Here is a 54,618-nt window from a genome sequence, read left to right as displayed (position 1 = left end):
CGAAGCGCAACTAACTTTCTCGCAGCCGTCTGCATCGCGGCGACAATCAGCTATTGGTTATGAGTCTGGACCCTAGATTTGGGCATTATACACATTCTCCGTCGGACCACCGCGCCAGCAAGGGGGCTTGATCTGAACGGCGCAGATGCGCCGACACGACTTTCAGCTGTTCAGATCAGCGGGAAGAATGTGGAAATGAACATCATGGATGAAATGCGTGCTTCGTAAGGGATAAGTTCAAGGATACATGACGAAGCACATCTGAACAATGGCTGCATCATAGGATGTGACGTTGGTCCTCGTCATGGAAAACAGATGGCTGCCTAGAATCATTTCGATCTTCCGGTCGACATGCGGCCAGTTCAAGCTGTAGCCTTCAAAGTTTGTCCCTTCCCGCCGAGCCTTCGCAAGCCGCCATCCTTGCTAGGCATTCCACTCGACGTGACCGAGATCGCCACACTTCAAAACACGTTCAACCGAACGGCTGCGGTCCTGGCGTGGCAGCGCCGCGCGAGGGACACGACGCCCACTATCTCCGAATACGCGGCCCGCAGGCGGCAGAAAAGGCGGCTCAGCGCCTTGGGCTACTTGAATTCAATCAACACGCCGTCTGCCCCCAGCGCAGTCTGTAATCCTTGGCGTGTTGCGCTCAATTTCATGGTGACGCCATTCCCATTCGTTAGCCACATCGTCCCTTGCCCGCGCTCAGCAATAGCCCAACCTCGTCGCACCTGAACGTAAGCCCCAGGGAAATCCGAAAGCCTCGTAAGGCCATAAACGGCGCCAGAGGCCGTCAATTTGGAAGCTCCTATACCGCCAATTCCCAATCCCCCAACAGTGATGGGATAGGATTTTCCAGCGTATTCTAGTGTCCCACCGCCAAGCGAGCCGGAGCCAATGAACGCGACCTGGATTTGCTCGATCGTCACTGTGGCGGACGGCTTTCCAGCGGGAGCATCTTGGGCAGACGCAGGGGCGCCAAATGGCGCGAAGGCCGAGGCGAACATTAGAAAGAAGCGGACAGCGCCGGAAGGCAGTGCACAACTATTGAACATTAATTTTCCTCTCTCGAAACACGATGCGCCAGCATCCGCCGACTGGACACGTCGATTGTCGCCGCCAGATACACGAAGCCGCGCCGCATGGGAATGTCGCTGATGTCCATCGTCCGCATGCTTGGCGCAATCTAGCTGGAAGCCAGATACGGCGGCCAGTCCGGCATGACCTGCACCTCACGGGCGCCGCATTCGTTTTTTCGTTTGCGAGGGATGGAGTGGTTTGCGGACACCGTGCGGACACAAGAGAAGAGCCTCGTGTCCGCCGCCTCCGTCATTTTCATAAATAGCTGTATTAATGTCGATTTCTGGTGCCGGTTGCAGGATTCGAACCCGCGACCTACTGATTACAAATCAGTTGCTCTACCAGCTGAGCTAAACCGGCCCGTGGCGTCATCGAGGCGCATCGCGCGACTTCTCTATGCGTCCAAGCCGGCGGAGAGGTCAATCCCACGCAGGGCGCTCACCCGAGCCGAGTCGTCACCACGCTCAACGCCGCAGCGCAGGCGTTCGACACATTGAGGCTCTTGATCGGCCCGGGAAGATCGAGCCGCGCGACGGCGTCGCAGCGTTCGCGCGTGAGGCGCCGCAATCCCTTGTCCTCGGCGCCGAGCGCGAGCACCAGCGGCTTGGACAGCGTAATGGTCGAGAGCGATTCGGCGCCGTCCGAATCCAGTCCGACGCGCGCATAGCCGCGCGCGGCGAGGTCGTCGAGCGCGCGCGCGAGATTGACGACGGAGACGATCGTCACGAACTCCAGCGCGCCCGAGGCCGCTTTGGCGAGGACGCCGGAAAACTCCGGACTATGCCGTTCCGTGACAATCACCGCGTCGACGTTAAAGGCGCAGGCCGTGCGCAGGATCGCGCCGACATTATGCGGATCGGTGATCTGGTCGAGCGCGAGGACGACGCCGCTGACGCTGACGATGTCGGAAATGTCCGCTTCCTGCAGCGGACGCGCTTCGAGCAGCAACCCCTGATGCACGGCCTCTGGACCGAGCCGCCGTTCGAGATCGCGCGAGTCGACGAGGCGTGGCTCGAGTCCCGCCGCCTGCGCAAGCTCGTTGATGCGCGGGAGCGCGGTTTCGGTCGCGTAAAGCGTCAGCAGCTTGCGCTTGCGCGCGATCAGCGCGGCGCGCACCGGATGCGCGCCATAAAGCGTGACGAGGTCGTGTGAGGCGGAGCGGAACGGGCTGCGCGTCTCGGACTGAGCGACCGTCGCGCGGCGGCCCCTCTCATGCGCGCTGCGGTCCTTGGGCGGCGGCCGGCGGGTCATCTCAGCACGGCCGTCTTGACCCACCATCCCGGGTGCTGGGCGCGAATGACGCTGGCGGCGCGCACCGCCTCGCGCCGCGTCGAAAACAGCGCGAAGCATGTCGCGCCCGAGCCGGACATCCGCGCAAGCCTGCAGCCGCGGGCGCCGCGTAACATGGCGAGCGCGTCGACGATCACGGGCGCCTGCAGACAGGCGGCGTCTTCGAGGTCGTTGCGCCCCCTCGCCAACGCCGCAAGGAGTTCGTCCGCGCTTGGCCGGGCGGCGATGTCGGAATGCGCGGCGCCTTCGCGCATCGCGCCCGGTCGCAGTCCGAGCGCGGCGAAGACGGGTCCCGTTGCGACCGGCGCCCCGGGGTTGAGCAGCACGGCCGGCAGGAGCGGAAGGCGAATCGGTTCGCCAAGAGTCTCTCCGGCGCCGCGCATCATGCGCGCGCGCGGGTCGAGGCAGACCGGCACGTCCGAGCCAACGGCGCGCGAGACCTCGATGATCCGCGGGTCGTCCGGCGCGAGATGATTCGCCTTGGCCAAAAGGCGCAGCGCCGCAGCAGCGTCCGACGAGCCGCCGCCAATGCCAGCCGCGACAGGCAGGCGCTTCTCGAGTCGAAACCGGCCGAGCCGCAGGCCCCTTATCTCTTCGGCGAGCCGTCGTGCGGCGCGCAGCACGAGATTGTCGTCGCCGGCGCCTGCGGCAGAGGAGGTGGGGCCCGAAATATCGAGCGACAGCGCGTCGCCCGGCGTGAAGGACAATGTGTCTCCCGCGCCGGAAAAGACCACGAGGCTTTCGAGCGCGTGGTAGCCGTCTTCCCGACGGCCGAGCACGTGAAGCGTAAGATTGATTTTCGCGGGGGCGCGCGTCGTCAGCATCTGACCCCGGTCTCCGCAAGTGGGGGCGAATTCGCGGAGCGCGTTGAATTGGAGCGGGCGAAGGGATTCGAACCCTCGACCCCAACCTTGGCAAGGTTGTGCTCTACCCCTGAGCTACACCCGCATCCGTCGCGCCGGTCATGCGTAACGCCGAACCGTCGCGGCGTCGTTATGCCGGAAACGAATTTGCTTTGCAACTGGCGCGACGCGCCTGCGTCGACGCTCCGGAAGGGACGGCTCCCGGAGCGTCGCGACGTCACTCGATCATGCGCGCCGTGTTGCCGGTGTTTCCGGTGATGTTCGCGCTGTCAGGCGAGATCCAATGCGGAACCCAGGTAAGAGCGACGATGACGAAAGCGGTGAAGCCGATCAGATACACGAGGATCTTGCCGACTTCGCCGTCGTGAACATTAACGGCCATTTGCCTCTCCCATTTGTGTTGTTCGGCTTTTGCCGGAAGGACAGGGACGGCGACGGATGATGCAGCGATGAAAACCGCCGCCGTCCACCAGGACAGCTACAGGGGGACTGCCATGGCTGGGCGTAGTCTGCGGAAACGGTCCATAGAAACAAGGACCACAGACAGTATTTCTGTTGGTCAAATACTTGGTATCATGAGATTTATACTTGGTGGACCCAGGCGTCGCCCGATGGGTCGGAAGGCCTGCCGTTCAGCTTGCCCACGTGTTATCGAATGATCCGCCATCGCCATTCGTCCAAACGGTAGGGTCGGCCATGTCCGAAGCTCTGAGCTATGAAGAGATCGTCGATCTGCTCGCGCTCGAGCCCAACGCGACATGCGGCTTCGTCCGCATCACCTATACGAGCAAGCTGTCCTTCGGCGCGGACGCTTTGCCGCCGCCCTTCGCGCGCAGCGGGCCGGCGGGTTCAGCGCTCTACTTTCTGGTGACGCCGCACGCGCCGGTTCGGCTGCACCGAATCCGCAACGATCAGCTCTATCACTATTATCTGGGCGATCCGCTGGAGCTGTTCATGCTGCATGGCGACGGCTCGACCGAGCGCGTGGTGGTTGGACCGGATCTGCGCGCCGGCCAGAGCGTTCAGCTGCTGATTCCCGGCGACACTTTTCACACGGCGCGGCTTTTGGGCGGCGGACGCTGGTTTTTCGGCGCCAGCACCGAATGGCCGGGCGTCACGCCGCAGGACGTCGAAATCGGCGATCTCGATCAACTGGCGTCGAAATATCCTGGCGTGGCGACGGAGATCCGCTCAATCGCGGCGTCGGTCAACAACGGTCCGATAACGGCCGTCCGGCCGCGGTAGGATCTACTTGCACTCCTGCACGGCGCGGGCCAGCGCGTCCGACAATCCCTTGAGCGAATAGCTGTCGGTGGTGCTTGTCCCTTTCGACGAAGCGGCCTTGACGATGAGCTTGGCGCCGCCGCGCATCGCGCCGACGAATTCGCGCTCCCGCGACTGATCCTTCACCCAGGCGTTCGTTCCCTTGGTGATCAGTTCGTAACTGTCGCCGTCGATGTCGGCGATCGCGGCGGAGCCGTCCTTGGTCGGATAGCCCAGATTGATCGCGACCTCGTTGTGGATATTTTCCGCCGGCCGTGTCGAGATAAAAATGTAGGCGGAGGCGTCCTTGAGCTTCGCTTTTGGCGTCCGCTCCTTGGGCTGTCCGAGCGCATAGCAGGTCCTGCTGCGCCCGTTCTGGGCGGCGTAGGCGCCCCATTCCCCATAGCTGCCGAGCTGCTCGGGCTTGTCCGAGCCTTTGTCGGCCGGCTTCTCGGCTTTTTCGTTTTTGGCCGGCTTCCGCTTTTTGGCGTTTGCATCCTCGGCCGGGGCGTCTTCGGCGCCCGGCTTGGGCTTCGCTTCGGCAGCGTTAAAAGCGAAGGCGATCGCCAATCCGATGGCGGCGACAGCGACGAGAAGACGGGAGCATGTGCGACACTTCCTAAGCATAGGCGCGGATTCTAACGATGGTGGGGGGCGTGAACAAGAGCCTAAAGCAAAGCTCGAAGGCGTTGGGCTCCGGCCCTGTTGAGCTTGAACTCTGCTATTGACAAGCGCGTACGCCACTGCTTTTTCATAGCCGAGCTATGGGGACGTCTGTGATCGTAGCGGAGTTTGCCGTTGGTTGGCGTGCGCCTCGCGCCATATTCCGGCGTCTGCGCCGGGCTGGCGCGCGGCTCACAGCCGTCGCCTTCGCGCAGCTCTTTCTTGTTGCCGGCCTTACGCCGATTTCAGCTCAGGAGAATTGCGCGCAGCTCTCCAACCCGGAGGAGCGTTATTACTGCGAGCGCCTGACGAGCGATCAATCCGCGCTGCTTCAGATTTTCGCCGGATATCCTAACTCGCCCGCGGGAAAAGACCTGCTCGACCGAAATCTCGCGGCCATTAACGCCATCTATGCCGGCGCAACGCAAAACCAGCGCGATCAGGCGAAGCTCAATCAAATTACGGGCCCCTTCATAACGGTGCAAGCCAATCTCTGGGGCATGATTTCGACGTCGAGCGCCTATCCGCTCAACGCATCCTCATTCACCAAATTTCCGAGCGTAGCGATCAACGCTCCTTTGGCGACGACGATCGCCAGCGAATTGACCGATGCTTCCCCGGCTCCGGTCTACACACAGATCGAGGGCGTGCTGGCTAAGCTGAGAGACCACATCGAACAAATCGGCACGCTCAAGGACAATTTCCACTCTTACAACGACTATTACGTACAGCAGCGCGATCTCGTCACGAACTGGGGCGGCTCGGTCTCCAATCCGTTCACCAACGACCTGCGCCCCTATCAGGTGTCGAGCGCCATCGCCGACAATCCGTTCACGAATCCGAACTGCGCGACCGCATCGCCGGACACGAACTGCTTGGGATGGGACATTAACCAAACCGTGCCGTCGTTCCCCAGCGGCCATTCGATCATGGGCAACACTTCGGCCCTTTACTACGCCATGCTGGCGCCTCAGGCGTATCAGAGCATGATGGTGTCAGCCCAGCAGTTCGGCCTCAGTCGGAACATTCTGGGCGTGCACTATCCGCTCGACATCATCGGCGGGCGGGTTCTCTCCTATTACGTCATAACGCAGCTCATGGCCGGCGAGCCGCTCTACGCCGACGCCTACAAATATTATACAGACGGCGGCGATTTCGCCGCGCAGTTCAAGGAACTTTATACGGACCTGCAAGAACACCTCCGCGACGCGGCGGGCGAATCCGCCATTGCCGTGCCCTATGCCGACTGTGCCGGCGCGGCCGTGGCGAATTGCATCGCCAATGGCGTTTTCCCGACCGCCAGCGCTCTCACTGCCGCCAATCAGGCCTATGCGTTGCAGTCGACTTATGGTCTGCCGTCGATCTTGCCGGCGACCAGCACGAATGTTGCGCCTGCGAATTCCAATCTCTTGATCGCTTCGCGCTTTCCCTATCTCAGCGCCTCTCAGCAGCTTGATATTCTGACGTCGACCCTGCTGCCGGCGGGCGTGCCGCTCGATGACGGCAGCGGCTGGGCGCGGCTGAATCTTTATGCGGCTGCGGGCGGCTATGGCGCCTTTAATTCTGGGACGGTGTCGGTGATCATGGACGCCTCGAAGCAGGGGTTCCACGCCTTCGATTTCTGGAGCAACAATATTAGCGGCAGCGGCGGGCTGGCGCTTTCCGGTTCCGGCACGCTGGTGCTCGGCGGCGATAACACTTACACCGGCGGCACCACGGTCGGTTGCGCTCCCGGCATTGGCTGCGCGACGCTGGGGTTGAGCGGAACGATGGTCGGCGATCTCACGACCATGCCGGGCGCGAGTTTCATCACCGGCGGCGGCTATCGGGTGGCCCATGGTTCGACGCTCGTCAACGGCGGCGTCTTTCAGTCGGTCAACGCTTCGCTCGTAAATCTGGGAACGCTCTCGAACACAGGCGACATGCTGAGCGACCTCGTCAATGGCGGCGCCGCGACCAACACTGGCGTGATCGCCGGCAATGTTTCTAATTTCGGGCTTTTCACCAATAACAATCAGGTGAATGGAGACTTCGTCAACGCGGGCGTGCTGGCGGGCGGCGGCGAGATAAACGGCGACGTCCTCAACGGCGGCGTGATCGCGCCAGGCAACTCAATCGGCACGCTTATAATCGCCGGCGATTACACGCAACAGGCGGGCAGCTCGTACCTGGTCGAGGTCCAAGGCGACGGAAGCGATCTCATCAATGTCGGCGGCGCGGCTACGATCCAGGGCGGCGCGGTCAATGTCTATGCCATGCCGGGCTCTATTCTCGGCATGCGTACGACGTACCGCATCCTGAACGCCGCCGGCGGCCTCACCGGGGCCTATGCCTCGGTCAACGAGAACTATCCCTTTCTGCAATCGAGCCTGAGCTATGATTCCAACAGCGTCTATCTGAACACGCAGGTTGGTGGGTTTGCAGCGGCGGCCCGCACGCAGACGCAGTTAGCCGTCGGCGCGGCGCTAGACGCCGGCGTCAACATGGCCATCGGCGATTTCGCCGCGGTGCTCGGCGCTCTGGCCGTCAACACCACTTCCAGCGCCCAGGGCCAAGCGGCGCTGAACGCGATGAGCGGCAATGAATACGCCGCATTTTCGAGCGCCATGGTGCAGGGCGCGCAGCTCTTTATGAATAATTTTGCGAACATGAATAATTTTGCCGATCAGGCCAGCCGCAGCTCGACGAACGGCGCCTGGTATGCGCTGGCCGAACCGTGCAAATATGCTTGCGATGCGACGTCCCGTCCCGTTTGGAGCGTTTGGGGCGGTCCTCTGGGAGGACTGGGCGCCGTCGGCGCAGCCGGAAGCACGGGCAGAGTCACATATAATTTTGGCGGCGTTGCCGTTGGGGTCGACCGGACGATCACGCCCAATGTGCGGGTCGGCGTCACAGCGGGTTATCTCGCGGGCAGTCAATGGATCGGCGGCTTCAACGCCAAGGGCGGATCAGACACTGTTCTGACGGGCCTCTATGGGGGTTACGCCGAAGGGCCGATCTACGCCGACGCGCTCGCCGGCTACGCCTACAGCGCCAACAAAATGTGGCGCAGCATCTTCCTTCCCGGACTGCCTCAGCGCGTCGCGAACGGCGTCGCCGGCGCCAATCAGTTTTACGGCCAGGCCGAGACGGGCTATCGGATCGACTTGGGCACGGCGGCGAACGCCTATGTGACGCCGTTCGCCCGCCTCCAGGCCTATACAGGCGTTCAGAACGCCTTCAGCGAGACGGGCGCGCAATCGATCAACCTCAGCGTGGCGCGGCAGACGACCAGCTCGGCGCGCTCGGTGATCGGCGCTCAGATCGGCGGTTTCATCGATCTCGGTTGGCGCGAGAAGCTCGCCTTGCAGTTCAGGCTGAACTGGAGCCACGAATATGCCGACGCAGCCCGTCCGGTAAGCGCATCATTCGTCGGCGCGCCGCCGATTTCGTTTACGACTTATGGCATTGCGCCGAGGCGCGACGGCGCGGTGGTCGGTTTTTCGGCGAACACTGCGGTCGCTGCCGCGACCTCCCTCTATTTCCGCTATGAAGGCAATTTCACCGACCGCGACAACGCGCACGCATTTACCGGCGGCGTACGAATGGCCTGGTGAGGAATTCGTCCCTCCGTTTTCGTTCTGGACGAAAGGGCCTTGTCCGCAAGCGGACAGTTCAGCCGCGGCGCGAGCGTTCCTCTTTTTTGGCGGCCATCAGATAATTAACGTCCGTATCGTGGCTTTTTCGCCAGCTTCTGGTCAGCGGCTGGAAGCTCATCCCGACACGATCGATTTCCCGCATGCCGCCGTGACGCACCCATGACGAGAGTTCGTCCGGGCGGATGAATTTGTCATGGTTATGGGTGCCTTTCGGCACCCAGCCGAGCACATATTCGGCGGCGACGATGGCCAGCAGATAGCTTTTCGTCGTCCGGTCGATCGTCGCCAGAAAGAGCAGCCCGCCGGGCTTCAGCAGCCGCCCCAGCATGGCGACGAACTCGCGGGGCCCTTCCACATGCTCGATGACTTCGAGCGCCGCCACCGCGTCGAACTGCTCGCCGGCCGCGGCGAGGTCTTCGGCGGTGATATTGCGATAATCGATGTCCAGCCCGGACGTTTCGGCATGTCGTTGCGCGATGGCGATGTTGTTGGGCGCGGGATCGACCCCGGTCACATGAGCGCCGAGCTGAGCCAGCGACTCGCTCAATATGCCGCCGCCGCAGCCGATATCGGCGATGCGTACGCCCTCCAGCGGTCGATCTCCCGGCGCGTTCAGCGCGCTGGCGTCATGTCGGATGAACCGGCGCACGTGATCGCGGATATAGGCGACCCGAATGGGATTGATCTCGTGGAGAATGCCCATTTTGCCATTCTTGTCCCACCAGAGCTCGGCCAGGCGGTTGAAACGCGCGACGTCTTCGGGGTCGACGCTGGCGGAATGGGGAGCGGACTGGTGGGGCAAGAGGAACCTCGCGAAGATGCGGAGAATCATGCGCAAGCTCCTCATCCTGAGGGGCGCGCAAAGCGCGCGCCTCGAAGGACAAGGAACTTGCGCATGAACCCTTGGCGGAGCGCTGCCGTTGACAGGTCCGCCGACGCGGACACATATAGCGCCGCTTCCTGCGGGACGCGAGCGCCTCGCCCATTTTCGGTCTTCATGTCACGCCTGGTTATGAAATTCGGCGGCACCTCGGTCGCCACCGTCGAACGCATCCACAATGTCGCGCGCCATGTGAAGCGCGAGGTGGATGCTGGGCGTGAGGTCGCTGTGGTGGTCTCGGCGATGGCCGGCAAGACCAATGAGCTTGTCGCCTGGTGCAAGGAGGCGGCGCCGCTTTGTGACCAGCGCGAATATGACGCGGTCGTCGCCTCGGGAGAACAGGTGACGGCCGGGCTTCTCGCCATGGCGTTGCAGAAGGCAGGGATGCCCGCGCGCTCCTGGCTCGGCTGGCAGGCGCCGATCTACACCAACTCCACGCATGGCGCGGCGCGGATCGAATCGATCGACGGCTCTGGCATCATTGAAGGCTTCAGCCGCGGTGAAGTCGCCGTCGTCGCCGGCTTTCAGGGCGTGCACCGTGAAACCGGGAGGATCACAACCCTCGGACGTGGCGGGTCGGACACGAGCGCCGTCGCCATCGCGGCGGCGATCAAGGCCAAGCGCTGCGATATCTATACGGACGTTGATGGCGTTTACACCACCGATCCGCGCGTCGTGCCGAAGGCGCGGCGCATGGACAAGATCGCTTTTGAAGAGATGCTGGAAATGGCGTCGCTTGGCGCGAAGGTCCTGCAGGTGCGCTCGGTCGAGGTCGCGATGGTGCATGGCGTGCAGACCTATGTGCGCTCGTCCTTCGACGACCCGGAAAACCCGGGGCAGGGGACGCTGATCTGCAACGAGGAGGACATTGTGGAAGCCCAGGTCGTCACAGGCATCGCCTTCTCGCGCGACGAAGCGCAGATCACGCTTCGGGGGGTCGCCGACAAGCCGGGCGTCGCGGCGGCGGTGTTCATGCCCTTGGCCGAGGCGGGAATAAACGTCGACATGATTGTGCAGGTCGTCTCCGAGGAGGGCATGACCGACATGACCTTCACCGTAGGAACCGCTGATTACGAGCGCGCCTTTGCAATCATCGAAAAGGTCAAGGACGCGATCGGCTTCGCGAGCATAACTGGCGAAAAGGACGTCGCCAAGATTTCCGCGATCGGAATCGGCATGCGCAGCCACGCCGGCGTGGCCGCACAGGCGTTTCGCGCTCTGTCACAGAAGGGCGTCAATATCCGCGCCATCACCACGTCGGAGATCAAATTTTCCGTGTTGATCGACGAGGCGTATACCGAACTCGCAGTTCGCACGCTGCACTCGCTCTACGGCCTCGACGCCGCTTAGTCGGCTGTATAGCGACGCTTGAAGGCCAGCGTCGCCGCGACATCTACAGCAACCACAATGGTTCGCGTGGAGGATGTCCAATGGAAGAGCTTACCAGTAGCGTCGTCTCCGAGACGAAACTCGATCCGACGGTCGCCAAAGCGGCCCTCGGCCTTGTACTCGGTTTCCTTCGCGACAAGGACACGACCGGCAATATGCAGGTCATGATCGCCAAGATGCCGCGCGCGCAGCAAGACATCGAGGCGGCGCAGTCGGTTCGCGACGGCGGCGTCACACAAGTCATCGAAGGCATGACGAGCTTTATCGGGCACGGCCGCGCCGATGTGAACATTCTTGCCGGACAGCTCGAAAAGCTCGGAATCAGCGAAGCTCAGACCGATGCTTTGGTGCGCGAAGTCGTGAAGCGCGCCGAAAATATCCTTGGCGCCGATGGCGCCGAGAAAATCAGGAACATTCTGCCCGCCCTGCGTGAGCGTACCGACTCGCCGACGGATCTGCGCAAACGGGCGTAACGGTCGGGCTGACGCGCGTCGCGCGCGTCAGCCATCCGGCGGGCGCATAAGCGTAATCGGAACGCTTGATTTTCCTTCCAGTCGCGGCGACAGTCCGGCGTCTTTCGGTTTGCGAAGGGGAGGCCTGCAATGGATGAACTGGTGGCGCGCGTCTCGGCGGCTCTTGGCGTTGACGCAGAGGTCGCCAGGACGGCGGTGGGTCTTGTTTTGGGATTTCTTCAAAAGGAATCGCGTGACGGCACCGTATCGGAGTTACTCGCTCAGCTTCCCGGCGCCCCTGAGGCGATCCAGTCCGCCGAATCCGCGGGCGGCGGCGGCGGGCTTGGGGGCTTGATGGGGGGCATGGGCGGGCTGATGGGCCTTGCCGCCAAGCTGAACGGCGCTGGCATCGATATGGGCCAGATTCCTACACTGGGTCATGAGATTTTCGGCTATGCCGAAGAGAAAGTCGGGCCGGAAAAGTTGCGGGAGATCGTCGATTCGATCCCAGGCATAGCGCAGTTCGTTTGATCCCTATCGTCTGAGGCTTGCGATCGTCACGCCGCTCGCGCGCAGCGCCCCGAGAAGGACGCCCGCGTATACGAGCGTGCCGACGACGGCGAGCGCGGTGAGCGCGACGAGATTGGCGAGAGCGCCGAAATGCGCGCCAAGAGCCAAGGCGGATGAACGCCCGAAAATGGCGATAGCGGCGAGAAAGGCGCAGGCGACAAACGTCGCGCCGAGCGTCTTCACGAAAATGGCGTCGAATCGCATTCCTTCCTGAGCGAGCGCGAGTCCGACGAGCGCGGCGAGGTTGATCCACAATCCGACGGACGTCGCCGTCGCAAGCCCGACCGCGCCGAGCGGTCCAAACAGCACGATCTTCAACGCGACATTCGCGGCGAGCGCCGCCAGCGCGATGAGCATCGGCGTTCTTGTGTCGCCGCGCGCCTGAAAACTCGCGCGCGCCGAGGCGATCAGCACGAGCGCCATCAGACCGGCGCCATAGGCGGCGAGCACGTCCCCGGCGGCGTAGGCGTCGGCCGCCGAGAATTTGCCGCGCTGGAAGAGCCCCGCGACGATCAACTCGGGGATCGTGTCGAAGGCGATAAAGAACGGCGCCGCCAGCGCGACGGTGAGCGCCATGGTTCGGCTCTGCGCGTGAAGCGCGCCCGCCTCATCGCCCGCCGCGAGCCGGCGGCTCATCTCCGGCAGCAGCACAGTGCCGGCGGCAATGCCGATCACGCCGACGGGAAGCTGGTACAACCGCTCCGCGTAAGAAATCGACGACACGCCGCCGTCGGGAAGCATTGATGAAAGAATTGTGTCGGCGAGCACGGCGATCTGCGGACTGGCCGCCCCGATGATCGCAGGCCCCAGGCGAATGAAGAAATCGCGCACGCGCGCCCAATGCGGCTTGCGCAAGCGTTGCAGGACGCCAATGCGCCGCGCCTGCCACATCAATAATCCGAGCTCCAGAACGCCCGAAACTGTGACGCCCCAACTCGCCGCATAGCCGGCGTTTGGAAAAAGGAAGGCGACGGCAAGCGCCGCCATCACGGAAAGATTCATCAGAACGGGGGCGAAGGCTGGAAGCGCGAAGCGGCCGCGCGCGTTCAGGACGCCCATGTGCAAGACGAAGAGCGTGATGAAAAGCAGATAGGGAAAGGTGATGCGCGTCAGATTGACGGCCAGCGCGAATTTTTCCGGCCGGTCGTCGAGGCCAGGCGCGATCAGAGAGACAAATTGGGGGGTCAACGCCCATACGATCGCGAGCAAGATGATCTGCGAGGCGAGGAGCAGGGTGTAGACTTCGCCGGCGAATTCCTCGGCCGCCGCGTCGCCCTTCTGCTCAATCGCCATGGAGTAAGATGGAACGAAAGCCGCATTGAACGCGCCTTCGCCGAAGATCGCGCGAAAGCTGTTGGGCAGGCGCTGGGCGATGAAGAAGGCGTCCGAGACGGCGCCCGCGCCCATGATCGCCGACTGCATGGCGAGCGACAGAAATCCCGTCACGCGCGAGAGCAGGGTGAAGCCGCCGACCGAGAGCAGATTGCGAATCATCGCAGTCGTCCTAGCAGGATTCCGTCAAGCCTGCGCTCGTTCAGTGCGGGCAGTGCAGGGAGTATCCGCCAGTGATCGTGGCAAGCTCGTCGCCTTCGCCCCGAGACCAGTGGATGTTGGCGCTGCGTCGGCATTTGTCGGAAATGTCGGCTCGGCGTTCGTATGTGGCGACGTCATTGTCGGCGTCGACCGTGAATCCGTCGTCGCGCAGTTCGACGATGAGATCTTCGACTTCCGTCGAACCCAGGTGAAAGCGTTTGGCGAGCCGCGCCTGGAAGAGCCGCTGGTCGGCCTCGGTTTTCGATTCGGGCAGGCCCTCGAGCAGGGTCGGCAGCGCGGGGGGCGCCACGAAGCGCCACATGCGGACGCCGAATGCGCCGAATAGCGCAATCAAGGCCGCGGCGATGATGATGTTCCTGCCGCGCAGTAGCGAACGGCCCGCATCGGTGCTCATGGATTAACGCCTCGTCCCCTGTGTGCAGTTGCAGCGCGTGACGCATCTGCGAAAGCCCGCCCGCTTTCAGTTTGTCGACGCCCTAGTCGCCCGCTTTGCCGTTGGTTGCTTCGTTCTCGCCCAGCCTCTCGGCGACGAGATAGAGCGGCCTTCCCTTTACCTCATTGAAGATGCGCGCGACATATTCGCCGAGCACGCCGAGCGAAATCAGCTGAACGCCGGAGAAGAAGGCGATCGAGACCACGAGAGTGGGAAAGCCCGGCGCATCCACGCCAAAAACCATGGTGCGGGCCCAGTAGTAGCCGGCCATGGCGATCGCGAAGGCGGAGATCGCTAAACCGACATAGGTCCACACCTTGAGCGGAATCGACGAGAACGACATCAGCCCGTCGAGCGCAAATCGCGCAAGCTGAACGAAATTGAATTTTGACGTTCCGCCGGTGCGGCCTTCCACGTCGAAGGGCACGCCGATCGATTTGAAGCCGATCCAGGCGAAGAGGCCCTTATTGAAGCGCGCGCGCTCGCGCATCGTCAGCAGCGCGTCGACCGCCTGCCGGTCGAGAAGGCGGAAGTCGCCGGCGCCCGGCGGCAGGCGCACGTCGCCAAAATTCTCCAGCAAACGGTAAAAAACATGCGTCAACGCCGCGCGCAGCTTGGGATCAGTCGCTCGGTCGATGCGCTCGCCGTAGACGTTCTTGTAGCCTTCTCGCCACTTCTCGATGAATTGCGGGATGACCTCCGGCGGGTGCTGGAGGTCGGCGTCCATGATGACGACCGCGCGGCCGAGCGTGTCGTCGAGCCCGGCGACGATCGCCACCTCCTTGCCGAAGTTGCGGGAAAGCGACAGGGCGCGAAAGCGTGGCTCCTCGGCGCAGAGGTCGCGTAATATCTCCAGACTCTCGTCGCTGGAGCCGTCGTCGACGAAGATCGCTTCATAGGAGACGTCGCATGCGTCAATGGCCGAGGCGAGTCTGGACGCTAGAGAGCGAAGATTTTGCGCTTCGTTGAAGACGGGGATCACGAACGATAGATCGGGCCTGTTCATGGCGGCGTTTAAACCAATATTTATAGGCGGAGCATAGGATTAACAGGCGCAGCATAGGCGAAGTCGCCTGGGCGGCGCAGAGGAGCGGGCGATGGTTGATAACCAGATTGTTGCGGTATGCGCGGACGATTACAGCCTGTCTTATGGGGTTAGCGCCGGCATTTTGGAAGCGCTCGACGCGGGGAGGCTCACTGCGGTTTCGGCTTTGGTGAATGGTCCCCGCTGGCCCGCCATGGGGCTAGAGCTGTCTCGCCGCGCGCAAAACGCGGACGTCGGCCTGCATTTCAATCTCACCCTGGGCCGGCCTCTCACGCCGATGCCAAAGTTCGCGCCCAATGGAGAGTTCCCCCCGCTTGCCAAAGTTGTCCAGATGGCTTTCGGCCGGCGGTTGCCAATGGACGAGATCCGCGCCGAGATCGATCGGCAGTTCGACCGGTTCGAAGCGGTGATGGACCGTCCGCCGGACCATGTCGATGGCCACCAGCATATTCACGTCCTTCCTGGGATCAGGACGGCGCTGCTTGACGCGATGGAGGCGCGAAAGCTCGGCGGCCGGACCTGGGTTCGCGACGCCGGGGATGGCTTACATCGCATTCTTGCGCGCGGCGCCAACGCCCGCAAGGCGCTCTCGGCGCTCTCGCTTGCCAGCGGCTTTCGCCAGGAGGTGCGCCAGCGCGGCTTCGGCGTCAACGACGGCTTCGCCGGATTCTCGGATTTTCACCCGAGCTTTGACTATGCGAGAATCTTTCAAAGCTATCTTCGAGCGCCAGGCCGAAGACATCTCATCATGTGCCATCCAGGCCATGTCGACGAAGAGCTGTGCAAGCTCGATCCGGTGACGATCACGCGTGAGCAGGAACTCGCTTTCCTGCTGTCGACGCGACTGCCGGAGATGCTGGAGAAGCGCGGCCTGCGTTTGGGTCGTCTGTCGCAGGCGGACCGGAACCTAAGCGCCGAAGCGGCGCCTCAGTAGATCCCTTCGAAGGAGATCGGCGCCCGTTTCTTGCCGTCCTCCAAATAGATGTCTTTCAAAAACGACGCGCGTCGGCGGTTGAAGGCCTGCAGCCACCAGCCGTCGCCCAGCGGATCGAAGACCGGAGCGTCGGTTCGGCGGAAGATCGCGGTCGAGCCGATAAACTCCAACTTTTCGAACATGTGATCTTCGCTCAGGAAGTCCGCGAGCCGGCTGATGGTGGGAATATGAATGTCGTCGATGACGAGCAGCCCGTCCGTCTTCAGGTGCGGATAGAAGTAATAATATTCGAGCTCGGGGAACGGAAAGCCGTGCGGACCGTCGATCAGGACGAGGTCGTAGCGATAATGGTCTTCGTGTCGCGGCAGCGTGAGCTGAGTTGGCCCAAAGACAAGGTCGAGGCGGTCCGGACGCGTCGCGGGACAGTTCAAGAAATAGTCGACGCTGGACGCTTTCTGCCCGCGATCGTCAAAGCAGAAAACCTTGTGCCGTTCGGCGATGCGCGAAAGAAAGATCGTGGATTTTCCGCAGCCCGTTTCGGCCGAAAAGATCTCGGATCCGGTCAGCAACCGCTCGATGCGCAGTAAGGTGCGCAGGGGCATCGAGCCCGCGCTGTGGGCGAAGCCGAAGGCGCGCTCATAGTCGCCGATTTCGGCGGCAATATTTTTGTCGCGCGTCGCCTGGGCCCGCAGGGGCGACGGCATGGACGAGAGCGGAGAGCTCCAAAGCCTTCGCCGCACTCGATTGATCAGCTTGCGGGCGAAGAATGAGGGCATGGCTCAGGAAGTTTCTCGAGAGTCCGCGGAACGGTTGACGGCTTATAGCAGCGCGCGCCTCGACAAGGAAGCGGTCGGCCGCAGCCAGGTGCTTTAGTCCCGGCGCCGAATACTTCAAACGAATTCAATATCTAAGCCGAAATCGAAGACCGGCGCGGAGTGCGTCAGCGCGCCAACTGAAATAAAGTCGACGCCGGTTTTCGCGATTTCCGTCACGCTGGCGAGCGTGACGCCGCCCGAGGCTTCACAGATCATCCGGCCGCCGACGAGCGCCACGGCGCTGCGCAGATCGTCGAGCGTCATATTGTCGAGCAGCACGGCGTCCGCCCCCTCGTCGAGGACCTCGCGCAGCTGGTCGAGCGTATCGACTTCGACCTCGATTTTGACGAGATGGCCAATATTCCGCTTGGCGGCTCTGAGCGCCGGGACGACGCCGCCCGCGACGGCGACGTGGTTATCCTTGATGAGCACGGCGTCGTCGAGGCCGAAGCGGTGATTGACGCCGCCGCCGCATCGCACGGCGTATTTCTCCAAGGCGCGCAACAAGGGCGTCGTTTTGCGCGTGTCGCAGATTCGCGCGGATGTGCCGGCGACGGCGCTGACGTAGCGCGCCGTGAGCGTGGCGACGCCGGACAGCCGGCCAAGAAAATTGAGCGCAACCCGCTCGGCGGAGAGAATGGGCCGGGCCGCGCCGGAAATGATAGCTGCGAGCGTTCCGGGCTCGATGCGGGCGCCATCGGCCGCCTGCGCTTCGAAGATGATCTCTCGGTCCATCAGCGCGAAGGCGGCGCGCGCCGCCTGAAGTCCTGCGACCACCCCCGAATCGCGCGCGACAATCCCCGCCCGGGCCTGCGCGCGCCGGGGGATGGTCGCCTGCGTCGTGACGTCGCCGGCGCGGCCCAAATCTTCGGCGAGCGCGGCGCGAACCGACTCCTCGATCAGCATCGGGGGCAAATCGGGGATCATGACTCAGCCTCGTCGGCGATGCGCAGGACGGCGTCGAGCGTCGTGAGCGAGCGGCGCGCGAGCGCGGGGTCCGGCAGCGGAAAGTCGGAGCGGAAATGCGCGCCGCGGCTCTCGCGTCGTTGGAGCGCGGCCGCCGCGATGAACAGACCCGTCGTCAACATATTGCGCGCCTCAATGTCGCTCGTTCGCGAGATCATGCGCCGGATCGACCTTACCGCGACCGCGAGCCCGGCGCCGTTGCGGATGACGCCCACATTCGCCGACATCAGATCGCGCAGTTCTTCGATGACCGCGAAATCACGATCGCGCGGCACGGGCTCGATGCGCTCCGCCTTCGGGCGCCATTCGACCGGCAAGAGCGGCGTCGCGAGCACGTCCGCAGCGACGCGGGCGCCAAAAACGATCGCCTCGAGAAGAGAATTGGAGGCGAGCCGGTTCGCGCCGTGAACGCCGGTCGAAGCGACTTCGCCGACCGCCCAGAGGCCATCGAGCTTCGTGCGCCCGCGGTCGTCGGTCCAGACTCCCCCCATATGGTAATGCGCCGCTGGCGCAATCGGGATAAGTTCGCGCGAAGGATCAATCCCGGCGCTCATGCAACTTGCGTAAACGGTCGGAAAGCGCGTCGGGAATTCGGCGCCGATGGCCGAACGGGCGTCGAGAAACGCGCCCTTTCCTGCCTTGACGCTGGCGAAAACGCCGCGGGCGACAATGTCGCGCGGCGCAAGCTCCCCATTGGGATCGATGTCGAGCATGAAGCGTCGGCCATCCCGATCCACGATCGTCGCGCCCTCGCCGCGCAGAGCCTCGGTCGCCAGCGGCGCCGGATCGGCGTCAATGTCGATCGCCGTCGGGTGAAATTGAACAAACTCCGCGTCAGCGATCAGCGCGCCCGCCCGCGCCGCCATGGCGACGCCGATGCCGCGCGCCTCCAACGGATTGGTCGTGACCCGGTACAGATGGCCAACTCCGCCCGTCGCGAGAATGAGCGCCGCACAGGGCGTCTCGTGGATCATGCCGGCGTGGTCGCGGGCGCGCACGCCAACCGCGCGACCCCCGCGCACCACGATCTCCTGCGCGGAATAGCCTTCGACGATGTGGATCGATGGGGTTCTGGCGACTTCCTTGGCCAGAATGTCCATGATCGCCCGCCCGGCGACATCGCCCTGGACGCGCACGATGCGCCGACGCGAATGCGCCGCCTCCTGGGATGGGAGAAAGCCGCCGAGCGCCGACCGATCGAAGGGCGTTCCCATCGCCGCGAGGTCTTCGACGCGCGCGCGCGCTTCTTGCGCCATGCCGAGCGCGATGTCGCGTTCGACGAGGCCGCCGCCCGCCGCCACCGTGTCGTCGGCGTGGCTTTCCGGCGTGTCGCCTTCTTCGACGGCCGCGGCGATGCCGCCTTGCGCCCAAAAGGACGAGCCGCTGTATCCGACGGGCGTCGGCGCGAAGATCGCCACGGGCGTTGGCGCCAGTTTCAGCGCGCAGAACACGCCTGCGAGCCCGCCGCCGACGATGAGGATGGGAGGCAAATTCTCGCGCATCGACGCCTAGTCGACCGCGACTGCGGCGAGCCGCGCGAGCGCGGCGGCCTCACGGGCGATCGCCGCTTCGACCAGGCTGCACGCGCGCGGCGGCAAGGGCAGGGCGAGCGCCGCCGCATGACCCTTGGGCGACATTTTGCACAATGTCTTGCCGAGAATGTCGACGAGCTTGTCGTCGGCATACTCCCGGTGCTTTTCGAGAAATTCGTCGAAGTAATGCTCGAGAAAAACAATCGCAGCGATGTTTTCGAGCGCCTGCGACTCAGGGTCTTTCTTGAGCTGTTCCTTACGAATCAACGCGCCGACATGCGCGACGGCCGCTTCGTCGTAGCCATGCGCCCGCATGATCTCCGCAACCAGATTGGCGTGGTGAATGCGGCAGGCGCGCCGCCAATCGTTATAGCCGCGACGGCCTTCCTCATAAGTCGCGCGCGCGATCTCCCAGCGCCGCAGATGTTGCGCGCGCGTCGCAATCTTGAGCAGATCGGAGGCGTCGGGGTAGAGCGCGGCAAGCCGCGCGCTCATGCGCTCGGCGTAAACCAGCTCAAAGGCTCGGCCCTCGACGCGGCGCGGATCGTCGGCATTGGCGGCGTCGATGGCCGCAATCGTCGCATCGAGCGCCAGCATTGTCCGCCCTGTTCAAGTCAGGCCAAGCGGCCCGCAGTCTAGCCTAGATCAATCATGCGTTGCACGCTGCGGCGCGCGCGCTCGGCCACTGCGGGGTCAACGGTCACTTCTTCGCGGACGTAAAGCAGGCTGTCGAGGATTTTCGGCAGCGTGATGCGCTTCATATGCGGGCAGAAGTTGCACGGCCGCACGAATTCGACGTCCGGCGTTTCGGCGGCGACATTGTCGGCCATCGAGCATTCGGTGACGAGCAGCACGCGGGCCGGCTTCCTGCTGCGCACAAAATCGATCATCGCCGCCGTCGAGCCGGCGAAGTCTGAGACCTCGATCACCTCGCGCGGACATTCCGGATGCGCGAGCACCTGCACGCCGGGATGATCGGCGCGATAGTTCTCGATCTCTTCGGCGGTGAAGCGCTCATGCACCTCGCAAGCGCCGCTCCATGCGATGATTTCCACTTTCGTCTGCGCGGCGACGTTCTGCGCCAGATAGCGGTCGGGAACCATGATCACGCGCTCGGCGCCGAGGCTCTCGACGACCTTGACCGCGTTCGACGAGGTGCAGCAGATGTCGACCTCTGCCTTCACGTCGGCTGAGGTGTTGACATAGGCGACGATGGGAACGCCAGGATATTGCTTGCGGAGGGCCCGCACGTCGGCGCCGGTAATCGACTCGGCGAGTGAGCAGCCCGCTTTCATGTCCGGGGTGAGCACGACCTTGTTCGGATTGAGCAGCTTCGACGTTTCGGCCATGAAATGCACGCCGCCCTGAACGATGATGTCGGCGTCGGATTTCGCGGCAAGCTTGGCGAGCTGCAGGCTGTCGCCGATGTGATCGGCGACGCAGTGGTAGATCTCCGGCGTCATGTAGTTATGCGCAAGGATGGTGGCGTTGCGCACATGTTTGAGATCGTTGATCGCCTTCACGTAAGGGGCGTGGAACGGCCACTCGACGGGCGGAATGACTCGCGCCACGCGTTCGTAAAGATGCGCGGTCGCGGCCTGGACCTCCGGCGTCCATTCCAGAGCGGGGCGGGGCAGGGCCGGAAAGCGGCCGCGTGGGCCAACGCCAAGGGCGTTCGCCGGAGGCTCGCGCCTCGCGCTCGGCGCGCTTCGGACGTCGCTGGTCAGGAGTGTCATCGTTTGGCGCCTTTCGCTTATACTCAGAATGAGTATAAGTAGCCCCCATAAAATCTCCGAGGCGGATACCGCTCGGAGCGCTCAAGCTTCCAAGATTAAGCCGCGGATGAGGATCTCGCAACTTCGTCGCGCAAGACATGTGCTCGGCCCGAGTATATGTCAAGGGAAGGACGGGCGAGGGACGGCTCTGCGCTCGGCGGATGGCGCTTTCGGCGCTGGCCAAAACTGCTATAGACGGCGCATGCAATCAGGGGCGACGCCAGCTTCTTTCCCGCACCGCCACCTTCTCGGCATTGAGGGATTGACCCGTCCTGACATCGTCACCCTCCTCGACATGGCCGAGGAGGCGATCGAAGTGTCGCGGCGGGTCGACAAGAAGCGTTCGAGTTTGCGCGGGCGGACGCAAATCAATCTGTTTTACGAATCGTCAACGCGCACGCAGGCGTCCTTCGAGATCGCCGGCAAGCGTCTGGGCGCGGACGTGATGAACATGTCGGTCGCGCGCTCCTCGGAGTCGAAAGGCGAGACGCTGATCGACACGGCGATGACGCTGAATGCGATGCGGCCGGATATCATCGTGGTTCGCCATGCGCATGCCGGCGCGGCGCATCTTCTGGCGCGCAAGGTCGACTGTTCCGTCGTCAACGCCGGCGACGGCGCGCATGAACATCCCACTCAGGCGCTGCTCGACGCGCTGACGATCAGGCGAAATAAGGGCCGTATCGAAGGGCTGACGATCGCGATTTGCGGCGACATTCTCCATTCGCGCGTCGCCCGCTCAAACATCCTGCTGCTTGGCGCGCTTGGCGCCCGGGTGCGTGTCGTCGGGCCTTCGACGCTTGCGCCGGACAGTCTTTCGCGGCTGGGCGTCGAGGTGTTTCACGACATGAGGCGCGGACTTGACGGCGCGGACATCGTTATGATGCTGCGCCTTCAGCGCGAGCGCATGAGTGGCGCGATGACGCCGAGCGCCCGCGAATATTTCCATTTCTTCGGGCTGGATGAAGAGAAGCTGGCCTATGCGGCGCCCGATGCGCTGGTCATGCATCCCGGGCCGATGAATCGCGGCGTGGAAATCGACACCGCCGTCGCCGACAGCGCGCGCTCGCTTATTCGCGAACAGGTCGAGATGGGCGTTGCGGTGCGCATGGCGGTGCTCGAAGCGCTCGCGCAGCACCTGCCAAATGTGTAAGCTTCTCCAAAATCAATGATCGTAGGGGAGTAGAAATGATCAAGCTCATCCGCTTTGTTGGGCTCATCATGCAGTCAATCTTGATCGAGTTTTTACACGTCTTCGGCCTCGTGGCGTTTCTTCTCGCCGCAGCGCTCGGGTATTTTCGGCTGCCGTCCTGGCTCGTGCCAATCGTCGGCATTATCTGTGGAATCATCGCCGACAAATTTATTGACCAGACCGAAGTCATCGCCCTTCTCGAACGGGCGGCGTCCGCCAATCAGCGCGGCGGCTTCCTGGTGATCGTCTACATCGTTATTGTCGCCGTCGGCTATGTCACAGGCGCTTATGCGCGCGCGACGGTGCATCGCCGCAAGATCGCGCAGGCGACGCCGACCCCCGTGGCGAAGCAGCCGCAGGCGGCCAAGCAGCCGCAAAAGCGCAACAAAAGCGGATCGTCGAAGGCCTGAGGAATGCGCGCCGATTTTCGGCGCGTTTCCGTCACAGCCCTTCGAACAGCGCCGTGGAAAGATAGCGTTCGGCGAAAGAGGGAGGCTTGCGGCGTCGACGCTTCGCTTTGTAAGCTATTGTCGACGCCGACCCTGACGCGCTCAATCGTCGTTTGGCCTGCGCGTCGGACGTTTTGGGCGGCGCCATGACGTATTTTTTAAGAGCTTGCGCATTTCTCCTCGTGTTGCTGGCCGCGCCCTCGGCGCGCGCCTGCTCCTGCCCGTCGCCGGTCGTGAAGGACTGGGCGGGGAATCTGCGCCATGCGGATGTCGTCGCTGATTACGTCGTCGAGAAGCTGCGGCCGGGGTCCGACCTTTCCTACAAAATCGCGACCGTCAAAGTCACCCGGGGCTGGAAAGGCGCGAAGACCGGCGCGCGCCTCGATGTCGAATTCGGCGGCGAAGACAGCTGCCCGACACCCATTCCCCAGATCGGCGAGACGGCCCAAAAGGCGCCCTTAATTCTGCTGAAACGGGCTCGCGTGGCTCGCTATTTGTCGCCCATCTGTCTTGGCGGCATGTCGGCGTCGGTTGTCGAGAATTTCGCCGCCGAACGCGAAGCTCTGGAGGCGAAAGCGCGCGCCGCGCCGGATGACGCCGACGCGCAGCTCGCGCTCCTCGCGCATTTTCTCTATTGGCAGGAGCCTGCGCTCGCCCTTCCGCTCGCGAAGGAGGTCGCGCGTCGATGGCCCGATCGTCCGCTGGCTCAGCTGCATCTCGCCGAAGCGCTCACGGCGACTGGAAAGCCCGACTAAGCGTACGCCGCGAAACGCAAACTGTGGGGGTCGCGCGGGCTGCGGGCGCGTGTGGAATTGCTCGCAATAAAGCTGGAGCAGGCGTACAAAAGGACGTCTGAAGCCGCCAGAACCAGCATTTTCCCGCTCAACGGTCGGAACGATTTCAGCCGCTCCGATCTAGCGAACAGTATTTTGAGCCATGCGCTTTTTAGTCCTAATTTCGATGCGCGCGGATCAGATTTCACCGGCGCACGATTTACCGATGTCGGCTTCAAGGGGGGCGATTTCGTCGGAGCCCGATTGAACAAGGCGTTCTTCGAGTTCGTCGAATTCAACGCCGCCGATCTGTCGGGCGTCGAAGCCCTGGAGTTCACTTGCGTTTTATGCGCCTTCGCCGGAGCCGATCTTCGCGGCTTCGTCGCGCCGCAGGCGTCCCTCTTCCGCGCCGAGCTCGCGCGCGCCGACCTCTCCCGCGCCAGCTTGGAAGACGCGGATTTGCGTTATGCCGACCTGCGCGCCGCGCGGCTGGTCGGGACGAAGCTCGATGGAGCCAATCTTTCCGAAGCTAATTTGCGGGAGGCGACGTTAGACGGAACGTCGCTTCGCGGCGCCAATCTCCGCAACGCCAATTTGAGCGGCGTCGACATGCGCGGCGCCGATCTGTCGCGTGCGGACCTGTCCGGCGCGAATTTAAAAAGCGCGTCGGTGGATTGCGCGACGAAGTTTCCCGAGGGGTTCGACGGCTCGAGGTTTGCGCTCATTCGCACGCAAGCATGCCGATAAGAAAAGCCGCTCATCGCCAGAGTGCGAGTAGCGGTCGGAATCCTCGACTTCGCTTTTGCGCGAAAGCTCGTCTCGCTCGGCGCCTCCAACAAACTCGAGGACGACTGCGCCAATGCGATCGCGCTTTATCTCTCCGACTCATGCAAGGCCGGCATGGCGAAGGCGGGCTTCGCCTATGAATGCCCGCCCGCGCCGTGACTGTCACAGCCCTTCGAACAGCGCCGTCGAGAGATAGCGCTCGGCGAAGGACGGGATGATCAGAACGATATTCTTGCCGGCGGCCTCGGGGCGCCCGGCGATCTCCAAGGCGGCGGCGACGGCGGCGCCCGACGAGATGCCCACCGGAATCCCCTCTGTCCGAGCGAGCAACCGCGCCGTCTCGAACGCCGTCTGGTTGCCGATGGTGATGATCTCGTCGATGACGCTGCGATCGAGAATGGGCGGCACGAAGCCCGCGCCGATGCCCTGAATCTTGTGCGGACCGGGCGGTCGTCCCGAAAGCACGGCTGAATCTTCGGGCTCCACGGCCACGACGCGCACGCCGGGCCGGCGCGCCTTCAGCGCCTGGCCGACGCCGGTGATCGTGCCGCCAGTGCCGACGCCCGACACGAAATAGTCGACCTCGCCATTCGTGTCGTTCCAGATTTCCTCGGCCGTCGTTGCGCGGTGAATCTCGGGGTTGGCTGGATTCTCGAACTGCTGGGGAATGACGGCGCCGGGATTCTCGGCGGCAAGTTCCGTGGCCTTGGCGAGCGCGCCCTTCATGCCCTGCGACGCGGGGGTGAGCACCAGCTCCGCGCCGAGCAGGGCCAGCATCTTGCGCCGCTCGATCGACATGGATTCCGGCATGACAAGAATAAGTCGATAGCCGCGCGCGGCGGCGACGAAGGCGAGAGCGATGCCCGTGTTTCCGGACGTGGGTTCGATGAGCACCGATTTGCCCGGCGTGATCCTGCCGCTCTTTTCGAGCGCCTCGATCATGCTCACGCCGATTCGGTCCTTGACGCTCGCGATCGGGTTGAAGAATTCAAGTTTGGCGAGGAGATTCGCCTTTACGCCGCGCTCTCGCGCGAACCGATCGAGCCGGACGAGCGGCGTATCGCCGATCGTCTGTGTGATGGAATCATAGATTCGGCCTCGGCCAGGTTTGGCCGGCGGCGTGAAGCTCGGTGCTGCCTGCGACATGTTTCGCCCCCAGGGATAGAAGAATGAGGTCTAGATTGAGAGTTTGATTCCGACCAGAGCCATGACGCTCGCAAGAGCCGGCCGCAGGTAGTGGTCGGGAACCCGAGTAGCGAAATGGGCGCCAATGGCGATGCCTGGAAGAGACCCGATGAGGAGCGAAACAAGCAGCAACCAGTCGACGCCGCCCATCAGCCAGTGCCCGAAGCCGGCAATCAGCGTCAGCGGCACGGCGTGGGCGATATCGGAGCCGATAAGACGCGCCGTCGGCGTGTGCGAATACAGCGCCAGCAGCACGGTCATGCCGATCGCCCCCGCGCCGACCGAAGAGATCGAGACCAGTACGCCGAGAAGAACGCCGAGAATCGCCGTCAGCCACAGCAAGCGCCGATCGCTCATGTCGTTCGTGTGTCTCGCGATGTGATCGAGGATCCACCGCCGAAAGAGAATTGAGAAGGCGGTCAGCAGCAGCGCGAATCCAAGCGCCGAGGTGATGAGCCCATTGGCCGCATGGCCGCCGGACTTGCCGAGCCACGAGAGGACGAGAAGACTCGCGATGCTCGCAGGCACGCTGCCGTAGGCCAGCCGGCGGGTGATGCGCCAGTCGACGGTGCCGTGCAGGGCGTGAACGAGCGTGCCATTCGTCTTGGTTACGGCGGCGTAAAGCAGGTCGGTGCCAACGGCGGTTGTCGGGGGCACGCCAAAAACCAGCATCAGGATCGGCGTCATCAGCGAGCCGCCGCCGACGCCCGTGAATCCGACAAGCGCGCCTACGAAGAAGCCAGAAGCGGAGTAGAGAAGATTGATCGCGCTTAGCGCGTCCAACAAGGCGGGCATTTCTTTCTTTCGTCGGCGATGCTAATTTTACTCTATAAATCTTGTCAACTTTGTCAATTCTGCCACGCGCCAGATTTTGGGAAAAGGTGAACATGCCGGTCGACTGCGGTAGTATGCCGGCGCAACAGGGCGTCCGGTTCGGACCTGGGCCCAAAGGTCATAACGGGAATGCTGACGAAAAAAGCTAAGTATGGCCTCAAGGCCATGGTTCATCTGGCGGGGGTGCGGCCGGGAGAAACCGCATTGGTCGCGGATATCGCCGCCTCGAATCAGATTCCAAAGAAGTTTCTCGACGCAATTTTGGGCGAGCTGCGCAACGCGGGCTTCGTTCATTCGAAAAAAGGCAAGGGCGGCGGCTATATGTTGGCGCGGCCGCCTTCAGACATAGGCGTCGGCAATATTGTGCGCGCGCTCGATGGACCGCTGGCGCCCATCCAATGCGCAAGCAAAACGGTTTACCGTCGTTGCGACGACTGCACGGACGAGACGCGATGCGCGGTTCGCCTCGTCATGCTACGGGCGCGAGAGGCGATCGCCGAAGTGCTCGACAAGACGTCGCTTGAGCAGATGCGCGGATTGGGCGAGAGCGGCGACGGCGTCCGTCTGCTCGTCGGTGGGGAAGCTGCGCGCCAAGCCATGGACATGGCGTGAGCCGGCGCCTATAAAACGCCGGCGCGGTTCCGCGCCGCAGCATCTCCTCCAAGGGGCCGGCTAAGGCCGGAAAGCGAATGTTGGACAGGGTGGCGCAAGTGACGAAGACGGGCGAGGCGACAGCGACTTTGCGCCACACCATGGTCGAGCGCCAGCTTCGTCCGTTCGATGTGACCGATGTGCCGCTGCTTGAGCGCTTCCTCGAGACGCCACGCGAGATTTTCCTGCCGGATTCACTCGCCTCGCTCGCCTATTCGGATATGGCGATCTCCGTGAAGGGCGCCAGCGGACGCAAACGCAACCTGCTGCCGCCGCTCGTGCTGGCGCGGATGCTTCAAAGCGCCGACGTCAGAGCGACGGATAGAGTGCTCGATATTGGCGGCGTGGGGTATTCGTCCGCACTCCTCTCTGGCCTCGCCGACAAGGTTGTCGCTCTGGAATGCGATTCCGGTCTTGCCGCCTGCGCCAAGGCCGGCCTCGCAGCATTGGGCTGCGACAAAGTGCAATTCGAGCTGGGGCCTTTGGAAAAGGGCTTCGCAGGCGGCGCCCCGTACGATGTCATCATCGTTCAAGGCCGCGTTCAGGCAGGACTCGAGGCGTTGTTCGAACAGCTGACGCCCGATGGTCGGCTGCTGGCGATCGTCACGCCGGAGTCGCGCGCCGGCCAGCAGGTCGTGCGCTTCGAGCGCCAGGACGGCCGCTCGGCGGGCGAACTGCCGTTGTTCTCGGCGACGGCGCCGGTGCTCGATGGCTTCGAACAGGCGCCCGCCTTCAACCTCTAGCGCCGCCATTTCGCCTCAATCGCGTTCCTAGCGTTGCGTTCGGGTGTCATCGTCGAGACTGATCGCTGCCGGAGAGTGGCGCGCACGTCGTCGCGCGAAGATAGGTTGAGAACAATGAGAATTGACGGGTTTGGCCTCGGGTGGCGGCGGTCGGCCAACGTCCTGTCCTGCGCGTCCGCCGCATTGGCGATAACAGCGGTCGCTCTTTCGCCGGGTCGGGCCTCTGCGGAGAGCCTTCTGTCGGCTCTGGCGCGGGCCTATTACGGCAACCCGGATCTCAACCAGAGCCGCGCCAATGTGCGGGTGCGCGACGAAGACGCGCCGAAAGCCAAGGCGGGGCTTCGGCCGAAGGCCAGCATCACGGCTCAGTACGGCGCGCAATATGCGGCGATCAAGATTCCCTTTGGCGGCAGCAGCAGCCAACAGTCCGGCGCCGCGTCCGGCTCGAGCGGCGATTTTCAGGACACCTACGTGGGCTACCCACGCGGCGCGACTCTGAACATGTCGCAGACGATATTCGACGGCTTCCGCACGGAAAATTCCGTGCGTCAGGCGGAGTCGGGGGTCTTCGCGGCGCGCTCGACGATGCGCCTGACCGAGCAGGCGACCCTTCAGAACGGCGCTACCGCCTACATGAACGTGCTGCGCGACACTGCGGTGGTGTCGCTGCGCAAAAACAATATTTCGGTACTTGAGGAACAGCTCAAGCAGAGCCGCGATCGTTTCCAGGTCGGTGAAGTGACTCGAACCGACGTCGCCCAGGCGGAAGCCTCGGTCGCGCTGGCCCGTTCGGATTTCTATGCCGCGCAGGCGCTGCTCAAAAACAGCATGGCGAACTACCGCCAGATCATCGGCGCTGAGCCAAAACACCTTGAGCCGGGGCGCAGCCTTGAGCCATTATTGCCCAAGTCGCTGGAGCAGGCGATCGCCATCGCATTGGTGGAGCATCCCGGCGTGACCGCAGCCTTTCACCAGGTGGACGCGGCGGCGCTCGCGGTCAAGGTCGCGGAAGCCGCGCTTGCGCCGAATCTCTCCGTCAACGGCCAGGTGTCAAATCAATATGACTCTTTTCTCGGATTGCCGGGATCGAAGCAGTTCACTGCATCAGCGATAGCGCAGCTGAATGTCCCGCTCTATCAGGGCGGCTCCGAATATGCCTCAATTCGCCAAGCCAAGGAGCAACTCGGCCAGGCGCGGCTGAATGCCGATGTTCAGCGCGAGAGCGTCCGCGCAAGCGTCGTTTCGAGCTACGGACTCCTTGACACCGCGAAGGCGTCAATCACCTCCGGACAGGCGGCGGTGAAGGCGGCGGAGACCGCGCTCGCCGGGGTGCGCGAAGAGGCCAAGGTCGGGCAACGCACGACCCTGGATGTGCTGAATGCGCAGCAGTCTCTGCTCAACGCCAGGGTCAACCTCGTGACGTCGCAGCGCGATCGCGTCGTAGCCTCTTATGCGGCGCTGGGGTCGATCGGACGCTTGTCGGCGCAAGAACTCAACCTCGCGGTCGCGCTCTATGATCCGAGCGTTCATCTCAATCAGGTGCATGACCTGTGGTTCGGTCTCGACACGCCCGACGGTCGATAAGAATTTCGCGAATGCGGGTGACATCATAGCGCGAAAAGTGTGGAATTCGTTCGGACCGAGTTGATTCGCGAGTTTAGCGCGGTCAGAGATCCGGTCCACCCTCATGCGCGGCCCTTTCGCGCAAAGCGGCAGAACTCCATGAGCGCAGCGAACGCATCCGCCCCGTCGCATTCGTTGCAAGACGAAGCGCGCGCGAACGAGCCGTCAATGGAGGAAATTCTCGCTTCCATCCGTCGTATCATCGCCGATGACGACAGCCTGCCGGGCGCGCGTCGCGATGATCGCCGCCGCGCGCGCGATATCGACGCGGCGCGCAACGCCTATCCGGCGCCCGTGCTCGAGAGACGCCAGGACGAACCGCCGTTCATTGACGACGACCTCGACGGGATCGAGGAAGCAAGGGACGTTCGGCTGGTGTATGTCGCCGGCGCCGCTCCTCAGGAGACGGGACCCGAACGGACGGAAGCCGAAGAGTCATCTGAGATTGAACGCGTGGTTGAGCGCCAGGAGCCGGGCATGGAGATTTGCGATGTTGCGCCGGTCGGGGATAGGGCGTTGCTTTCGGACGAGTCCGCTGCGACGGTGGCGTCAAAATTTCAAGCGCTCGCCGCTGGCGTAGCGTTCAGCGAGAGCGATATTCTCGACAGATGCGCAAAAGAGATGCTGCAGCCGATACTGCAGCAATGGCTCGAGGCGAATCTGCCTGCGCTCGTGGAGCAGCTGGTGCGCGCCGAAATCGAGCGGCTGGCGCGGCCTGCAAACCGCCTGGCGGCCTCGGCCCGCAAATCGAGTCAGCCTTAACGACGCTTTAAACGGGTCGAAGCTATCCTCGCGGCCATGCATCGGCTCCGAGTCCTGATTCATACGCTCGTGTTCCCGCTCAGCCTCTATACAGTGGCTGGCGTCATGGCCGCCTATTTCATCTGGCACGGCGTTAACGGTCAGCGCGGGCTGAAGATTGGTGAAGAATACGAGCAGAAGCTCGAGCAGTTGCGTTTCGAGCGCAACCTGCTCAAGCTTCAACGCATGCACTGGGAAAGCCGCTTGGCGCTCATCAAGGGTGAAACCGTGGACGCCGACATCCTCGAGGAGGAGGCGCGCAAGCGACTGGGGCGGACGCACAAGAACGACGTCGTGATCTTTTTGCCGGCGCCGGGCGCGCCCTAGCCTCGGCGCGGCGAGAAACGCGCCTGCAAGACCGGCTGTCCCGTGCAGTCGACGAGGCCGCGCGAGATCAGATCTTCGAGATGGGCGAGGGCGGTCATCGCCGCCGCGAGGTGGAGACGTTTGTCGACGCCCTCGTAAATATGCGCGACGATCTCAGCAATCGTTTCGTCCCCTAATTCGAGACGCTGAAGAATGGCGGCCTCGCGCGCGCGCCGGTGATGAAGCAAGGCGCGCAGAAAACGCTGGGGATCTTGCACCGGTTCGCCGTGCCCCGGCCAGTAGATGCGGTCACCACGCCCGCGCAGCTGTTCGACCGACGCCATATAGGCGCCCATGGAGCCGTCCGGCGGCGCGATCACGGTGGTCGCCCAGGCCATCACATGGTCGCCGGTGAAGAGCGCCTCCTCCTTCGCGAGCCCGAAGCAGAGATGGTTCGCGGTATGACCCGGCGTCGCCAGGGCCACAAGCGAAGCGTCGCCGATTTCGAGCGTGTCGCCATGCCTCAGCACGATATCCGGCACGTAGATCGGATCGTGGGCTGCGTCGAAGTTGGGGGCGTCGAGGCCTCGCGACTCGCTGGGCATGTAGGGAGCGCAGCCGGCGATGATTGCGCCCGTCGCCTCCTTCAAGGCGCGCGCCGCCGGCGAGTGATCGCGATGCGTGTGGGTCACCAGCACGTAACGCAGTCTTTCGCCGCCGATGCTTGCAAGCAGCGCCTCGACATGCCGCGGGTCGTCAGGTCCGGGGTCTATGATCGCCACATCGCCATTTCCGACGATATAGCTGCATGTCCCCATGTAGGTGAACGGGCCGGGATTTGGCGCGATCGCGCGTCGCGTCAGCGCCGAGACGCGCGCCGAAACGGCTTTGTGTGTTCCCGCTTGAATGACGGCGCCCTCATCGCGACCGAGGGAGGCCGCACGGCATCATAAGGCGTCGGAGGCGCGCTCGAAAGAGTGCGGCGCGGCGGTGGGATGTTCCAGCGCCACGCCGCGCAGATTACATCGGGAAGAGGGAGTCCTGACGCTGCAGTTCGGATTGCAGAGCGTAGCCCTTTTTCCCGCCGAAATTGACCTTGCACCAGGTCGTCTCGCCCCAGCCATAAACGCAGGAGCCGATGTTGACCGTGGTGTTCTCGGGGATGCTGCCGATGATCTTGTAGTTGACCCCAGGGCCTTTGTAGATGGCGACATCGTTGTTGGTGGTCACCGGTGCGATGTCGACGTTGTTGCCCTGCGTGCCGAGCACGCCTGCGGCGACGAAGCCTTTCACGTTCCCCGCCTGAATCTGGCACCAGTCGCGTTTCCAGCCACCGCCACAATCGAGCACTGTGACGTCAACGCCGGCGGGCAGCTGGCCGATGACGGGCCACTTCGGGCTGGGGCCAGACCGGACGTTCGCGGCGCTGGTCAGCGGGCTGGCGAAAGCGGAAGCGCCGAACAGAACGGCGGCCGCTGCAGCGAATCCGATAATTTTCTTCATCTCTATCCTCCCCAGATAAAAAACTGGGCCGACAGCAAGGCCCGGTTCCGAAGACTAACGAAACCGGAGCGAAACGGTTCCGCCCAAGGCCGCAGTCCTCGAAATCACTCATATTCCTACGCCTGGCTTTAGCAAAGCGAAAGGCCGAGCCGGCCGCCGATCAAATTCCATTAGAGTTATCAAGAACGTTCGGGGCAGAGGAAAAAGCCGGCGAGCGAAAAAGAAGCGGCTTCGCCTGCCGGTTAAGGGAGACGCAGCCGCCAAGTTTTTCACGCGCGAACTCGAAACGCACGCTTCCGTGCCGGACGCGCGTGCGCGCAACGCCCGGCGCGAAATTCTGTTCAGTCGAACACCGCGCCCAGCGCGACGCCAAGCAGACCGATGACGACCGCCGCCGGCAGGATGGCGTAACCGCCCATCAACAGCGCGCCGATCGTGCCGCCGATTGCCGCGGCGATTGCGCCGCCGACGATCTTGCCGGTGTAGCTCTCAGGTTTTTCCGTCGCCGAACCGCCGGCGTTCTGCATCGCCTCTTTCGACATGGCATCCTCGCGAGACATTACTGATCGCCGCATCGACGCGTCGGTAGCAAAATCATGTGAGAGCGTGATGAGAGTTTCGTGAAGGCCGCGTCACCGAGGCGCCATTTTAGGTTCACATCGCGTGAGGCGTCGCCGCGGTCGTGAATGGCGAATCCGAACCAATGCTGCCGAAGCTATGGAGGGCCTTACGGCGCCGGGCCGCGCACCACCAGCACCGAGCATTGCGCGTGATTGACGATGGTCGTTGCGTTGGAGCCAATGAGAAAATGGTCCATGCCCGGCCGATGCGAGCACAGCACGATGAGATCGGCGCCCCATTCCTCGGCCTCGGCCAAGACTTTCTGATAGACCGGACCAAACAGCAGCGTCGTGGACACGCGTTCCGGCGCGCGGTCGATTTTGGCGGCGACCGCCGCTATTTCCTTCTCCAAGCCGCAACGAACCTGAACGGTGAAATTTTCAGGCACGTAGTCGAGAAACGAGATGGGCAGGAGCGATTGCACGTTGACGACGCGCATATCGCTGTCGAAGGCCTTCGCCAATTCCTGTGCGACGGAGATCGCCCGGTCGGTCATTTCAGGTTCGGTGATATCGATCGGCAGGAGAATTTTGCGATACATCGGCGCGCTCCGGGAGATTCTCTCACCGGATATGGCGCTGGACCCGCTCGAAACAATGCGGCGGCCGAGCACCGCGCGTCTCGCGGATTACGGCGGCCTTGCGCGGCAAGAGCGAGCCGTCCGCTTGGCGTGAACGGCTGGTGGAGCTGCGGGGAATCGAACCCCGGACCTCTGCAGTGCGATTGCAGCGCTCTCCCATCTGAGCTACAGCCCCGCTCCGGCGCGTGGGGTACACGGGGGGCGATATCCTGTCAATCGGGTTGGCGCGCCGTCGCGCCGCCAAGCGCTTGCCATCGCGAATTCTTGTCGCATGAGGGGGACGGCCAAGGATTGCCGCGGCGCGGCAGGGAGGCTAGACAGGGCGGAACCTCATCCGCTGGAAGCCGGTCATGTCCTACGCAATGGTCAAACTTCTTCTCACGATCATCGATATTTACTGGTGGATTCTGCTCGCCACGGTGGTCGTGTCCTGGCTCACCGCCTTCGACGTCATCAATATGCGCTCGAACGTCGCCTATTCGATCTGGAAATGGCTGAACGCCATGACCGAGCCGCTGCTCGGACCGATCCGCTCGGTGCTGCCCAGCGTCGGCGGCCTCGACATCTCTCCGCTCATTCTGCTGCTGCTCATGCAGTTCCTGCGCGATCTCATCGCCAACAGCGCCAGCGCCTACGCGCTTGGGTGAAGGAGGCGCGGATAAAGCATCCTCCGCCTGGGCGATCGAATCGGGGGGCGTCGCGCTTTACGTGCGCCTGACGCCAAAGGGCGGACGCGACGCCGTCGAAGGCGTGGAGACTCTCGCCGACGGCCGCAGCGTCCTGAAGGCGCGGGTGCGCGCCGCGCCGGAGAACGGCCGGGCGAATGCGGCGCTGATCGCGCTGATCGCCGCGACGCTAAGAACCCCTAAGAGCGCGGTTTCGATCCGCGCCGGCGCGACCAGCCGCGTCAAAACAGTTTTCGTTGCGGGCGCGCCCGCGCTTTTTCTCGACGCGCTGGCGAAGCTGGCGCCAACAAACGGTTAGGACATGAGCAAGTCGAAGATCAATGTCGGCAATTTCTTCGAGGACTTCAAAATCGGCCAGGTCATTCGCCACGCGGCGCCGCGTACGGTCACGGTCGGCGAGGTCGCACTGTATACGGCGCTGTATTTGCCGCGCTTCGCCGTGCAGTCCTCGACCGCCTTTGCGCAGGCGATCGGCTATGAGCGCGCGCCGATCGACGATCTGCTCGTATTTCATCTCGTGCTCGGCAAGACCGTGCCCGACGTCTCGCTCAACGCCATCGCCAATCTCGGCTACGCCGATTTCAAATTTCTGATCCCCGTCTATCCGGGCGACACGCTGTCGGCGACCTCAGAGGTCATCGGCCTTAAGGAGAATTCCAACAAGGAAACCGGCGTCGTCTATGTGCGCACGACAGGAGCCAATCAGCGCGACGAGACCGTGCTCAGCTATGCGCGCTGGGTGATGGTGAAAAAGCGCGACAGGGACGCCCCTGTGGGACCGGAGATCGTGCCCGATCTGCCGAAGTCCGTCGCCCCTTCCGAACTTGGCAAGGCCGCGCCGCCGATCAATGTCGCCGCCTATGACAAGGCGCTCGCCGGCTCCCGCTATCTTTGGGGGGATTACGAACAGGGCGAAAAAATCGACCATATCGACGGCATGACGGTCGAGGAGGCGGAGCACCAGCTCGCGACTCGGCTCTACCAGAACAACTCGAAAGTCCATTTTAATCAGTACTATGAGGCGCAGGGCCGTTTCGGCAAGCGCATCATCTACGGCGGCCATGTGATTTCCCTCGCCCGGGCGTTGTCCTTCAACGGCCTGGAGAACGTCTTCCATATCTCGGCTGTGAACGGCGGACGCCACGTCAACCCGCTGTTCGCCGGGGGCACGGTCTTCGCCTGGTCGGAGGTGTTGGAAAAGGCGGAGATTCCCGGGCGCGAAGATATCGGCGCTTTGCGCCTGCGGCTCGTCGCAACCAAGGACAAGCCCTGCGCCGATTTTCCGCTCCACGGCGCTGACGGCAAGCCGGATCCGGCTGTGCTGCTTGATCTTGATTATTGGGGCGTGCTGCCGCGATGAATCAGCTATGATCGCAGCCGTATCAAGGAAGTTGGGGAGATTGGTCTAATGAACAAAATTTTGCTTGTTGCGCTCTCATTCTGCATGGCCATCGCGGTCGCCCATCCTGTCCACGCGGAAACCGCCGCGCCGGACAGCAAGATCGTCGTGCCTATGGAAGCGTTGCCGCGTTATGGCTCGCTGGTTTCCGCCTGGTACAAAAAGCCGGTCTACGACTTGAACGATAAAAAAGTCGGCGTGATCACCGACATGCTGTTTTCAGGCGGCGAGATCAACGCCGTCATGCTCGACGTCGGCGGCTTTCTCGGCATCGGCGCGAAGCACGTCGCCATTCCGGCCAACGACATCACGGTCACAGAAAAGAACAACAAGACTTGGCTGACCATCAATACGACGAAGGACATCGTGAAGAAGGCGACCGGCTACAAATATGATGCGGCCGAACACGCCTGGAAGGTGAAGTAGCAAGGGCGCCGCGTTGTGAGAATTTCACGTAGCGCGCAGTCCGGCTGCCGCTCGTTCCAAAAAGGATTCTTTTCTATGCTGAAACGCGTCATCGTCGCAGCTTCGCTCGCTCTTGCCGCTTTCGCGCCGCTACCGGCTGGCGCCCAAAGCGCCCAAACCGAAACCGTTGTAGTCGTGCCGCTCGAAAGGCTGCCGGTCTATGGTTCGGTGGTCTCCGCCTGGTACAAGCAGCCGGTCTATGATCCCAATGAAAAAAAGCTCGGCTCGATTGCGGACATGCTGTTCTCCGCCGACGGCTCCATAAACGCCGTGATGCTGAACGTCGGCGGCTTTCTCGGCCTCGGCGTGAAGCATATTGCGATTCCCGTATCCGCGATCACCATCACTCAGAAGAACAACAAGACCTGGCTCACGCTCAATACGACGAAGGACCTGCTGAAGAAGGCCCTCGCGTATAAGTTCGACAAGGCCACCGGTCTGTGGGACCCGATTTGATCGGCTGAACCGTTCCAGACGCGCGCGGCGGCCGGTCGTCCGTTGGATATCTGCCGCGAAGCTTGGAACATCGGCCTCCGTTGCTTGTTCTAGGCGCACACGAACGGCCGTTCGTTGTGGCGCTAACAACAGCACGGAGACAGCCATGCTCAAGTCCTACGTCCTCGCCGGCGCGCTTATCGCGACGCTGTCAGGCGCAGCTTTGGCCGAACAGATGATGAATCGCACGACGGACCGCCCGTCCGGCGCCATGGACCGCTCGACCACGGGAACGACTGGTGCGCAGCCACAATTTCTGACGACGCTTCCGCAGAACGCGCTGCTCGTCTCGAACATCCACGAGCAGAACATTTACGATCCGCAGGAGAACAAGATCGGCGAAGTCAAGGATCTGGTGGTGGATCGCAGTGGTAAGATCAGCGCCGCCATCATTTCGGTGGGTGGTTTCCTTGGCATTGGCCAAAAGGACGTTGCGGTCGCCTTCAGCGACATCAAGGCCACTGAGCGCAACAACAAATGGTGGTTGACGGTGAACGCCACCAAGGATGAGCTGAAGAACGCGACGGGCTTCCGCTTCGATAAGAACAAGGGACTTTGGACCCTCGGCAGCAAGTAATACGCCGCTTGAACGTGGCCTGGCTGTCATTCCCGACGCGCGGAGCGCGATCGGGAATCCAGAGCAAGACCAGCGTTCTTGATTTGGCTCTGGATTCCCGGTCAGGCCTTCTGCCTGCCGGGAATGACAGGCCCGCGAACGCGAATTCACGTCACATCCGCGCCGGCAGCTTGTCCTCGTCGGCAAGATTGGAGAAGCGGGTGACCTCAGCCTCGAAGGCGAGCTGCACCGTTCCCGTCGGTCCGTGACGCTGCTTGCCGATGATCGCTTCAGCGCGGCCATGCGCGCGCTCCATCTCGGCCATCCATTGGATGTGTTCTTCGGTGCCTTCGCGCGGCTCGCGATTGCGCAGATAATATTCTTCACGATACACGAAGATGACGACGTCGGCGTCCTGCTCGATCGAGCCTGACTCGCGCAGATCGGAAAGCTGCGGCCGCTTGTCGTCGCGGTTCTCCACTTGGCGGGAGAGCTGCGACAGCGCGATGATCGGCACATTGAGCTCTTTGGAGAGAGCCTTGAGGCCGGTCGTAATCTCAGTGAGTTCCTGCACGCGATTGTCATTGCGGGAACGCGATCCGGCGAGCAATTGCAGATAGTCCACGACGAGCAGGTCCAGGCCTCTCTGCCGTTTGAGGCGCCGCGCCCGCGCGGTGAGCTGCGCGATCGAGATGCCGCCGCTCTGATCGATGTAGAAGGGAATGCTTTGCATCTCCCGCGCGGCGTCGGCGATGCGGCGAAAATCGTCCTCATTAATGTCGCCGCGGCGAATCTTATAGCTCGGCACGCCGGATTGCTCGGCGATGACGCGCGTCGCCAATTGCTCGGCCGACATTTCCAAAGAGAAGAAGCCGACGATGCCGCCGTTGATCGTCTTATGCGTTCCGTCGGGCTCAGCTTCGAATTGATAGGCCCGCGCGACATTGAAGGCGATGTTCGTTGCGAGGGCGGTCTTGCCCATGCCCGGTCGCCCAGCGACGATGATGAGGTCGGATTTTTGCAGACCGCCCATCTTTTCGTCGAGGTCGAGGAGGCCAGTGGCGACGCCGGACAGATGCCCATCGCGCATATAGGCGCTGCTCGCCATGTCGAGCGCGGTGGTGAGCGCTTCGGCAAATCGCTGAAAGCCGCCGTCGTAGCGTCCCGTCTCGGCGATCGAATAGAGCTGCCGTTCGGCTTCTTCGATCTGCGCGCGCGGCGGCGAATCGATCGGCGAATCATAGGCCGTGTTGACGATATCCTGGCCGATGACGATGAGATCCCGGCGAACCGCGAGATCATGAACGGTGCGGCCATAGTCTTCGGCGTTGATGATTGTCGTCGCCTCGGCGGCGAGTCGGGCCAGATAGGCCTGGATCGTCACGCCGGCCGGAAGCTCGATCTCGGCAAGAAACGTCTTCAGCGTCACGACGGTCGCGAGTTTGCCGGCGCGAATGAGCTGCGCCGCAAGTTCAAAGATGCGCCGGTGCAAGTCCTCGGAAAAATGCTCGGGCTTCAGGAAGTCCGAGACTCTGTCAAAAGCGTCATTGTTGACGAGAATCGCGCCGAGCAGCGCTTGCTCGGCCTCGATATTGTGCGGCGGCGCGCGATAGGTAGGCGCGTCCGGCTGCGCGACCTGAAACGCGCGCCGGCCCGCCAATTGTTCGATTGGTGGCATCGATGATCGGACTTGTTTGAGACCGTTCCGGGCTGCGAACGCGACGCGCGAGCCTGAGACGCCGTTAACAATACATTAACGCGTCGGCGCCGCCAGAGCCTTTTGTCCGCCGCAGCGAGAAGCGAGTCTTTTCCACATGGTGAAAAAGATTCGTTCAGCGCGCGTCCGACTCTTCTTGCATTTAAAAGAGAATCGGAGATAGGCCCGGGAAAACGAAACCGGCGGCCGAAGGGCCGCCGGCGATGGACGTGCGCGCGTACGGGAGCTTACATCTCGACGTCGCCGGCTTCCGCCAGAGCCGCGCCGACTTCCAGGCCGAGATCGTCCATCGACGTCTCTTCCCTGATCGTAGCGCTTTCGCCGCGCGCCTGCCGCTCGGCCTCTTCTTCCGAACGGGCCACGTTGATCGTGATCTTCACATCAACTTCCGGATGCAGATGCACGGGCGTCTGGTGAAGGCCGAGAGTCTTGATGGGGTGCACCAGGACGATCTGATCGCGATTGACCGAGAAGCCGCCCGCGGTCGCCGCCTCGGCGATATCTCGCGCCGAAACCGAGCCATAAAGCTGGCCGCTCTCGCCCGCCTGGCGAATGATGTTGAAGCTTTGACCGTTGAGCTTTTCGGCAACGGCTTCGGCTTCTTTCTTAGCCTCGAGATTGCGCGCCTCGATCTGCGCCCGCTGCGTCTCGAAATGCTTCTTGTTGTTTTCCGTCGCTCGCAGCGCCTTGCCGCGCGCTAGCAGGAAATTGCGGGCGTAGCCGTCGCGCACGCGCACGGTCTCGCCCATCTGGCCGAGCTTGGCCACGCGTTCCAGCAGAATGACGTCCATCTTTGCTACTTCTCCGAGATTGCGGGCTATGTCGAGAAAAACCGGGCGAAAGTCAATCCGGTTTTTGCATCGCGGTGGGCCCGGCGTCCGTCTTTCGGACGCGATAGTTGAAGATCAGGTCGGCGACGCCGAGTGCGGCGAAAAACAGCAGGGGCCACCCCAAAAATCCGAGGGTGAAGTAAATGATCGCCAGCACCAGGGCGCTCGAGCGCGAACCGCGCAAGTAGATATGCGCGACGGCGAGCCCTTGAAACGCAAGCAGCAGCCCCATGGTCGTCGCCAGCACCAGTCCGATCGCGCCGGCGAGGCCCTGGAAGAAGATCAGCGCGATTCCGCTCAGAAAGAGGCCGCCCACCGGCTTGGGCAGGCGGAATTCATTGGCGATGTCAGGCCAAGGGCGGCTGAGCACCTTTGACGCTTGCGCAATCCTTGCGGCGAGCCACAAATTGATGAGGTGGATCAGCAGACCATAGCCGGCGAGAAAGGCGGGGACGGCGCGCGCGACGGACCCGGAAAGCGTCGTCGGATCGATCTTATCGCCAAGGTCGCGCTCTTTCACCATAATGTCGAGCAGGATGAAGGCGCGCGCCCGGATCGGATTCAGCGCTTCGTCGAGCGTTCCGAAGGCGAGGGTGGCGACGATCAGCCAGAGAATGATGGCCGTCGCCAGAAAAGTCGCAGGCGCGAGCGCCGCCCAGCCCGGCAGATTACGAGTCAGCCTGTCCCGGCCGCCGCGGGGCGCGCCGAGCGCCGCATAGACTGCGGACCAGGCCGGCGCCGCGATCAGCAGAGCATATCCCATGCCGACCACCGGATGCAGCCAGAAGGTCAGGATGATCGACGCGAGTATCGCCGCCGTCGCCCCGTGGATCAGGCCAAAGGCGAAGGCGACGATCATGATCGGCAGAGGCGCAAGATGCGCTATGAGGAGCCCGCCGAAGCCGCCGCGCGCGACGACGGCGAAGATCACGGCCGCTGCGACGCCGCCGAGAATCGATACCGCGAAATTCGGCCAGGAGAGGGCGTTCTTATCGGCCAAGATTGGGTTCCGCTGACGGCGCGTCGCGCATTTGGCGCATGACGCAAAAGGCGCCGCCCGGCGGGCCGTCGACGCTCAAGCGTTTTAGGAGGTCGCAGCCCAAAGGGCAAGGCAGCGCAGCCGTTGGCGAATTTTGCACAAATTTCCTGTCGTCGCGCCGCGCCTCTCTCGTGCGCTCGCGCTTCGAACAAATCGCGCGTCGGAAAGTTATTTCTCCAGACATCGAGACGAGCGGTTAGCCGGTCGGGAGAAAGACAAATGAAGCTCATCAGATACGCTTGGGCGGTGGTCCTCGCCGCCGGGCTGGGCTTGTGCTCCGCGACGGCCGGTCTGGCTCATCATCAGTTCCTCGTCGAGTCGTTCCCGGCATCGAGACAGCGGATCCTTAAGCCTGTGCGCCAAATTAGACTGGTGTTTGAGGGGAAGGCTGACGCCGTCATCTCAACGATCACGCTCAAGAGCAGAAACGGCCTGGTGATCGCCAAAGCGACCCAGAAACAAGCCTCCAAAGAGTTGATCCTCGACACGCCGGTTCTGCAGCCCGGACTTTATGAGGTCGACTACCGTGTGCTCGCGACGGATGGCGCGATCGTCGAGGGCGCGTTTCCCTTTATCGTCGAGCCTTCCCTCTCTGCCTGAGCAGGTTCCGAAAAACGAAAAAGTTGACAGACTTTTTCGATGAGAACCTGCTCCAAGATTTAGATATTGAGCGAATCCTTATCGATCCCATGATTCCATTTGATCGGGCCGCGCTCTAAGGCTGGCGCAGCTCCGGTCCGGGACGTCTGGAGAGCGCCCGCCAGGAGCCGGTGAGGCCGAGGGCGATGGTGACGGCGAGAGTGGCGAGCGAGATCAGCGCCGTGGTCCAGGGCAGGAAGGCGAAATCGATCTTCATGAGGATCGTCGTCATCGCGTAGGCGGCGGCGGATCCGGCGGCGACCGCGATCAGGGAGGCGGCGAGGCCGACCAGCCCAAATTCCAGAGCATAGGCTGTCGCCAGCCAGAGGCGGGTCGCGCCGAGAGTCTTCAACACCACCGAGTCGTGCAGCCTTGCGCGCTGGCCGCTCGCAAGCGCGCTCGCAAGCGCCAGCACCGCCGTGACAATAGCGAGACCCGCCGCGGCGCGCGCGGCCAGCGCCAACTGTCCGGCGATCTTGTCGATCGCCGCTAGCGCATCCTTGACGCGCACGGAAACGATGCTCGGAAAGCGTTTCGCCGCCTCGCGCGCGAGCCGCGCGTCCCTGGCGTCGCGCGCCGCGACCGATGGCGCGCCATACGCCACGGTGAAGAGCTCGGTGTAGGGCGCCCCGGCAAAAACATTGGGCGAAAACACCATGATGAAGTTGATGGCGTAACTGCGCCAATCCACCCTGCGCAGATTGGCGACCTGCGCTGTTATCTCCCTGCCGAGCACATTGACTCGAATCGAATCGCCGATGGTCAGACCCAATCCCTCGGCGACCTTCTGCTCCAGTGATACGAGCGGCGGACCGACGTAATTCGCCGGCCACCATTCTCCTTCGGCGAGCGCGGAGTTCGCCGGAATTATGGGGGAAAATGTCACGCCGCGGTCGCCCTCGAGCGCCCATTTGGCGTCGTCGGCCACGGCGGTCTTGTCGATGGCCGCGTCTTTCACGGCGACGATGCGCCCCCGCATCATCGGCACATGTTCGATGCGCGCGCCGGGCGCCTCGGCAGAGAGGAAATCGGCAAAAGCCTCAGTTCGCGCCTTCGGCACGTCGATGAAGTAGAAGTTGGGAATCTCGCCGGCGTCGGCCCGCGCCAACTCGTTGTGAATCGCGCCTTCAACCAGCACGAGCGAAATGAGCAGCGTTTGCGTCAGGCCGATGGAGATCATCAGCGCCGGCGTCAGGCTTTTCGGCCGCCAGATATTGGCGAGCGCGAATCGCAGACGCGCGTTGCGCAGACGCGGAAGGCCGCGAGCCAGCCGCATGGCGACCCATGCCGCGCCGCGCAGCAGGGCGAAGGCCGCGACAGCGGCGGCGACATAGGCCGCGCCGAGCTTCACGTCGAAAGACGTGGCCATGACCAGCGCGGCGAGCGCAATCGCCGCGGCCCCTGCGCCGGCGCGATAGCGTGCGAGAGTCGCGCCCCGCGGGTCGTCGCGCAGCAGCGCCGCTACGGGAACTTCATGCGCGCGGCCCAGAGGAACGAGCGCAAAGATCAGGACGACGAGCAGGCCGTACAGAGCGCCATAGAGCGCGCCTTGCGCGTCGAGCGACGCCGATACGGGGAGATCGGTGAGATCGCGCAGCGCTTGCGCCGCGCCCCAGGGAATCGCCGCGCCGGCGCCGAGCCCCAGCAGGATGGCGAAAGACGCCGCCGCCAGAACCTGGGCGAGGGCGATCCTGAAGACCCGAGAGCCCTCGGCGCCGAGCGCCTTGAGAATGGCGAATTGCGCGCGCTTGCGTTCGACGAAGCCCTGTACGGCGTTCGCGACGCCGGCGCCGCCGGCGACAAGGGCGGTGAGCGCGACCAGGGTGAGCAGCTGGGCGAACCGGTCGAGATTGCGTGAGAACTGCGGCGAGACGGCGTCCCGCGTGCGCGACTCCCATCCGGCTTGCGGAAAGGCGTTCGCGGCGTCGGCGGCGAACGCCTTGAGGTCGGCGTCAGCGCCCTCGCGCAGCGTGACGCGGACGACATGCCGGACGATCGAGCCCGGCGTCACCAGTTCCGCGCCTGAGAGCGCGGCGCGCGTCATCATGACGCGCGGCCCGAAGCCAATTCCGCCCGCGAGCTTGTCGGGTTCGCCGCGCAGAATTGCGCGCAGCGTGAAGCGCGAAACGCCGATCATCACGGTGTCGCCGAGCTTGGCGTCGAGGCGCGCGAGCAGCATCGGATCGACCGCGACGCCCGGCAGCCCGTTTCGTTCCTCCAGCGCCTCGGCCAAGGGCATGTCGGGATCGAGCGCGACCGCGCCGAAGGTTGGATAAGTCGCCGGATCGACGGCTTTGATCTCCACCAGCGCGGCCTCGCCGTCGTCGCGCCGGGCCATCGCCCGCATCAGCGAAATTTCGGAAATCCGCCCGCGCGCCTCGAAGAAGGCGCGTTGCTCCGGCGTAAACTCCCGCGAGACGAGGCTGAAGGAGGCGTCGCCGCCCAATATCGTTCGGCCTTCCTTCGCGAGCCCTTGCGCCAGCGAGCGTGAAAGGCCGGAGACGCCGGAGATCGCGGCGACGCCGATGACGATGCAGGCGATGAAGACGCCAAAGCCGCGCGGGTCGCCGAGCAGGTCGCGCAGGGCGAAGCGCAATGCGAAGGGCAGGGCGACGAAGCGCACCGACGTCATGACGGCGCCCGCTCGCTCGTCTCGATGCGGCCCGAACGCAGCAGAACGCGTCGGCTGCAGCGTGCGGCGAGCGCCGCATCATGGGTGACGAGCACGAGCGTCGCGCCGCGGCGCCGCTGTTGCGCGAAAATGAGTTCAATGACTGCGGCGCCGGTTTCCGAATCGAGATTGCCCGTGGGCTCGTCCGCCGCGAGGATCAGCGGGTCGGGCGCGAGCGCCCGGGCGAGCGCCACCCTCTGCTGCTCGCCTCCCGAAAGCTGAGCCGGGTAGTGGGCCAGGCGCTCAGCGAGCCCGACCGCCGCAAGCTCGGCCTCGGCGCGCGCGAAAGCGTCTGATTTCCCGGCGAGTTCCAGTGGAATGGCGACATTCTCCAGCGCCGTCATGGTGGGGATCAGCTGGAAAGACTGGAAGACGATCCCTATGTTTTCTCCGCGGAAACGCGCCAGCGCGTCTTCCGAAAGGGCGCCAAGATCACGCCCGTCAATCCTGACGCTTCCGGCGTCGGGTCGCTCCAATCCGGCGAGGGTCATGAGCAAAGTCGATTTGCCCGAGCCGGAGGGTCCCAGAAGAGCGACGGTTTCGCCTTGCGCTACGCTCAGGCTGACAGTCTTGAGCACATGCACGCGGGCGGCGCCTTCGCCGAGCGTGAGATCGACGCCTTCAACTTCGATGACTTGTCGCAGCACGGAGCAAAACCTTGATAGATGCGCCGCATTCGACGCCCGCAGTCCAGTCGCCTTATTGCGCTTTCCGCCGTCCTCTCCAAGCCGCGGCTTTCGCGTCCTTAGCCCTCTTGACCATTGCGCTCACGTCCGCGCGCGCCGAACCTGTGCGAATCCTGGCGTTTGGCGACAGCCTGACGGCAGGGCCTGGCATCGGCGCCGAAGATTCGCTTCCGGCGCAGCTCAAGAGACGCCTGAGCGAGGACGGATATAACGTCGAGGTCGTCCAAGGGGGCGTTTCCGGCGACACGACGACGACCGGGCTCGCGCGCCTCGACTATACCCTTGGCGCCGGGCCGTTCGACATCGCCGTCGTCGAGCTTGGCGCGAATGACATGTTGAACGGGCATGATCCGAGGATAACGCGCGCCAATCTCGATCGGATTCTTGCGACTTTAAAGCAGAAAGGCGTTCGCCCGGTGCTGACGGCGATGGTCTCCAGCGCGAATCACGGGCAAGCTTACAAGAAGGAATTCGATTCGGTTTATCCGGATCTTGCCGCCAAACATGAGGCGCCGCTTGTGCCCTTTATCTTGGAAGGCGTCTGGGGCTCGCCCGCGCTCCTCATCCCGGACGGCATTCATCCCAACGCCGCCGGCGTGGCGAAGATCGTCAAAAAAATCGCGCCCTTTGTTGAAAGAACGCTCGTTTCCATGGGGGCGCGTAGGAATTCGCGCGCGCAATGAGGCTGCGCGATCCCGCTTGGGGAGGATGTCATGCCCAGACTGTTTACGGCCCTGGAGATTCCCCGCTCAATCGCCGAGAGCCTCGCGCGCCTGCGCGGCGGAATCCCCGGCGGCCGCTGGATCGACGTTGAGAATTATCATGTCACCTTGCGCTTCATCGGCGACGTCGATGACGCTTTCGCGCGCGACGCGGCGAATGCGCTCTCCTTCATCCGCCGTCCGGAAGTCACCGTCACCTTCGACCAGCTGACGTCGTTTGGCGGCGACAAGCCCCGCGCCATCGTCGCGCGCGCCCGGCCGGAGCCGACCCTCATGGACATGCAGGCGGAGCAGGAGCGGCTGTTGCGCCGGCTCGGCGCGCCGCCCGAGCCGCGCAAATTCATCCCGCATGTGACGCTCGCGCGTCTGCGCGGCGCCAGCGCCGGCGCCGTCGCCGCCTATCTCGGCGCGCGCGGCTATTTCCCGCCGCTGCGCTTCACCGCGGAGCGCTTCGTGCTCTATTCGTCGCGCGATTCCGTGGGGGGCGGCCCCTACATCGTCGAGGCGGAATATCCGCTGCTTGTGGCGCCGCAAGCGCTGACGGGCACGGCGGGAGGTTAGGCGCACGCAGAAACGGGTAAATATTTTGGCCGAGGCGCCCGAAAGTCCGATCCTGCAGCTGCTTCGCGACATGCGCGCGGAAATGGCCACGAAGAATGACCTGGCGGAGATAGTTGCTGAGTCGCGCGCCTTGCGCGCCGATGTCGCTTCGGATCTGAAGTCGCTCGACGCCAAAGTCGATGCAACCCGCAAGGATTTAAGCGAGCAGATTGTCGGATTGCGCCGAGCGGTGATCGAATATCATACGTCCGCGATCGGCCACGGCGTCCTCATCAGCGAACTTGAAGCGCGTCTTCGGCGGGTCGAGCAGCATCTCAACCTTCAACAGGACACTCTTTAGATTCGGCCGGAGGATGCGGCGTCCTTCATTCCTGCGCCGGCGCCATACGTTGGGCGTTTGCACGGCCCTTCTCGACGATTTCCGCCAAGGAAGGGTCTTTCGCGAGCGCTTCGGCGATCAATCGGTCGGACGCGGCCTCGATCTCCGTCGAGAGCTTGTCGAAAAAAGCGCGCGGCTCCATGCCGGGCGCGATCAAGGGCAGGAACTCGATCACGACGGTTCCCGGCCGGATGAGGAACGAGCGGCGCGGCCAAAACAGCCCGGAATTCACGGCGACGGGAAGCACCGGCGTTTCGGCCGCCGCGTAAAGATGGGCGATGCCGAATTTATATTGCGGCGGGGCGCCGGCCGGGCGGCGCGTGCCTTCGGGAAAAATGAAGAGCTGCCGTCCCTGGGCGAAAATCTTCTTCGATTTGGCGATCAGCTGCGGCAGCAGCTTGCCGCCCTTAGCGCGATCGATGGCGATCTGCTCGGCCGCCAGTAGGTACCAGCCGAAAAAAGGCAGCCAGATCAGTTCGTGCTTCAGAATATAGCTGAAGTCGGGAAACCTGATCGGCAGAACGAAGGTCTCCCAGATCGACTGATGTTTGCAGGCGACGATCACCGCGCCTTTGGGGATATTCTCGAGACCTCGCCAGTCGATCTTCGCCCCGCAGATTTTGTCGAGCAGCCAGAGAGTCGTGCGCCCCCAGGTGCGTCCAAGCTCCTGGTTGATCTGGCGCCGCATCATCAGGCCTGGCAGCCAGACGATCATGAGCGTGAACATGTTCAGGAAGAACACGATCTGGAAAATGAGGGAGCGCAGGAAGAGCATTGGCGAGATTCTGGGCGAAGGGGCGTGGCGCGCTTTTACGACGCCAAGAGGCGTTGAAACAAGATTTCAATCAGATGCGACGCTGTGGCGAAGCTGCGGGGGAGGCTCCGGCTCCTCGTATCCCTTGAAAAGCTTGGTGCGCAGCAGCGATCCTACGTATTTCATATATTCCTTCCCGACAAAACGGGCGACGCGCAGATTGCTGATCCAGTCGGCGACGTCGATATGTTCGCTGACGACCGGAAAGGGATAGAGCTCGACCTTCGGCAAGGCGGCTGAGATTTCGACCAGCGCACGCGGCATGTGGTAGTTCGACGTGACGACGATGAGCGTGCGGGTGATATTGTGCTCGCGCGCCCAATCGCGCGTCTCTTTGGCGTTGCCGGCAGTGTCGAGCGCCTGGTAGCCGAGGTCGACGCAGCAATTGAAGAGCTCTCGCGACACGGGCAGTATTTTCGCCAGCAAGGAGCTGCGGGTAGAGGGATTGACGCCGGTGATCAGCATGCGACGCGCCCGTCCGCTGGCGAGAAGGGTCGCCGCGTCGAGCACGCGATCCGAGCCGCCGGTCAGTACGACCACGCCTTCCGTCTGCACCGGAATGGAGAACTCCTCTCGCGGCAGCGACAGCGCGAAGCCGACAAAACCCAACAGGAGCGCCGCGGCGAGAACAGCGCCGCCAGCGAGGATCGCGCAGGCGGCCTTGCGGACGGCGCTACCCATTCTTCACTCCTTGGCGTGCGGGGGTCGTCAATCGTGGAGTCCTTCGCCCATGCTTCCTGACCAGAACGCGCGAGGCGCGATTCTGACACGACTATAGGGGCATTTCTGCGCCGATGTTATCGGGGCGGCAGATTTGGGCGAATGCGCTTAACCGAGCCGCTGCAGGTGGCGCAGCACAATGAACTGCGAGAGATAGCCGGTCAGCGCGGCGACGCCGCCAGCGAGCAGAACGATGACGACAAAGCCGCTCGCGCCAATTGTGAAATCGCCGAACATGGCCTCCATCTGATCGCCGCCGCCGGTCACGCGCCACCGCTGCGCGAAGAACTGCGCCAGGGCGAAAAAGGCGATGGCGCCGCCGCCGCCGATCAGCGCGCCACGCAATCCCAACGCCATGAAGCGATGCTGAAATTCGCGCGCGATGAACGAGTCGGCCGCGCCAACGATATGGAGCACTTCCACGATTTCCCGGTTTGTCGCGACGGCGGCGCGGGTGGCTGAGGCCACGGCGACGGCCATCGCCGCGAGGATAAAAACGAAGATGAGGGCGGCTATGGCCACGGCTGCGCGCGCCATATCGCCGAGACGCTCGATGAAGACATGATGATCGTCGAGCACGGCGTTAGGAACGGCGCGCTCGAGCTCCATGCGCAACTTGTCGAGATCCGCCCGATTTTCGGCATCGAGCTTCAGCACGATCATGCGGGGGGTGGGCAGTTCGGAGAGGTTCAGGCCCGCGCCGAGCCACGGCGTCAGCAACGCCTCGGATTCCGACTTGGCGTAGACTCGGGCTTCCCGCACGCCGGGCGTTCGCCGCATCGCCTCCGCCGCGTCCTTAACATCGGCTTCGACGTTGCGGCCAGGGACCGGACGCACCTGCACGGTCGCTTCGCGCGCGACGTCGCTGCGCCATTCGACGCTCGCATCGGCGACAAGAATGGCGACGTTAGCGGCGAGCGCGGCGAGGAACGTCATGATCGCGATGACGATCACCAGCGAGCGGCCGGCGACGGAATCGGCGGGCACCAGCGCGCTTTGCGACGGAATCTCTTCGGCGTCTTCATCGACGTCGGACGCGGCCGGGCGCATCGAGGACCAAAATCGTATCAGGGCCATCGTCTGCTCATTCGAAGATGTGAAGCCGGCCGTCGGCAAGCACAAGACGCCGCGCATCCTCATACTGGTCCATGAGGCTTAAGTCATGAGTGGCGATAATGACGGCGGTTCCGGATCGGTGGAGTTCGATAAAGAGGCGTAGGATCCGGCGCGCGAGAGTCGGGTCGACATTGCCCGTCGGTTCGTCGGCCAGCAGCAGTTTGGGTTGCGAAATCAGCGCGCGGGCGATCGCCGCGCGCTGCTTCTCGCCGCCCGAAAGGATGGTTGGGAACGCATGCGCGCGCTCGCCGAGGCCCACCCAGCGCAACAGTTCGACCACCTCGGCGCGATAGGTCGACTCCTCGCGGCCGAGCACGCGCAAGGGCAGGGCGACGTTTTCGTAAAGCGTCAGATGATCCAGAAGGCGGAAGTCCTGGAAGACGACGCCGATTTTGCGGCGCGTCGCCGCGACGTCTTCATTGCTGAGCGCCGCCGTGTCCTTGCCGAAGATGTTGATCAACCCGCGCGTCGGCCGCAGCGCCATAATGATCAATCGCATCAAGGTGGTCTTGCCTGCGCCTGACGGGCCGGTCAGGAACTGGAAAGAACGCGGTTTGATCTGGAAATTCACGTCTCGGAGCGTTTCGGCGCCGACGCCATAGCGCAAGCCGACATTCTCGAAGGTCAACACGAAGCCGTCTCTCCCTAAAGATGGCCCCAACGGCGGGGGTTCGAATGACGCTCGGGACGGATGCGCGACGCGCGACAATAGCAGTTCATCCCTGCTTAACCATAATTACTCTTAACGATCTCTTATCTTTGGACCTTTTGGCGTGCGACCGCACTTTGGCGCCGCGATCGACTGCGGCGTCTCCATTGCCTGCCTGACCGACCGGTCAGCGATCTTCCAGAGGCAATACGAAGCTGAAGAGGGTCCCGCCCCCGGGGTTGGGCTCCGCCCAGATCTTCCCGTTATGTGCTTCGACGATCGAGCGGGATATGGAGAGGCCGACGCCCAGACCATGCGGCCTCGTCGTCGTGAACTGCTCGAAGAGCCTGTCTTTGATCTCCTCGGGCAATCCAGGACCGGTGTCCGTGACATCGGCGCGAATGAGGTTGCCTTCGACCAGGCGAGTCGACACCTTCATCTCGCGTCGCTCGCAGTTCTGCATCGCCTCGACGGCGTTGCGCTTAAGATTGACGACGACCTGCTGTATCTGAACTTTGTTGATCACCACCGTGTCCGGCGACGCTTCGAGGTCGATCGCGGTTTTGACGTGATGTTCCTTGGCGAGCGCATCGGTGAACTCGCAGGCGGTTCGGATGACGGCGTTCAGACTTTGGGGCGCTTTCGACGTCTCTCCGCGCGCGATGAACTGGCGAAGATTGTCCATGATTTCCGCGACGCGGATGACTTGCGAGTCGGCGTTGTCCAACATCTTCTCGACCTTCTCGATCGAGAGCACTTTTTCGTTCAGACGCCGACGCGCGAAATTGAGATAGGCGCCGATCGCCGTCAAAGGCTGCTTGAGCTCATGCGCCAATCCGGTCGCCATATTCTCAATCAACTCAAGGCGATTCGCCTGAAGTTCCTGAACCCCCTGCTCAACGCGGCGCCTGGAGCTGAGATCGCGGATCAAAGCGATAAAAAGCCGTTCTCCGTCGCAGGCGACTTCGCTGACGACAAGCTCCACGGGAAAGACGGAGCCGTCCTCTCGCAGGCCTTCGATCCGTCGGCGAATGCTTGGCGTTCCCCGGCGCAGATAGTCGCGGCGGCGTTGCTTCGCCTCCGCCGTCAGCATGCCAAAATCCCGTCCGATGACGTCGCCAGGCGCATAGCCGAAGAGCGACGCCGCCTCCGCGCTGCTCGACCGCACCACGCCGTGCTCGTCGAGCGCAATGATTCCGTCGAAGGCGGCGTTCATCATCGCCGGAAGATCAGGGCGTTCTTCGCCTTCCGCCACGCTTGGCGCGAGTGGAGATTCTGGAGGGCTGAGGGAACGCATACGTTCTCCCCGGGGGCGCTCGGCACGCGCCGCTCGCAGCCCCAACCCGCGGTAGCTAGGCGCTTGCGGGATGAGTTCAACCCCAATACCCCCGATCCAGGCGCATTTTCAACCTACGAGAAATGGCCTAAGCAGACGCCATGTCGCCGACACAAGCTCCAGCGCCGCTGTTCCTTCTCAACGCACGGCTGATCGATCCGGGCTCGGGTCATCAAATGCGGGGCGGTCTGGTGACGCTCGACGGCGTCATCGCCGAGCTCGGCGAATCCGTTCGACAGGGCGACGCTCCCGAAGGCGCGCGCACCATCGACTGCGCCGGCGACGTCGTCGCGCCGGGCCTCATCGACATGCAGGCCTTCGTCGGCGAGCCGGGGGCGGAACATCGCGAAACCATCGCCAGCGCGACTTTCGCCGCGGCGGCGGGCGGCGTGACGACAATCGTATCGACCGCGGCGACGCAGCCGCCCGTCGACGATCCCGCCGTGGTCGATTTCGTTCTGCGCCGCGCGCGCGACACCGGGCGCGTGCGCGTCGCTCCGATGGCGGCGCTGACCAGAGGCCGCGAGGGCAGGGAGATCGCCGAGCTGGGGCTGCTGCAGCAGGCGGGCGCGGTGGCTTTCTGCGACGGGGCGCGCTCGGTGCGAAGCGCGCTCGTCATGCGACGCGCGCTCACCTATGCGCGCGATTTCGATGCGCTCGTCATTCATTTCGCCGAAGACCCCGACCTTTCCGTCGGCGTCATGAACGAAGGCGAATTTGCGCATCGGCTCGGCCTATCCGGCGCGCCGCGTGAAGCAGAGGCGATCATGCTCGATCGCGACTTGCGACTCGTCGCGCTGACCGGCGCGCGCTACCACTCGGCGATCGTGACGACGACGCTTGCGTTGGATGCATTGCGCAGAGCCAAGGACGACGGCTTGGCCGTCACCTGCGGAACCTCGATCAATCATCTGACGCTGAATGAGAACGACATCGGCGACTATCGCACCTTCCTCAAGCTCAGACCACCGTTGCGCCATGAGGATGAACGTATGGCGCTCGTTCGCGCGCTCGGCGAAGGCCTGATCGACGTTATTGTGTCCGACCACGATCCGCAGGACGTCGAAACCAAACGGCTGCCTTTCGCGGAAGCCGAATATGGGGCGATCGGCCTCGAAACGATGCTCGCGGCGGGGCTTCGGCTCGTGCATTCGGGCGACGTGGCGCTGACACGCCTGCTCGAGGCGATGACGTCGCGCCCGGCTGAAATTCTGGGACTGCCGCAGGGCAGGCTGCAAAAAGGCGCCCCGGCGGACATTGTCCGCTTCGATCCAGACGCGCCTTTCGTCGTCGATCCCGCGGCGCTCCACTCGCGCTCCAAGAACACCCCGTTCGATGGGGCGCTGCTGCAGGGCGTGGTCAAGACGACCGTCGTCGGGGGCGCAGTCGTCTACGAAGAATAGGCTCCAGGCGGGGACGGCAATTGATCGAGGTTCCGTCGGGCGCCTTTTTGCCGGTCGTTAGCTCCTCATCCCAGTCCGACAGCAAACTTATGTCGCGCCTTCAGCGTCTGCATGCTGAGCCAAACTGCAGCTCCAGCCCCAACGAAATGAGCAAGAAGCAAGTTAAAGTTCGCCATTAAGATGAAGACGTCGAGCGCGCGCACGATCCTGTCCGGATCGGTTATCGCGATCCCCGGCGGCTGCGACACGGTCTTGGCGACAAGCAGGGCGATGCTCAAGCCGACGCCGATGAACGAGACCATCGAGCCGAGCACATTGACGAGCGAACCTACGCCGAGAAACCACAACGCCGCTGGCTGATCGGCGGCGAGCATGCGCGCCGGATCGCGCATCAACCTGCCGGAGGCGATCGTCGAAAAGAGATTCAGGAACAGTGAAGCGAATAAGAGTCCCAGTCCGAAATACCCCCAATGGATCGGATCGCTGACCCAGACTGTGGAGCTGATCGATTGGCCAACCGCGCCAAAGGCGAGGAGCGGGGCGGTCAGGAACGCCAGGACGAAATCCAGCCAAAATCCGATCCAACCCATGAGGCGGATGCGACGGCCAAGATCCTGCCCGACCAGAGCCGATTCCGGCGAGAGCGCCAACGCCCTCCGTTGCGGCGCGGTGGCGACAAGCGCCGTGGACGTCGCGCGCCGCGCCGGTCCGGCCAAAGCGACGAAGCCCAGATATGCGACCAATCCGGCCGGGAGCGCGAAGGCGGCGATCCGGTTCATTGCGCGTGCGACGTTCGCGAAGTCCGGATCCGCCAGACCCGGCGATCCGGCCGAGATCCCCACGACGTCAAACGAAGCGCCGCTGAAAATCGCTTCGAATCCGCTGCTGACGACGAGCAGGGCCGCGGCCGCGTAGACGAATTGGCGCAGCGGATAGGCGGCGAACCGCCTCCACGCCGGGCCGACGCCGAAAGGGTAATTCGGAAACCAGGCGCGCCACAGATATTGAGCGGCGAGCAGGACGACGATCAGCGCGGCGAAGTTCAGCGCCAGATTTGTGAGCGGTCCGCCGATCGACGGCTCCCAGAGCCGCAATCCCCACGCGGCGAGGGCGAGCAAGGCGAAGAGGGCGGCGAACGCCCAATCGACCGGATCATCGAAGAAATCGTAGCGCAATTTTTAAAGCCGCATTTACGCCCCGCCACACAATCAGTTGGCGCGCGCGGCGGCGATTTCAACGCGCAGCGCTTTAGTCGCGGCCGCGTCGCATCATCCGGCGCAGGCGAGGGCTGCTGCCCGTTTGCAAACCGACACCTCGCGCTGCGATGAGATGAACAACGCGACGGGAAATCGCGCAGGCGCTGTTTCGTTCGGGCCTGCGAGAGCGGCGCGAGGCCGGACATCCGGCGTCGGGCCAGTTATCCGCGGAACGATTTCACACCTTCGCACGTTAGCCCAAGCGAACGGATGAGAGGTCTATTTTGGGCGCCCGATGATCTCGGCGCCGACGGCATTGGGGCTGGGCAGGGCGACAGGAACAGATATTTCGCAAACCCCATTTTTCGTGGAGTGCGGATTATGAAACGCGCACATGCCTTCAACGGCGCCCTCCTCGCACTGAGCCTTGCTTTCGCTGGAATTCCCGCGAGTTCACGCGCGCAGGCGGTGAAATCCAACGAAACCCTAAAGACCGAATATCAATATGCCGCCAAGGTCGTCTGTTCGCTGCTGGTTCCACATCAGGACGGAACTTTGGCGAAGGGCGTCTATCGGACAATCGTCAACATCCATAATCCGACCCGGAAGCGCTTCGCCATCGCCGCGAAAGTGGCGCTCGCGACGGAATTCGGGTCGGACCCTGGTCCGTTCAGCGTCACGCCGTTCAAGAAGGCGGAACTTCAGGCCGACGGCGCGACGGAACTGAATTGTTTCGACATCGCGGGCTATTTCTGCCCGATCAACGGCGTGTGCGTCGATTTCGCATTTCTTGAGGGGTTCGTGGTGATCAAGAGTCCCGAGCCGTTGGACGTGGTCGGCGTCTACACCGCCCGCCACTCTAATGGCGAAGTGGAAACCATGGACGTCGATGCGGTTCGCGAACGGCAGATCAGCGACGCGGTCGAGTTGACCGCGCCGGAGCCCAAATCCGAGATCAAGAGACACATGGATTTTCCGGCCAAAGGAAGCCCTGCGTTTCGCGGCAAGGAGCAAACGAAATAGAGGCAGGCGCATGTTTGCAGCGTGTGCCACGCCATATGTCCCCTGGAATAACGCGCGGCTATCGCGCAACGCGATACGGCCGGTGACTCGGATATGTCCGCATTCTGCATGTAACTGCGAATTGCCGGCGCCCCGGCCGGGTCGTCCCCGATAGCCCGGGGCCAGGCGCGCCCCTTGAAGAATTCCGGCAATAGCCGTAAAGGCTCGCCGCGCGCGAGCGACGGGCTCGTGACCACTCGGAACGAGGATCATGGCCAAGGAAAAGTTTTCACGCACGAAGCCGCACTGCAACATTGGGACGATTGGGCACGTCGACCACGGCAAGAC

The 54,618-nt window shown here is 63.2% G+C and carries 58 protein-coding genes and 3 tRNA genes; 28 read left to right on the top strand and 33 right to left on the bottom strand.

Annotation, left to right across the window (positions count from 1 at the left end; genetic code table 11):
- Positions 1–1,364: 1,364 nt before the first annotated feature.
- From HUN39_RS16185 to HUN39_RS16165, 5 genes are all read right to left on the bottom strand, one after another.
- A tRNA-Thr gene (locus HUN39_RS16185) sits at positions 1,365–1,440 on the bottom strand.
- 78 nt (positions 1,441–1,518) lie between these two features.
- Positions 1,519–2,331 (bottom strand): TrmH family RNA methyltransferase, encoded by an 813-nt coding sequence (locus HUN39_RS16180; protein ID WP_175095504.1) that lies wholly within the window; start codon positions 2,329–2,331, stop codon positions 1,519–1,521.
- Positions 2,328–3,194: a 4-(cytidine 5'-diphospho)-2-C-methyl-D-erythritol kinase gene (locus tag HUN39_RS16175; RefSeq protein ID WP_175095503.1), complete on the bottom strand. Its 867-nt coding sequence runs from the start codon at positions 3,192–3,194 to the stop codon at positions 2,328–2,330. Before HUN39_RS16175 ends, HUN39_RS16180 begins: the two co-directional genes overlap by 4 nt.
- Before the next feature lie 49 nt (positions 3,195–3,243).
- A tRNA-Gly gene (locus HUN39_RS16170) sits at positions 3,244–3,318 on the bottom strand.
- Between the two features lie 132 nt (positions 3,319–3,450).
- Positions 3,451–3,615, bottom strand: a complete 165-nt coding sequence (locus HUN39_RS16165; RefSeq protein WP_170162507.1) for a hypothetical protein — start codon at positions 3,613–3,615, stop codon at positions 3,451–3,453.
- 314 nt (positions 3,616–3,929) lie between these two features.
- On the opposite strand from HUN39_RS16165, the gene HUN39_RS16160 reads away from it, so the two are divergent.
- Entirely contained in the window at positions 3,930–4,478 is a 549-nt protein-coding gene (locus tag HUN39_RS16160) for a cupin domain-containing protein (protein ID WP_175095502.1), read from the top strand.
- A gap of 3 nt (positions 4,479–4,481) precedes the next feature.
- On the opposite strand, the gene HUN39_RS16155 is transcribed toward HUN39_RS16160, so the two are convergent.
- Positions 4,482–5,123 (bottom strand): invasion associated locus B family protein, encoded by a 642-nt coding sequence (locus HUN39_RS16155; protein ID WP_175095501.1) that lies wholly within the window; start codon positions 5,121–5,123, stop codon positions 4,482–4,484.
- Between the two features lie 149 nt (positions 5,124–5,272).
- Between HUN39_RS16155 and HUN39_RS16150 the strand changes: the two genes are divergently transcribed.
- Entirely contained in the window at positions 5,273–8,755 is a 3,483-nt protein-coding gene (locus HUN39_RS16150; RefSeq protein WP_175095500.1) for an autotransporter domain-containing protein, read from the top strand.
- Between the two features lie 58 nt (positions 8,756–8,813).
- Here HUN39_RS16150 and ubiG read toward each other — a convergent pair whose 3' ends face one another.
- Complete coding sequence (ubiG, locus tag HUN39_RS16145) at positions 8,814–9,629, bottom strand: bifunctional 2-polyprenyl-6-hydroxyphenol methylase/3-demethylubiquinol 3-O-methyltransferase UbiG (protein WP_210267016.1); 816 nt, start codon at positions 9,627–9,629, stop codon at positions 8,814–8,816.
- 165 nt (positions 9,630–9,794) lie between these two features.
- Here ubiG and HUN39_RS16140 point away from each other — a divergent pair, with 165 nt between their 5' ends.
- From HUN39_RS16140 to HUN39_RS16130, 3 genes are all read left to right on the top strand, one after another.
- Entirely contained in the window at positions 9,795–11,027 is a 1,233-nt protein-coding gene (locus HUN39_RS16140) for an aspartate kinase (protein WP_175095499.1), read from the top strand.
- An 80-nt stretch (positions 11,028–11,107) separates the two neighbouring features.
- Complete coding sequence (locus HUN39_RS16135) at positions 11,108–11,539, top strand: hypothetical protein (RefSeq protein ID WP_175095498.1); 432 nt, start codon at positions 11,108–11,110, stop codon at positions 11,537–11,539.
- Positions 11,540–11,668: 129 nt separating this feature from the next.
- A complete protein-coding gene (locus HUN39_RS16130; RefSeq protein ID WP_175095497.1) occupies positions 11,669–12,049 on the top strand; it encodes a DUF2267 domain-containing protein in 381 nt (126 codons plus the stop codon).
- A gap of 3 nt (positions 12,050–12,052) precedes the next feature.
- On the opposite strand, the gene murJ is transcribed toward HUN39_RS16130, so the two are convergent.
- The 3 genes from murJ to HUN39_RS16115 form a co-directional block, all read right to left on the bottom strand.
- Complete coding sequence (gene murJ / locus HUN39_RS16125; protein ID WP_175095496.1) at positions 12,053–13,582, bottom strand: murein biosynthesis integral membrane protein MurJ; 1,530 nt, start codon at positions 13,580–13,582, stop codon at positions 12,053–12,055.
- A 40-nt stretch (positions 13,583–13,622) separates the two neighbouring features.
- Entirely contained in the window at positions 13,623–14,036 is a 414-nt protein-coding gene (locus tag HUN39_RS16120) for a hypothetical protein (protein ID WP_175095495.1), read from the bottom strand.
- An 82-nt stretch (positions 14,037–14,118) separates the two neighbouring features.
- Positions 14,119–15,081, bottom strand: coding sequence for a glycosyltransferase family 2 protein (locus HUN39_RS16115; RefSeq protein ID WP_175095494.1), 963 nt, complete (start codon positions 15,079–15,081; stop codon positions 14,119–14,121).
- 91 nt (positions 15,082–15,172) lie between these two features.
- Here HUN39_RS16115 and HUN39_RS16110 point away from each other — a divergent pair, with 91 nt between their 5' ends.
- On the top strand, positions 15,173–16,054 hold the full coding sequence (locus tag HUN39_RS16110; RefSeq protein ID WP_175095493.1) for a ChbG/HpnK family deacetylase: 882 nt from the start codon (positions 15,173–15,175) through the stop codon (positions 16,052–16,054).
- Here the strand turns inward: HUN39_RS16110 and HUN39_RS16105 are convergent.
- From HUN39_RS16105 to nadA, 5 genes are all read right to left on the bottom strand, one after another.
- Entirely contained in the window at positions 16,048–16,758 is a 711-nt protein-coding gene (locus HUN39_RS16105; RefSeq protein WP_232366155.1) for a class I SAM-dependent methyltransferase, read from the bottom strand. The two genes, HUN39_RS16110 and HUN39_RS16105, sit on opposite strands and share 7 nt — an antisense overlap.
- 186 nt (positions 16,759–16,944) lie before the next feature.
- Complete coding sequence (nadC, locus tag HUN39_RS16100) at positions 16,945–17,796, bottom strand: carboxylating nicotinate-nucleotide diphosphorylase (RefSeq protein WP_175095491.1); 852 nt, start codon at positions 17,794–17,796, stop codon at positions 16,945–16,947.
- Positions 17,793–19,337: an L-aspartate oxidase gene (locus tag HUN39_RS16095; protein ID WP_175095490.1), complete on the bottom strand. Its 1,545-nt coding sequence runs from the start codon at positions 19,335–19,337 to the stop codon at positions 17,793–17,795. The genes nadC and HUN39_RS16095 overlap by 4 nt, the downstream gene beginning before the upstream one ends.
- A 6-nt stretch (positions 19,338–19,343) precedes the next feature.
- The gene (locus HUN39_RS16090; protein WP_175095489.1) at positions 19,344–19,964 is read right to left on the bottom strand and encodes a DUF4202 domain-containing protein; all 621 of its coding nucleotides are present in this window, start codon (positions 19,962–19,964) and stop codon (positions 19,344–19,346) included.
- Positions 19,965–20,002: 38 nt separating this feature from the next.
- Positions 20,003–21,103: a quinolinate synthase NadA gene (gene nadA / locus HUN39_RS16085; RefSeq protein WP_175095488.1), complete on the bottom strand. Its 1,101-nt coding sequence runs from the start codon at positions 21,101–21,103 to the stop codon at positions 20,003–20,005.
- 241 nt (positions 21,104–21,344) lie between these two features.
- On the opposite strand from nadA, the gene HUN39_RS16080 reads away from it, so the two are divergent.
- From HUN39_RS16080 to HUN39_RS16055, 5 genes are all read left to right on the top strand, one after another.
- A complete protein-coding gene (locus HUN39_RS16080) occupies positions 21,345–22,295 on the top strand; it encodes an aspartate carbamoyltransferase catalytic subunit (RefSeq protein ID WP_175095487.1) in 951 nt (316 codons plus the stop codon).
- Positions 22,296–22,330: 35 nt separating this feature from the next.
- Positions 22,331–22,744, top strand: coding sequence for a hypothetical protein (locus tag HUN39_RS16075; RefSeq protein WP_175095486.1), 414 nt, complete (start codon positions 22,331–22,333; stop codon positions 22,742–22,744).
- Positions 22,745–22,929: 185 nt separating this feature from the next.
- Complete coding sequence (locus HUN39_RS16070) at positions 22,930–23,538, top strand: hypothetical protein (protein ID WP_175095485.1); 609 nt, start codon at positions 22,930–22,932, stop codon at positions 23,536–23,538.
- 174 nt (positions 23,539–23,712) lie between these two features.
- The gene (locus tag HUN39_RS16060) at positions 23,713–24,303 is read left to right on the top strand and encodes a pentapeptide repeat-containing protein (protein WP_210267015.1); all 591 of its coding nucleotides are present in this window, start codon (positions 23,713–23,715) and stop codon (positions 24,301–24,303) included.
- A gap of 21 nt (positions 24,304–24,324) precedes the next feature.
- Positions 24,325–24,501, top strand: coding sequence for a hypothetical protein (locus HUN39_RS16055; protein ID WP_175095484.1), 177 nt, complete (start codon positions 24,325–24,327; stop codon positions 24,499–24,501).
- A 3-nt stretch (positions 24,502–24,504) separates the two neighbouring features.
- Here HUN39_RS16055 and cysK read toward each other — a convergent pair whose 3' ends face one another.
- Complete coding sequence (gene cysK / locus HUN39_RS16050; RefSeq protein WP_175095483.1) at positions 24,505–25,488, bottom strand: cysteine synthase A; 984 nt, start codon at positions 25,486–25,488, stop codon at positions 24,505–24,507.
- A 30-nt stretch (positions 25,489–25,518) separates the two neighbouring features.
- Positions 25,519–26,322 carry a sulfite exporter TauE/SafE family protein gene (locus tag HUN39_RS16045; RefSeq protein ID WP_175095482.1) on the bottom strand — a complete coding sequence of 268 codons (804 nt, stop codon included), beginning with the start codon at positions 26,320–26,322 and terminating at the stop codon, positions 25,519–25,521.
- Positions 26,323–26,490: 168 nt separating this feature from the next.
- Here HUN39_RS16045 and HUN39_RS16040 point away from each other — a divergent pair, with 168 nt between their 5' ends.
- From HUN39_RS16040 to HUN39_RS16020, 5 genes are all read left to right on the top strand, one after another.
- Positions 26,491–26,973, top strand: a complete 483-nt coding sequence (locus HUN39_RS16040; protein WP_123176196.1) for an RrF2 family transcriptional regulator — start codon at positions 26,491–26,493, stop codon at positions 26,971–26,973.
- A gap of 77 nt (positions 26,974–27,050) precedes the next feature.
- Positions 27,051–27,755 (top strand): protein-L-isoaspartate O-methyltransferase family protein, encoded by a 705-nt coding sequence (locus HUN39_RS16035; RefSeq protein WP_175095481.1) that lies wholly within the window; start codon positions 27,051–27,053, stop codon positions 27,753–27,755.
- A 114-nt stretch (positions 27,756–27,869) separates the two neighbouring features.
- Positions 27,870–29,339 carry a TolC family outer membrane protein gene (locus tag HUN39_RS16030; protein ID WP_175095480.1) on the top strand — a complete coding sequence of 490 codons (1,470 nt, stop codon included), beginning with the start codon at positions 27,870–27,872 and terminating at the stop codon, positions 29,337–29,339.
- Positions 29,340–29,546: 207 nt separating this feature from the next.
- Complete coding sequence (locus HUN39_RS16025; RefSeq protein ID WP_232366154.1) at positions 29,547–30,140, top strand: PopZ family protein; 594 nt, start codon at positions 29,547–29,549, stop codon at positions 30,138–30,140.
- Positions 30,141–30,245: 105 nt separating this feature from the next.
- Positions 30,246–30,506: an FtsB family cell division protein gene (locus tag HUN39_RS16020; RefSeq protein ID WP_232366153.1), complete on the top strand. Its 261-nt coding sequence runs from the start codon at positions 30,246–30,248 to the stop codon at positions 30,504–30,506.
- Here HUN39_RS16020 and HUN39_RS16015 read toward each other — a convergent pair.
- The 5 genes from HUN39_RS16015 to HUN39_RS15995 form a co-directional block, all read right to left on the bottom strand.
- The gene (locus tag HUN39_RS16015) at positions 30,503–31,393 is read right to left on the bottom strand and encodes an MBL fold metallo-hydrolase (protein ID WP_175095507.1); all 891 of its coding nucleotides are present in this window, start codon (positions 31,391–31,393) and stop codon (positions 30,503–30,505) included. The two genes, HUN39_RS16020 and HUN39_RS16015, sit on opposite strands and share 4 nt — an antisense overlap.
- Positions 31,394–31,505: 112 nt before the next feature.
- Positions 31,506–31,988 (bottom strand): SH3 domain-containing protein, encoded by a 483-nt coding sequence (locus HUN39_RS16010; protein WP_175095477.1) that lies wholly within the window; start codon positions 31,986–31,988, stop codon positions 31,506–31,508.
- A 341-nt stretch (positions 31,989–32,329) separates the two neighbouring features.
- Positions 32,330–32,548, bottom strand: a complete 219-nt coding sequence (locus HUN39_RS16005) for a hypothetical protein (protein ID WP_232366152.1) — start codon at positions 32,546–32,548, stop codon at positions 32,330–32,332.
- 167 nt (positions 32,549–32,715) lie between these two features.
- Positions 32,716–33,150, bottom strand: coding sequence for a universal stress protein (locus HUN39_RS16000; protein WP_175095476.1), 435 nt, complete (start codon positions 33,148–33,150; stop codon positions 32,716–32,718).
- A gap of 138 nt (positions 33,151–33,288) precedes the next feature.
- Positions 33,289–33,364, bottom strand: a tRNA-Ala gene (locus HUN39_RS15995).
- A 175-nt stretch (positions 33,365–33,539) separates the two neighbouring features.
- Between HUN39_RS15995 and HUN39_RS15990 the strand changes: the two genes are divergently transcribed.
- The 6 genes from HUN39_RS15990 to HUN39_RS15965 all read left to right on the top strand — a co-directional run bounded on the left by HUN39_RS15990 (position 33,540) and on the right by HUN39_RS15965 (position 36,811).
- Complete coding sequence (locus HUN39_RS15990) at positions 33,540–33,836, top strand: YggT family protein (protein WP_175095475.1); 297 nt, start codon at positions 33,540–33,542, stop codon at positions 33,834–33,836.
- A complete protein-coding gene (locus HUN39_RS15985) occupies positions 33,829–34,173 on the top strand; it encodes a DUF167 family protein (protein WP_175095474.1) in 345 nt (114 codons plus the stop codon). The genes HUN39_RS15990 and HUN39_RS15985 overlap by 8 nt, the downstream gene beginning before the upstream one ends.
- Before the next feature lie 3 nt (positions 34,174–34,176).
- Positions 34,177–35,235 carry a MaoC family dehydratase gene (locus HUN39_RS15980; protein WP_175095473.1) on the top strand — a complete coding sequence of 353 codons (1,059 nt, stop codon included), beginning with the start codon at positions 34,177–34,179 and terminating at the stop codon, positions 35,233–35,235.
- A 48-nt stretch (positions 35,236–35,283) separates the two neighbouring features.
- Complete coding sequence (locus HUN39_RS15975) at positions 35,284–35,700, top strand: PRC-barrel domain-containing protein (RefSeq protein WP_175095472.1); 417 nt, start codon at positions 35,284–35,286, stop codon at positions 35,698–35,700.
- A 75-nt stretch (positions 35,701–35,775) separates the two neighbouring features.
- The gene (locus HUN39_RS15970; RefSeq protein WP_175095471.1) at positions 35,776–36,195 is read left to right on the top strand and encodes a PRC-barrel domain-containing protein; all 420 of its coding nucleotides are present in this window, start codon (positions 35,776–35,778) and stop codon (positions 36,193–36,195) included.
- A gap of 145 nt (positions 36,196–36,340) precedes the next feature.
- Positions 36,341–36,811 carry a PRC-barrel domain-containing protein gene (locus HUN39_RS15965; RefSeq protein WP_175095470.1) on the top strand — a complete coding sequence of 157 codons (471 nt, stop codon included), beginning with the start codon at positions 36,341–36,343 and terminating at the stop codon, positions 36,809–36,811.
- A gap of 151 nt (positions 36,812–36,962) precedes the next feature.
- On the opposite strand, the gene HUN39_RS15960 is transcribed toward HUN39_RS15965, so the two are convergent.
- The 3 genes from HUN39_RS15960 to HUN39_RS15950 form a co-directional block, all read right to left on the bottom strand.
- Entirely contained in the window at positions 36,963–38,468 is a 1,506-nt protein-coding gene (locus HUN39_RS15960) for a replicative DNA helicase (protein ID WP_175095469.1), read from the bottom strand.
- A gap of 266 nt (positions 38,469–38,734) precedes the next feature.
- Entirely contained in the window at positions 38,735–39,298 is a 564-nt protein-coding gene (rplI, locus tag HUN39_RS15955) for a 50S ribosomal protein L9 (protein ID WP_029651279.1), read from the bottom strand.
- Positions 39,299–39,350: 52 nt separating this feature from the next.
- Positions 39,351–40,337: a DUF2232 domain-containing protein gene (locus HUN39_RS15950; RefSeq protein ID WP_175095468.1), complete on the bottom strand. Its 987-nt coding sequence runs from the start codon at positions 40,335–40,337 to the stop codon at positions 39,351–39,353.
- Positions 40,338–40,595: 258 nt separating this feature from the next.
- Between HUN39_RS15950 and HUN39_RS15945 the strand changes: the two genes are divergently transcribed.
- Entirely contained in the window at positions 40,596–40,976 is a 381-nt protein-coding gene (locus HUN39_RS15945) for a copper resistance CopC family protein (RefSeq protein ID WP_175095467.1), read from the top strand.
- Positions 40,977–41,091: 115 nt separating this feature from the next.
- Here the strand turns inward: HUN39_RS15945 and HUN39_RS15940 are convergent, their stop codons facing one another.
- On the bottom strand, positions 41,092–43,647 hold the full coding sequence (locus HUN39_RS15940) for an ABC transporter permease (RefSeq protein ID WP_175095466.1): 2,556 nt from the start codon (positions 43,645–43,647) through the stop codon (positions 41,092–41,094).
- Positions 43,644–44,333, bottom strand: a complete 690-nt coding sequence (locus HUN39_RS15935; RefSeq protein ID WP_175095465.1) for an ABC transporter ATP-binding protein — start codon at positions 44,331–44,333, stop codon at positions 43,644–43,646. Before HUN39_RS15935 ends, HUN39_RS15940 begins: the two co-directional genes overlap by 4 nt.
- Positions 44,334–44,440: 107 nt before the next feature.
- Between HUN39_RS15935 and HUN39_RS15930 the strand changes: the two genes are divergently transcribed.
- From HUN39_RS15930 to HUN39_RS15920, 3 genes are read left to right on the top strand one after another with little or no spacing between them, the layout of a single operon-like run.
- On the top strand, positions 44,441–45,055 hold the full coding sequence (locus HUN39_RS15930) for an arylesterase (RefSeq protein ID WP_232366151.1): 615 nt from the start codon (positions 44,441–44,443) through the stop codon (positions 45,053–45,055).
- Between the two features lie 30 nt (positions 45,056–45,085).
- Positions 45,086–45,655 (top strand): RNA 2',3'-cyclic phosphodiesterase, encoded by a 570-nt coding sequence (gene thpR / locus HUN39_RS15925; RefSeq protein ID WP_175095463.1) that lies wholly within the window; start codon positions 45,086–45,088, stop codon positions 45,653–45,655.
- A gap of 25 nt (positions 45,656–45,680) precedes the next feature.
- Complete coding sequence (locus HUN39_RS15920) at positions 45,681–45,995, top strand: hypothetical protein (protein WP_175095462.1); 315 nt, start codon at positions 45,681–45,683, stop codon at positions 45,993–45,995.
- A gap of 25 nt (positions 45,996–46,020) precedes the next feature.
- Here the strand turns inward: HUN39_RS15920 and HUN39_RS15915 are convergent, their stop codons facing one another.
- From HUN39_RS15915 to HUN39_RS15895, 5 genes are all read right to left on the bottom strand, one after another.
- Entirely contained in the window at positions 46,021–46,809 is a 789-nt protein-coding gene (locus HUN39_RS15915; protein ID WP_175095461.1) for a lysophospholipid acyltransferase family protein, read from the bottom strand.
- A gap of 66 nt (positions 46,810–46,875) precedes the next feature.
- A complete protein-coding gene (locus HUN39_RS15910) occupies positions 46,876–47,529 on the bottom strand; it encodes a YdcF family protein (RefSeq protein WP_175095460.1) in 654 nt (217 codons plus the stop codon).
- Positions 47,530–47,676: 147 nt separating this feature from the next.
- On the bottom strand, positions 47,677–48,636 hold the full coding sequence (locus HUN39_RS15905; RefSeq protein ID WP_175095506.1) for an ABC transporter permease: 960 nt from the start codon (positions 48,634–48,636) through the stop codon (positions 47,677–47,679).
- 16 nt (positions 48,637–48,652) lie between these two features.
- The gene (gene ftsE, locus HUN39_RS15900; protein ID WP_175095459.1) at positions 48,653–49,315 is read right to left on the bottom strand and encodes a cell division ATP-binding protein FtsE; all 663 of its coding nucleotides are present in this window, start codon (positions 49,313–49,315) and stop codon (positions 48,653–48,655) included.
- 205 nt (positions 49,316–49,520) lie between these two features.
- On the bottom strand, positions 49,521–50,630 hold the full coding sequence (locus HUN39_RS15895) for a two-component system sensor histidine kinase NtrB (RefSeq protein ID WP_232366149.1): 1,110 nt from the start codon (positions 50,628–50,630) through the stop codon (positions 49,521–49,523).
- A 140-nt stretch (positions 50,631–50,770) separates the two neighbouring features.
- Here HUN39_RS15895 and pyrC point away from each other — a divergent pair, with 140 nt between their 5' ends.
- Positions 50,771–52,072: a dihydroorotase gene (gene pyrC, locus HUN39_RS15890; protein ID WP_175095458.1), complete on the top strand. Its 1,302-nt coding sequence runs from the start codon at positions 50,771–50,773 to the stop codon at positions 52,070–52,072.
- Positions 52,073–52,137: 65 nt separating this feature from the next.
- Here pyrC and HUN39_RS15885 read toward each other — a convergent pair whose 3' ends face one another.
- Complete coding sequence (locus tag HUN39_RS15885; RefSeq protein ID WP_175095457.1) at positions 52,138–53,247, bottom strand: DUF3611 family protein; 1,110 nt, start codon at positions 53,245–53,247, stop codon at positions 52,138–52,140.
- 402 nt (positions 53,248–53,649) lie between these two features.
- Between HUN39_RS15885 and HUN39_RS15880 the strand changes: the two genes are divergently transcribed.
- On the top strand, positions 53,650–54,291 hold the full coding sequence (locus HUN39_RS15880) for a Kazal-type serine protease inhibitor domain protein (protein ID WP_175095456.1): 642 nt from the start codon (positions 53,650–53,652) through the stop codon (positions 54,289–54,291).
- Positions 54,292–54,618: the final 327 nt, after the last annotated feature.

It is taken from the genome of Methylocystis silviterrae (assembly GCF_013350005.1).
GTDB lineage: Bacteria > Pseudomonadota > Alphaproteobacteria > Rhizobiales > Beijerinckiaceae > Methylocystis > Methylocystis silviterrae.
Note: the sequence above shows the minus strand (reverse complement) of the source record. Positions and strands in the feature narration are given on the sequence as shown.

Coding starts and splice junctions, on each gene's coding strand:
- ubiG (WP_210267016.1), bottom strand. CDS start 9,629: ATGATTCTCCGCATCTTCGCGAGGTTCCTCTTGCCCCACCAGTCCGCT.
- HUN39_RS16030 (WP_175095480.1), top strand. CDS start 27,870: ATGAGAATTGACGGGTTTGGCCTCGGGTGGCGGCGGTCGGCCAACGTC.
- HUN39_RS16180 (WP_175095504.1), bottom strand. CDS start 2,331: ATGACCCGCCGGCCGCCGCCCAAGGACCGCAGCGCGCATGAGAGGGGC.
- HUN39_RS16120 (WP_175095495.1), bottom strand. CDS start 14,036: ATGAGCACCGATGCGGGCCGTTCGCTACTGCGCGGCAGGAACATCATC.
- nadC (WP_175095491.1), bottom strand. CDS start 17,796: ATGATCCCCGATTTGCCCCCGATGCTGATCGAGGAGTCGGTTCGCGCC.
- HUN39_RS16040 (WP_123176196.1), top strand. CDS start 26,491: ATGCTGACGAAAAAAGCTAAGTATGGCCTCAAGGCCATGGTTCATCTG.
- HUN39_RS16105 (WP_232366155.1), bottom strand. CDS start 16,758: ATGCCGTCGCCCCTGCGGGCCCAGGCGACGCGCGACAAAAATATTGCC.
- HUN39_RS16020 (WP_232366153.1), top strand. CDS start 30,246: ATGGCCGCCTATTTCATCTGGCACGGCGTTAACGGTCAGCGCGGGCTG.
- HUN39_RS16080 (WP_175095487.1), top strand. CDS start 21,345: ATGCAATCAGGGGCGACGCCAGCTTCTTTCCCGCACCGCCACCTTCTC.
- pyrC (WP_175095458.1), top strand. CDS start 50,771: ATGTCGCCGACACAAGCTCCAGCGCCGCTGTTCCTTCTCAACGCACGG.
- HUN39_RS16000 (WP_175095476.1), bottom strand. CDS start 33,150: ATGTATCGCAAAATTCTCCTGCCGATCGATATCACCGAACCTGAAATG.
- HUN39_RS15940 (WP_175095466.1), bottom strand. CDS start 43,647: ATGACGTCGGTGCGCTTCGTCGCCCTGCCCTTCGCATTGCGCTTCGCC.
- HUN39_RS16075 (WP_175095486.1), top strand. CDS start 22,331: ATGATCAAGCTCATCCGCTTTGTTGGGCTCATCATGCAGTCAATCTTG.
- thpR (WP_175095463.1), top strand. CDS start 45,086: ATGCCCAGACTGTTTACGGCCCTGGAGATTCCCCGCTCAATCGCCGAG.
- HUN39_RS16130 (WP_175095497.1), top strand. CDS start 11,669: ATGGATGAACTGGTGGCGCGCGTCTCGGCGGCTCTTGGCGTTGACGCA.
- HUN39_RS15895 (WP_232366149.1), bottom strand. CDS start 50,630: ATGCGTTCCCTCAGCCCTCCAGAATCTCCACTCGCGCCAAGCGTGGCG.
- HUN39_RS15965 (WP_175095470.1), top strand. CDS start 36,341: ATGCTCAAGTCCTACGTCCTCGCCGGCGCGCTTATCGCGACGCTGTCA.
- HUN39_RS16115 (WP_175095494.1), bottom strand. CDS start 15,081: ATGAACAGGCCCGATCTATCGTTCGTGATCCCCGTCTTCAACGAAGCG.
- HUN39_RS15880 (WP_175095456.1), top strand. CDS start 53,650: ATGAAACGCGCACATGCCTTCAACGGCGCCCTCCTCGCACTGAGCCTT.
- HUN39_RS16175 (WP_175095503.1), bottom strand. CDS start 3,194: ATGCTGACGACGCGCGCCCCCGCGAAAATCAATCTTACGCTTCACGTG.
- murJ (WP_175095496.1), bottom strand. CDS start 13,582: ATGATTCGCAATCTGCTCTCGGTCGGCGGCTTCACCCTGCTCTCGCGC.
- HUN39_RS15910 (WP_175095460.1), bottom strand. CDS start 47,529: ATGGGTAGCGCCGTCCGCAAGGCCGCCTGCGCGATCCTCGCTGGCGGC.
- HUN39_RS16045 (WP_175095482.1), bottom strand. CDS start 26,322: ATGCCCGCCTTGTTGGACGCGCTAAGCGCGATCAATCTTCTCTACTCC.
- HUN39_RS16010 (WP_175095477.1), bottom strand. CDS start 31,988: ATGAAGAAAATTATCGGATTCGCTGCAGCGGCCGCCGTTCTGTTCGGC.
- HUN39_RS16140 (WP_175095499.1), top strand. CDS start 9,795: ATGTCACGCCTGGTTATGAAATTCGGCGGCACCTCGGTCGCCACCGTC.
- HUN39_RS16135 (WP_175095498.1), top strand. CDS start 11,108: ATGGAAGAGCTTACCAGTAGCGTCGTCTCCGAGACGAAACTCGATCCG.
- HUN39_RS15915 (WP_175095461.1), bottom strand. CDS start 46,809: ATGCTCTTCCTGCGCTCCCTCATTTTCCAGATCGTGTTCTTCCTGAAC.
- HUN39_RS16090 (WP_175095489.1), bottom strand. CDS start 19,964: ATGCTGGCGCTCGATGCGACGATTGCGGCCATCGACGCCGCCAATGCC.
- HUN39_RS16095 (WP_175095490.1), bottom strand. CDS start 19,337: ATGCGCGAGAATTTGCCTCCCATCCTCATCGTCGGCGGCGGGCTCGCA.
- cysK (WP_175095483.1), bottom strand. CDS start 25,488: ATGTCGCAGGCAGCACCGAGCTTCACGCCGCCGGCCAAACCTGGCCGA.
- HUN39_RS16070 (WP_175095485.1), top strand. CDS start 22,930: ATGACGTATTTTTTAAGAGCTTGCGCATTTCTCCTCGTGTTGCTGGCC.
- rplI (WP_029651279.1), bottom strand. CDS start 39,298: ATGGACGTCATTCTGCTGGAACGCGTGGCCAAGCTCGGCCAGATGGGC.
- HUN39_RS16005 (WP_232366152.1), bottom strand. CDS start 32,548: ATGTCTCGCGAGGATGCCATGTCGAAAGAGGCGATGCAGAACGCCGGC.
- HUN39_RS15945 (WP_175095467.1), top strand. CDS start 40,596: ATGAAGCTCATCAGATACGCTTGGGCGGTGGTCCTCGCCGCCGGGCTG.
- HUN39_RS15980 (WP_175095473.1), top strand. CDS start 34,177: ATGAGCAAGTCGAAGATCAATGTCGGCAATTTCTTCGAGGACTTCAAA.
- HUN39_RS15990 (WP_175095475.1), top strand. CDS start 33,540: ATGTCCTACGCAATGGTCAAACTTCTTCTCACGATCATCGATATTTAC.
- HUN39_RS16035 (WP_175095481.1), top strand. CDS start 27,051: ATGTTGGACAGGGTGGCGCAAGTGACGAAGACGGGCGAGGCGACAGCG.
- HUN39_RS16155 (WP_175095501.1), bottom strand. CDS start 5,123: ATGCTTAGGAAGTGTCGCACATGCTCCCGTCTTCTCGTCGCTGTCGCC.
- HUN39_RS16165 (WP_170162507.1), bottom strand. CDS start 3,615: ATGGCCGTTAATGTTCACGACGGCGAAGTCGGCAAGATCCTCGTGTAT.
- HUN39_RS15960 (WP_175095469.1), bottom strand. CDS start 38,468: ATGCCACCAATCGAACAATTGGCGGGCCGGCGCGCGTTTCAGGTCGCG.
- HUN39_RS16110 (WP_175095493.1), top strand. CDS start 15,173: ATGGTTGATAACCAGATTGTTGCGGTATGCGCGGACGATTACAGCCTG.
- HUN39_RS16025 (WP_232366154.1), top strand. CDS start 29,547: ATGGAGGAAATTCTCGCTTCCATCCGTCGTATCATCGCCGATGACGAC.
- HUN39_RS15970 (WP_175095471.1), top strand. CDS start 35,776: ATGCTGAAACGCGTCATCGTCGCAGCTTCGCTCGCTCTTGCCGCTTTC.
- HUN39_RS16160 (WP_175095502.1), top strand. CDS start 3,930: ATGTCCGAAGCTCTGAGCTATGAAGAGATCGTCGATCTGCTCGCGCTC.
- nadA (WP_175095488.1), bottom strand. CDS start 21,103: ATGACACTCCTGACCAGCGACGTCCGAAGCGCGCCGAGCGCGAGGCGC.
- HUN39_RS15975 (WP_175095472.1), top strand. CDS start 35,284: ATGAACAAAATTTTGCTTGTTGCGCTCTCATTCTGCATGGCCATCGCG.